Origin of the sequence: uncultured Jatrophihabitans sp., from assembly GCF_964244045.1 — a bacterium.
Classification (GTDB): Bacteria; Actinomycetota; Actinomycetes; order Mycobacteriales; family Jatrophihabitantaceae; genus Jatrophihabitans.
This window is the reverse complement of sequence record NZ_CAXTHK010000013.1, coordinates 1-56,249: the sequence shown is the minus strand read 5'-3', so window position 1 is coordinate 56,249 and position 56,249 is coordinate 1. Positions and strand designations below refer to the sequence as shown.

54 protein-coding genes and 1 tRNA gene (1 of these 55 running past the window's edge) are annotated in these 56,249 nt (G+C 67.9%); 17 read left to right on the top strand and 38 right to left on the bottom strand.

The window, feature by feature from the left end; all coding sequences use genetic code 11:
- Together ccrA and ACFFC4_RS11670 are read left to right on the top strand one after the other, a co-directional pair.
- Positions 1-1,151: the 3' portion of a crotonyl-CoA carboxylase/reductase gene (ccrA, locus tag ACFFC4_RS11675; protein WP_375501060.1), read on the top strand. Its footprint begins 133 nt before the window's first position; the window shows 1,151 of its 1,284 coding nt (coding positions 134-1,284); its start codon lies beyond the left edge, outside the window; its stop codon occupies positions 1,149-1,151.
- A gap of 34 nt (positions 1,152-1,185) precedes the next feature.
- Positions 1,186-2,196 carry a hypothetical protein gene (locus ACFFC4_RS11670; protein ID WP_375500970.1) on the top strand — a complete coding sequence of 337 codons (1,011 nt, stop codon included), beginning with the start codon at positions 1,186-1,188 and terminating at the stop codon, positions 2,194-2,196.
- 38 nt (positions 2,197-2,234) lie between these two features.
- Here ACFFC4_RS11670 and ACFFC4_RS11665 read toward each other — a convergent pair whose 3' ends face one another.
- Entirely contained in the window at positions 2,235-2,540 is a 306-nt protein-coding gene (locus ACFFC4_RS11665) for a hypothetical protein (RefSeq protein WP_375500968.1), read from the bottom strand.
- A 79-nt stretch (positions 2,541-2,619) separates the two neighbouring features.
- Between ACFFC4_RS11665 and ACFFC4_RS11660 the strand changes: the two genes are divergently transcribed.
- The 3 genes from ACFFC4_RS11660 to ACFFC4_RS11650 all read left to right on the top strand — a co-directional run bounded on the left by ACFFC4_RS11660 (position 2,620) and on the right by ACFFC4_RS11650 (position 5,736).
- Positions 2,620-4,440 carry an APC family permease gene (locus tag ACFFC4_RS11660; protein ID WP_375500966.1) on the top strand — a complete coding sequence of 607 codons (1,821 nt, stop codon included), beginning with the start codon at positions 2,620-2,622 and terminating at the stop codon, positions 4,438-4,440.
- Between the two features lie 85 nt (positions 4,441-4,525).
- Entirely contained in the window at positions 4,526-5,098 is a 573-nt protein-coding gene (locus ACFFC4_RS11655) for a DUF664 domain-containing protein (protein WP_375500964.1), read from the top strand.
- Positions 5,095-5,736, top strand: coding sequence for a class I SAM-dependent methyltransferase (locus ACFFC4_RS11650; protein WP_375500962.1), 642 nt, complete (start codon positions 5,095-5,097; stop codon positions 5,734-5,736). Before ACFFC4_RS11655 ends, ACFFC4_RS11650 begins: the two co-directional genes overlap by 4 nt.
- Here ACFFC4_RS11650 and ACFFC4_RS11645 read toward each other — a convergent pair.
- Together ACFFC4_RS11645 and ACFFC4_RS11640 are read right to left on the bottom strand one after the other, a co-directional pair.
- Positions 5,727-7,502, bottom strand: a complete 1,776-nt coding sequence (locus tag ACFFC4_RS11645; RefSeq protein WP_375500960.1) for a 3-hydroxyacyl-CoA dehydrogenase family protein — start codon at positions 7,500-7,502, stop codon at positions 5,727-5,729. The two genes, ACFFC4_RS11650 and ACFFC4_RS11645, sit on opposite strands and share 10 nt — an antisense overlap.
- A gap of 58 nt (positions 7,503-7,560) precedes the next feature.
- Positions 7,561-8,319 carry an enoyl-CoA hydratase gene (locus ACFFC4_RS11640; RefSeq protein ID WP_375500958.1) on the bottom strand — a complete coding sequence of 253 codons (759 nt, stop codon included), beginning with the start codon at positions 8,317-8,319 and terminating at the stop codon, positions 7,561-7,563.
- A 105-nt stretch (positions 8,320-8,424) separates the two neighbouring features.
- Between ACFFC4_RS11640 and ACFFC4_RS11635 the strand changes: the two genes are divergently transcribed.
- The gene (locus ACFFC4_RS11635; RefSeq protein WP_375500956.1) at positions 8,425-9,225 is read left to right on the top strand and encodes a class I SAM-dependent methyltransferase; all 801 of its coding nucleotides are present in this window, start codon (positions 8,425-8,427) and stop codon (positions 9,223-9,225) included.
- Positions 9,226-9,235: 10 nt separating this feature from the next.
- Here ACFFC4_RS11635 and ACFFC4_RS11630 read toward each other — a convergent pair whose 3' ends face one another.
- The 6 genes from ACFFC4_RS11630 to ACFFC4_RS11605 all read right to left on the bottom strand — a co-directional run bounded on the left by ACFFC4_RS11630 (position 9,236) and on the right by ACFFC4_RS11605 (position 14,189).
- Entirely contained in the window at positions 9,236-9,598 is a 363-nt protein-coding gene (locus ACFFC4_RS11630; RefSeq protein ID WP_375500954.1) for a hypothetical protein, read from the bottom strand.
- Between the two features lie 103 nt (positions 9,599-9,701).
- Complete coding sequence (gene nucS, locus ACFFC4_RS11625) at positions 9,702-10,376, bottom strand: endonuclease NucS (RefSeq protein ID WP_375500952.1); 675 nt, start codon at positions 10,374-10,376, stop codon at positions 9,702-9,704.
- A gap of 9 nt (positions 10,377-10,385) precedes the next feature.
- Complete coding sequence (locus ACFFC4_RS11620) at positions 10,386-11,093, bottom strand: methyltransferase domain-containing protein (protein ID WP_375500950.1); 708 nt, start codon at positions 11,091-11,093, stop codon at positions 10,386-10,388.
- 150 nt (positions 11,094-11,243) lie between these two features.
- Positions 11,244-11,627 (bottom strand): HNH endonuclease signature motif containing protein, encoded by a 384-nt coding sequence (locus ACFFC4_RS11615; protein WP_375500948.1) that lies wholly within the window; start codon positions 11,625-11,627, stop codon positions 11,244-11,246.
- Between the two features lie 25 nt (positions 11,628-11,652).
- On the bottom strand, positions 11,653-12,174 hold the full coding sequence (locus ACFFC4_RS11610) for a GNAT family N-acetyltransferase (RefSeq protein WP_375500946.1): 522 nt from the start codon (positions 12,172-12,174) through the stop codon (positions 11,653-11,655).
- A gap of 32 nt (positions 12,175-12,206) precedes the next feature.
- Positions 12,207-14,189 (bottom strand): protein meaA, encoded by a 1,983-nt coding sequence (locus tag ACFFC4_RS11605; RefSeq protein WP_375500944.1) that lies wholly within the window; start codon positions 14,187-14,189, stop codon positions 12,207-12,209.
- 107 nt (positions 14,190-14,296) lie between these two features.
- Here ACFFC4_RS11605 and ACFFC4_RS11600 point away from each other — a divergent pair, with 107 nt between their 5' ends.
- The 3 genes from ACFFC4_RS11600 (at position 14,297) to ACFFC4_RS11590 (ending at position 16,077) form a co-directional block, all read left to right on the top strand.
- Positions 14,297-14,809: a phosphoribosyltransferase gene (locus ACFFC4_RS11600; protein ID WP_375500942.1), complete on the top strand. Its 513-nt coding sequence runs from the start codon at positions 14,297-14,299 to the stop codon at positions 14,807-14,809.
- Between the two features lie 18 nt (positions 14,810-14,827).
- Positions 14,828-15,139 carry a hypothetical protein gene (locus ACFFC4_RS11595; protein ID WP_375500940.1) on the top strand — a complete coding sequence of 104 codons (312 nt, stop codon included), beginning with the start codon at positions 14,828-14,830 and terminating at the stop codon, positions 15,137-15,139.
- Between the two features lie 86 nt (positions 15,140-15,225).
- Positions 15,226-16,077 (top strand): CDP-alcohol phosphatidyltransferase family protein, encoded by an 852-nt coding sequence (locus ACFFC4_RS11590; RefSeq protein ID WP_375500938.1) that lies wholly within the window; start codon positions 15,226-15,228, stop codon positions 16,075-16,077.
- Here ACFFC4_RS11590 and murA read toward each other — a convergent pair.
- Positions 16,057-17,337 carry a UDP-N-acetylglucosamine 1-carboxyvinyltransferase gene (gene murA / locus ACFFC4_RS11585; protein ID WP_375500936.1) on the bottom strand — a complete coding sequence of 427 codons (1,281 nt, stop codon included), beginning with the start codon at positions 17,335-17,337 and terminating at the stop codon, positions 16,057-16,059. The two genes, ACFFC4_RS11590 and murA, sit on opposite strands and share 21 nt — an antisense overlap.
- A 58-nt stretch (positions 17,338-17,395) precedes the next feature.
- Between murA and ACFFC4_RS11580 the strand changes: the two genes are divergently transcribed.
- From ACFFC4_RS11580 to ACFFC4_RS11570, 3 genes are read left to right on the top strand one after another with little or no spacing between them, the layout of a single operon-like run.
- Positions 17,396-17,968: a cob(I)yrinic acid a,c-diamide adenosyltransferase gene (locus ACFFC4_RS11580; protein ID WP_375500934.1), complete on the top strand. Its 573-nt coding sequence runs from the start codon at positions 17,396-17,398 to the stop codon at positions 17,966-17,968.
- Positions 17,969-18,012: 44 nt separating this feature from the next.
- Positions 18,013-18,495: a gluconokinase gene (locus ACFFC4_RS11575; RefSeq protein WP_375501058.1), complete on the top strand. Its 483-nt coding sequence runs from the start codon at positions 18,013-18,015 to the stop codon at positions 18,493-18,495.
- Between the two features lie 8 nt (positions 18,496-18,503).
- Complete coding sequence (locus ACFFC4_RS11570; RefSeq protein WP_375501056.1) at positions 18,504-19,934, top strand: gluconate:H+ symporter; 1,431 nt, start codon at positions 18,504-18,506, stop codon at positions 19,932-19,934.
- 8 nt (positions 19,935-19,942) lie between these two features.
- Here the strand turns inward: ACFFC4_RS11570 and ACFFC4_RS11565 are convergent, their stop codons facing one another.
- From ACFFC4_RS11565 to rpmE, 16 genes are all read right to left on the bottom strand, one after another.
- A complete protein-coding gene (locus ACFFC4_RS11565; RefSeq protein ID WP_375500932.1) occupies positions 19,943-20,347 on the bottom strand; it encodes a DUF2550 domain-containing protein in 405 nt (134 codons plus the stop codon).
- A gap of 29 nt (positions 20,348-20,376) precedes the next feature.
- Positions 20,377-20,754 carry a F0F1 ATP synthase subunit epsilon gene (locus ACFFC4_RS11560; protein WP_375500930.1) on the bottom strand — a complete coding sequence of 126 codons (378 nt, stop codon included), beginning with the start codon at positions 20,752-20,754 and terminating at the stop codon, positions 20,377-20,379.
- 15 nt (positions 20,755-20,769) lie between these two features.
- Positions 20,770-22,209 (bottom strand): F0F1 ATP synthase subunit beta, encoded by a 1,440-nt coding sequence (gene atpD / locus ACFFC4_RS11555; protein ID WP_375500928.1) that lies wholly within the window; start codon positions 22,207-22,209, stop codon positions 20,770-20,772.
- The gene (locus ACFFC4_RS11550; protein ID WP_375500926.1) at positions 22,209-23,213 is read right to left on the bottom strand and encodes a F0F1 ATP synthase subunit gamma; all 1,005 of its coding nucleotides are present in this window, start codon (positions 23,211-23,213) and stop codon (positions 22,209-22,211) included. The genes atpD and ACFFC4_RS11550 overlap by 1 nt, the downstream gene beginning before the upstream one ends.
- A complete protein-coding gene (gene atpA / locus ACFFC4_RS11545; RefSeq protein WP_375500924.1) occupies positions 23,214-24,764 on the bottom strand; it encodes a F0F1 ATP synthase subunit alpha in 1,551 nt (516 codons plus the stop codon). It lies immediately after the preceding gene.
- Positions 24,765-24,811: 47 nt separating this feature from the next.
- Positions 24,812-25,636 carry a F0F1 ATP synthase subunit delta gene (locus tag ACFFC4_RS11540; protein ID WP_375500923.1) on the bottom strand — a complete coding sequence of 275 codons (825 nt, stop codon included), beginning with the start codon at positions 25,634-25,636 and terminating at the stop codon, positions 24,812-24,814.
- The gene (locus tag ACFFC4_RS11535; protein ID WP_375500921.1) at positions 25,633-26,205 is read right to left on the bottom strand and encodes a F0F1 ATP synthase subunit B; all 573 of its coding nucleotides are present in this window, start codon (positions 26,203-26,205) and stop codon (positions 25,633-25,635) included. Before ACFFC4_RS11535 ends, ACFFC4_RS11540 begins: the two co-directional genes overlap by 4 nt.
- A 44-nt stretch (positions 26,206-26,249) precedes the next feature.
- Positions 26,250-26,465 (bottom strand): ATP synthase F0 subunit C, encoded by a 216-nt coding sequence (gene atpE / locus ACFFC4_RS11530; RefSeq protein ID WP_375481119.1) that lies wholly within the window; start codon positions 26,463-26,465, stop codon positions 26,250-26,252.
- Between the two features lie 65 nt (positions 26,466-26,530).
- Entirely contained in the window at positions 26,531-27,322 is a 792-nt protein-coding gene (gene atpB, locus ACFFC4_RS11525) for a F0F1 ATP synthase subunit A (protein WP_375501054.1), read from the bottom strand.
- Between the two features lie 5 nt (positions 27,323-27,327).
- Positions 27,328-27,642, bottom strand: coding sequence for a hypothetical protein (locus tag ACFFC4_RS11520; RefSeq protein ID WP_375500919.1), 315 nt, complete (start codon positions 27,640-27,642; stop codon positions 27,328-27,330).
- 28 nt (positions 27,643-27,670) lie between these two features.
- The gene (locus ACFFC4_RS11515) at positions 27,671-28,114 is read right to left on the bottom strand and encodes a hypothetical protein (protein ID WP_375500917.1); all 444 of its coding nucleotides are present in this window, start codon (positions 28,112-28,114) and stop codon (positions 27,671-27,673) included.
- Positions 28,115-28,168: 54 nt separating this feature from the next.
- A complete protein-coding gene (locus tag ACFFC4_RS11510; RefSeq protein ID WP_375500915.1) occupies positions 28,169-29,353 on the bottom strand; it encodes a glycosyltransferase family 4 protein in 1,185 nt (394 codons plus the stop codon).
- Positions 29,350-30,027 (bottom strand): L-threonylcarbamoyladenylate synthase, encoded by a 678-nt coding sequence (locus ACFFC4_RS11505; protein WP_375500913.1) that lies wholly within the window; start codon positions 30,025-30,027, stop codon positions 29,350-29,352. The genes ACFFC4_RS11510 and ACFFC4_RS11505 overlap by 4 nt, the downstream gene beginning before the upstream one ends.
- 24 nt (positions 30,028-30,051) lie before the next feature.
- Positions 30,052-30,891 carry a peptide chain release factor N(5)-glutamine methyltransferase gene (gene prmC / locus ACFFC4_RS11500; RefSeq protein WP_375500911.1) on the bottom strand — a complete coding sequence of 280 codons (840 nt, stop codon included), beginning with the start codon at positions 30,889-30,891 and terminating at the stop codon, positions 30,052-30,054.
- Positions 30,891-31,949: a peptide chain release factor 1 gene (prfA, locus tag ACFFC4_RS11495; RefSeq protein ID WP_375500909.1), complete on the bottom strand. Its 1,059-nt coding sequence runs from the start codon at positions 31,947-31,949 to the stop codon at positions 30,891-30,893. The genes prmC and prfA overlap by 1 nt, the downstream gene beginning before the upstream one ends.
- Before the next feature lie 17 nt (positions 31,950-31,966).
- Positions 31,967-32,179, bottom strand: coding sequence for a 50S ribosomal protein L31 (rpmE, locus tag ACFFC4_RS11490; RefSeq protein WP_375500907.1), 213 nt, complete (start codon positions 32,177-32,179; stop codon positions 31,967-31,969).
- 197 nt (positions 32,180-32,376) lie between these two features.
- On the opposite strand from rpmE, the gene ACFFC4_RS11485 reads away from it, so the two are divergent.
- A complete protein-coding gene (locus tag ACFFC4_RS11485) occupies positions 32,377-34,293 on the top strand; it encodes an alpha-amylase family protein (protein ID WP_375500905.1) in 1,917 nt (638 codons plus the stop codon).
- Positions 34,294-34,304: 11 nt separating this feature from the next.
- Here ACFFC4_RS11485 and ACFFC4_RS11480 read toward each other — a convergent pair whose 3' ends face one another.
- From ACFFC4_RS11480 to argS, 11 genes are all read right to left on the bottom strand, one after another.
- Positions 34,305-35,564, bottom strand: coding sequence for an ABC transporter ATP-binding protein (locus tag ACFFC4_RS11480; RefSeq protein ID WP_375500903.1), 1,260 nt, complete (start codon positions 35,562-35,564; stop codon positions 34,305-34,307).
- Positions 35,565-35,577: 13 nt separating this feature from the next.
- Positions 35,578-36,444 carry a carbohydrate ABC transporter permease gene (locus ACFFC4_RS11475; RefSeq protein WP_375500901.1) on the bottom strand — a complete coding sequence of 289 codons (867 nt, stop codon included), beginning with the start codon at positions 36,442-36,444 and terminating at the stop codon, positions 35,578-35,580.
- A gap of 1 nt (position 36,445) precedes the next feature.
- Positions 36,446-36,817 carry a carbohydrate ABC transporter permease gene (locus ACFFC4_RS11470; RefSeq protein ID WP_375500899.1) on the bottom strand — a complete coding sequence of 124 codons (372 nt, stop codon included), beginning with the start codon at positions 36,815-36,817 and terminating at the stop codon, positions 36,446-36,448.
- Positions 36,700-37,413: a carbohydrate ABC transporter permease gene (locus tag ACFFC4_RS11465; protein WP_375500897.1), complete on the bottom strand. Its 714-nt coding sequence runs from the start codon at positions 37,411-37,413 to the stop codon at positions 36,700-36,702. The genes ACFFC4_RS11470 and ACFFC4_RS11465 overlap by 118 nt, the downstream gene beginning before the upstream one ends.
- Positions 37,410-38,690, bottom strand: coding sequence for an extracellular solute-binding protein (locus tag ACFFC4_RS11460; protein ID WP_375500895.1), 1,281 nt, complete (start codon positions 38,688-38,690; stop codon positions 37,410-37,412). The genes ACFFC4_RS11465 and ACFFC4_RS11460 overlap by 4 nt, the downstream gene beginning before the upstream one ends.
- A 237-nt stretch (positions 38,691-38,927) precedes the next feature.
- On the bottom strand, positions 38,928-41,018 hold the full coding sequence (rho, locus tag ACFFC4_RS11455; RefSeq protein ID WP_375500893.1) for a transcription termination factor Rho: 2,091 nt from the start codon (positions 41,016-41,018) through the stop codon (positions 38,928-38,930).
- Positions 41,019-41,377: 359 nt separating this feature from the next.
- Entirely contained in the window at positions 41,378-42,334 is a 957-nt protein-coding gene (thrB, locus tag ACFFC4_RS11450; protein ID WP_375500891.1) for a homoserine kinase, read from the bottom strand.
- A gap of 33 nt (positions 42,335-42,367) precedes the next feature.
- Positions 42,368-43,468: a threonine synthase gene (gene thrC, locus ACFFC4_RS11445; protein ID WP_375500889.1), complete on the bottom strand. Its 1,101-nt coding sequence runs from the start codon at positions 43,466-43,468 to the stop codon at positions 42,368-42,370.
- A complete protein-coding gene (locus ACFFC4_RS11440) occupies positions 43,465-44,766 on the bottom strand; it encodes a homoserine dehydrogenase (RefSeq protein ID WP_375500887.1) in 1,302 nt (433 codons plus the stop codon). The genes thrC and ACFFC4_RS11440 overlap by 4 nt, the downstream gene beginning before the upstream one ends.
- The gene (lysA, locus tag ACFFC4_RS11435) at positions 44,763-46,178 is read right to left on the bottom strand and encodes a diaminopimelate decarboxylase (RefSeq protein WP_375500885.1); all 1,416 of its coding nucleotides are present in this window, start codon (positions 46,176-46,178) and stop codon (positions 44,763-44,765) included. Before lysA ends, ACFFC4_RS11440 begins: the two co-directional genes overlap by 4 nt.
- 65 nt (positions 46,179-46,243) lie before the next feature.
- Positions 46,244-47,899 (bottom strand): arginine--tRNA ligase, encoded by a 1,656-nt coding sequence (gene argS, locus ACFFC4_RS11430; protein WP_375500883.1) that lies wholly within the window; start codon positions 47,897-47,899, stop codon positions 46,244-46,246.
- 156 nt (positions 47,900-48,055) lie between these two features.
- On the opposite strand from argS, the gene ACFFC4_RS11425 reads away from it, so the two are divergent.
- The 3 genes from ACFFC4_RS11425 (at position 48,056) to ACFFC4_RS11415 (ending at position 49,812) form a co-directional block, all read left to right on the top strand.
- Entirely contained in the window at positions 48,056-48,979 is a 924-nt protein-coding gene (locus ACFFC4_RS11425; RefSeq protein ID WP_375500881.1) for a DUF3105 domain-containing protein, read from the top strand.
- On the top strand, positions 48,979-49,674 hold the full coding sequence (locus tag ACFFC4_RS11420) for a DUF305 domain-containing protein (protein ID WP_375500879.1): 696 nt from the start codon (positions 48,979-48,981) through the stop codon (positions 49,672-49,674). The genes ACFFC4_RS11425 and ACFFC4_RS11420 overlap by 1 nt, the downstream gene beginning before the upstream one ends.
- A 63-nt stretch (positions 49,675-49,737) precedes the next feature.
- Positions 49,738-49,812: transfer RNA gene (locus ACFFC4_RS11415), tRNA-Arg, on the top strand.
- A gap of 232 nt (positions 49,813-50,044) precedes the next feature.
- Here ACFFC4_RS11415 and ACFFC4_RS11410 read toward each other — a convergent pair.
- Positions 50,045-51,094 carry a nuclease-related domain-containing protein gene (locus ACFFC4_RS11410; protein WP_375500877.1) on the bottom strand — a complete coding sequence of 350 codons (1,050 nt, stop codon included), beginning with the start codon at positions 51,092-51,094 and terminating at the stop codon, positions 50,045-50,047.
- A 359-nt stretch (positions 51,095-51,453) separates the two neighbouring features.
- Between ACFFC4_RS11410 and ACFFC4_RS11405 the strand changes: the two genes are divergently transcribed.
- Positions 51,454-56,022, top strand: a complete 4,569-nt coding sequence (locus tag ACFFC4_RS11405) for a hypothetical protein (protein ID WP_375500875.1) — start codon at positions 51,454-51,456, stop codon at positions 56,020-56,022.
- Positions 56,023-56,249 lie beyond the last annotated feature (227 nt).

Sequence of the window (56,249 nt, the reverse complement as noted above, 5' to 3'; positions counted from 1 at the left end):
CCGAGCTCGGCCCGGGCGAGGCGATCGTGGCCGTGATGGCGAGTGCCATCAACTACAACACCGTCTGGACGTCGATCTTCGAACCGGTTTCGACGTTCAGCTTTCTCAAGCGCTACGGCAAGTCCTCCGAGCTGGCCCGCAAGCACGACCAGCCCTACCACGTCGTGGGTTCCGACCTGTCCGGCGTCGTGCTGCGCGTAGGCCCGGGCGTCACGCGGTGGAAGCCGGGCGACGAGGTCGTCGCGCACTGCCTGTCCGTCGAACTCGAGGACCCGCAGGGCCACGACGACTCGATGATGGACCCGCAGCAGCGCATCTGGGGCTTCGAGACCAACTTCGGCGGCCTCGCCGAGCTGGCTTTGGTGAAGTCCAACCAGCTCATGCCCAAGGCCGCGCACCTGACGTGGGAGGAGGCCGCCGCTCCCGGCCTGGTCAACGCCACCGCCTACCGCCAGCTGGTCTCCCATCACGGGGCCGGCATGAAGCAGGGCGACACCGTGCTGATCTGGGGCGCCTCGGGCGGCCTGGGCGGTTACGCCACCCAGTACGCGCTCAACGGCGGCGCGATCCCGGTGTGCGTCGTGTCCTCGCCGGAGAAGGCCGAGATCTGCCGGTCGATGGGCGCCGAGCTCGTCATCGACCGCAGCGCCGAGGGTTACGAGTTCTGGCAGGACGGTGTCCAGCAGCCCTCGGAGTGGAAGCGGTTCGGATCAAAGATCCGCGAGCTTACCGGCGGCGACGACATCGACATCGTCTTCGAGCACCCGGGCCGCGAGACGTTCGGCGCCTCGGTGTTCGTCACCCGCCGCGGCGGCACCATTACCACCTGCGCCTCGACGTCGGGCTACATGCACGAGTACGACAACCGGTACCTGTGGATGACGCTCAAGCGCATCATCGGCTCGCACTTCGCGAACTACCGCGAGTCCTGGGAAGCGAACCGGCTCATCAGCAAGGGCGCGATCCACCCGACACTGTCGAAGGTCTACCCCCTTGCCGAGACGGGCCAGGCGGCGCTGGACGTCCACAAAAACCTGCACCAGGGCAAGGTCGGCGTGCTCTGCCTCGCCCCGGAAGAGGGTCTTGGCGTGCGCGATCACGAGCTGCGGGCCGAGCACCTCGAGGCCATCAACCGCTTCCGCGACCGCTGACCCGGACCTCATCCGGAAGTGGAATCATGACTGGATGAGCGAAACCTCGGACCTCCTTCCGCTCTACGACTCGAGTCGTGGCTTCGACACCGCCATGCGCGGGTACGACCGCGCGCAGGTCGACCGTGAGATCACCCGGTTGGACGACGACGTCCGGCTGATGGCCGCAGAGCGCGATTCGGCGGCCGCCCGCAGCGCCGACCTCGCTGCACAGCTGGCCAGCGTCCATGCCCAGATCGAGTCACTGCGCCGGCAGCTGCGGATCGCCAGCGAAGAGGTCAACGCCGCCAACGTCGACGACAAGATCAAGCAGAAGTTGGCCACCGCGGCCTCGGACGCGGCGAAGACCCGCGCCGACGCCACAACCGAGGCCGAGACGATTCGCAGCCAGGCCGCCGACGCCGCGGCTCGCATCCGCGCCGAGGCGCGGGACGAGGCGGAACGGATCACGGTCGCCGCCACCGAGCGACTCACCGAGGCCGAGGGCACGTTTCGTACCCGGATGGCCGAGGTCGAGCGGCGGCGCACCGAGGTTCAGGCCGAGCTCGCGACCGAGGAGACACGTACCCGCGAGGAGCAGGCCCGCCTGTCGGCCGAGGCCGACGCCGAGCGCGGCCGGCTGGCGCACGAGGCCGAGACCGAGCGGACCCGACTGAACAATGAGGCCGCGGCCGAACGGGCGCGCCTGGATTCCGAGTCCTCCGTCGCGCGGACGCAGGCCGAGGAGGACTTCGAGATCACGCTGCGGATGCGACGCACCCAGGTGCAGCAGCAGCTGGCCGAGCAGCGGCGGGCCGCCGACAGCGAGACGGCCACGACCATCGCGCAGGCGCGCGCGACGGCCGAGCAGCTGGTGGCCGACGCGACGCACGAAGTGCGTCGGCTGCACGGCGTCCGGGACACCATCCACGGCGAGCTCGGCACGCTCACCGAGCGACTGCAGTCCGCGCTAGCCGAGGCGCGAACGGCCACCCCCGACGCACCGCAGCTGCCGCCGTCGGGCGTCGGCGATGACGAGAGCCGACCGCTGCCCGGGCCTCGCTGAGCGAGGCGCCGACGGCGGCCTCACCGCTCCGGTTCGCGTCAGTAGCGGGGCGCCGAGCGTGAGCGCTGCACTCCGGGGGCCCGCCGACCGCGGGCGGCCCAGCAGACGCTGTGCCAGTGCCGCCGGTCGTCCGCCCCGAGGTCGTCGGCAGGCCAGCAGACGAGATGTGCGACGCCGCGTCGGATCTCCTGGTCGCAGCCTGGGCAGCGGTAGGTCTTGTCAGCGGCCTGCCCGCTGATCGAACGCACCGAGTACGTCATGCCCTGGTACTGCTCACGCCGCTCGGCGCCACCCCGGGGAGCGTCCAGAGGCGTGTCGGCGCGACGACGGTTCTGGCGGGGCACCTGTCCAGGGTAGGAGAGCCGTGACGATGTCGTGAGCGGCTGTTCGGACGGAGGTGCCGGTGAGCACAAACTTCTCGACATGGCGACCCGGATCCCGACCCGCCCGGCCGGCGCGCGCCGAACCGGGCAGGACCGCGACGACAGTCACAAGCTGACCGCCGTCGGCGGCCTGGCAGCGCTGTCCCTCGACGCGTTGTCCAGCGTCGCGTACGGACCGGAAGCTGTCGTCATCGCATTGACCGCCGCCGGCGCCGCCGCAGTCCGCCTCACCCTGCCGATCTCGATCGCGATCGCGCTGCTGCTGATCGTCCTGGTCGTCTCCTACCGCCAGGTCATCGCCGTGCACCCCGACGGCGGCGGCGCGTATGCAGTCGCCAAGACGTCACTGGGCCAGCGTACGAGCCTGCTGGCCGCGGCCAGTCTGGTCGTCGACTACGTTCTGACCGTCGCTGTGAGCCTGGCGGCCGGCGCGGCCAGCCTGGCAAGCGTGTTCCCGTCGCTGGCCGATCACCTGCTCGCGGTCGCTCTCGTCGGCCTGCTCGTCCTCACGCTGCTCAACCTGGTGGGCATCGCGGAGTCGGCTCGCGCCCTCATGCTGCCCACCGCCGTCTTCGTCGTCGCCATCCTCGCCACCATCGTCGTCGGGCTCGTGCGTCACGACCCGGTGGCCGTTGTCGGGCACGACCTCGGCCCCATCGAACCCACCGAGGCACTCGGCATCGTTCTGGTGCTCAAGGCCTTCGCAGCCGGTTGCTCGGCACTGACCGGCGTCGAGGCCATTGCCAACGGGGTGCCGGCCTTCCGGGCGCCGGCGGTTAAGCGCGCGCAGCGCACGGAGTTGGCGCTCGGCGTACTGCTCGGCGTCATGCTGGTCGGTCTGGCCGTCGCGATCAAGATCCATCACATCGTGCCCCGGGGCGACGTAACCGTCCTGGCCCAGCTCTCGGCCGGCGCGTTCGGCACCGGCTGGCCTTTCTACGTCACGAACCTGGCCGTCACGCTTGTGCTCGCGTTTGCAGCCAACACCAGCTTTGGCGGCCTGCCGGTGCTCATGAGCCTGCTGGCCCGGGACAACCGGTTGCCGCACCTGTTCGGGCTGCGCGCGGAGCGGCCGGTCTTCCGCTACGGCGTCTCGGCGCTGGCCCTGCTGTCGGCGGTACTGCTGCTCGTCGTCGGCGCCGACACCAACCAGTTGCTGCCGCTGTTCGCGATCGGCGTGTTCATCGGCTTCACCATCAGCCAGGTCGGCCTCGTCCGGCATTGGCGTCAGACCCGGTCGGCAGGTTGGCGTGGACGAGCCGCCCTGAACGCCACCGGCGCGGTATTGACCGCGCTCGCCGCTGTCGTGTTCATGGCCAGCAAGTTCACCGAGGGCGCCTGGGCATTACTCGTCATCATCCCGGTGCTGATCGCGGGCTTCGACCGCGTCGAGAACTACTACGCCGACGTCGGGCGCCAGCTCGGCCTCGGCGAGCTGCCGCCCCGGCCCGCGTCGCCGGGCCGCCAGCCGGCGGTGGTGGTCGTTCCCGTGCTGGATGTCAGCCGGCGCACCGCGCTGGCGCTGTCGACCGCGCAGCGGCTGGGCTCGAGCGTGCACGCCGTCGCGGTCGGCATCGATCCATCAGCCACAAAGTCCCTGTGTGGGCAGTGGCGGACGTGGGATCCCGGCATCGAGCTGACGGTGCTGCCCAGCCCGCACCGCACCCTGGTGGCACCGATCGTCGGTTACGTCCAAACGCTCATCGGCGACGGCCACGACGTGACTGTCCTGCTGTCGGAAGTCGAGCCGCGGCACCGTCGTCACGAGCTGTTGCACAACCAGCGGGGGATGGTGCTTGCCGCGGCGCTGCGCTCGCGCACCGACGCGGTCGTCGCCACGGTGCCGTTCCGTCTGGAGTGAGGATTCGCCACGCGTGACCGCGCCGTTGTCGGTGTCCGCTGGTATCACTTCGGCTGTCAGCACCCGTCGCCTTGGAGAGGTCGCCATGTTCGGTCCCGGCAAGTACTCGGAGCGCGAGGTCATCGTCGGCTACCTCGAGGCCCAGCTCACGTCCATTCGCGCCGCGGCCTACGGCCTCACCGAGAAGCAAGCGCGCGAGGCGCCGTGTCGCAGCACGCTGTCGATCGGTGGGCTCATCAAGCACGCCACCTACGTCATGGGCCAACACCTGCGGCGCCGCACCGAACAGGTTCAGCTGGACGAGGCGGGCTTCGCGCTGTTCATGGGCAGCTTCGCCCTCACCGACGACGAGACGCTCGCCGGAGCGCTATCGACGTTCGACGGCACGCGCACCGAGTACCTCGCCGATCTGCGGGCCGCGGATCCGGGGGCCGATACGACCGTCCCGGCTGCTCCCTGGGACGGCCTCGAGGAGCCCACGCCGTCGGTGCGGCGCTACGAGCTCGTGCACCACATCGAGGAGCTCGCCCGGCACGCGGGGCACGCCGACATCATCCGTGAGCAGCTCGACGGCGCCGACGCCGCGTCGCTGCTGATGGCGGTCGAGGGCCGCGAGGGCAACGACTTCGTGCAGCCGTGGGTATCGCCTATGTCGTGAGCCCTGATACCGAGTACCCCAGCTGGTTCTTCGCCCGCGACGATCCAGGTAGTGACGCAGCGTTCTACGGGCAGCCGCGTTTCGTCACCCACATCGACGACGCGGCGATCAAGGCCGTCGGCACGCTCTACGCCGAGCTGGGGGTCGATCACGCCGACGCTCGTGTCCTCGACCTCATGTCGTCGTGGGTGTCGCACCTGCGCCGCGCCCCGGCCGAACTCGTGGTGCTCGGCATGAACGTCGCAGAGCTGGACGCGAACCCGATGGCCACCGAGCGGGTCGTCCACGACCTCAACACCGATCCCCGGCTGCCGTTCGCCGACGCCTCGTTCGACGCGGTGCTGTGCTGCGTCTCGATCGACTACCTCACCCGGCCGGTCGACGTCCTGGCCGACGTCGCTCGCGTGTTGCAGCCCGGCGCACCGGTCGTCATCACGTTCTCGAACCGGTGCTTCCCGACCAAAGCGGTGCACGCCTGGCTGTCAACCGACGACGACGGGCGTTGCGCGTTGGTTGCTGAGCACCTGCGCCGGGCCGGTGGTTTCGAGCCCGCCCAGTTGTCACGCCGCACTCCCGAGGGTCGGTACCGCGGCGACCCACTGTTCGCGGTGGTTGCGTATCGGTCAGCTCAGCGGTAGTCGCGGAAGCCCTTGCCGGTCTTTCGGCCCAGGCGGCCGGCGGTGACGAGTTGCTCGAGCAGCGGCGCCGGCGCGAAGCCGGGGTCGCGGAACTCCTGGAAGAGCTCACGCTCGATGGCCAGCGAGACGTCGTTGCCGACGACGTCCAGCAGCTCGAAAGGACCCATTGGGTAGCCGCAGCCGACCTTCATGGCCGAGTCGATGTCGTCGGCCGAGGCGTAGTGCGCCTCGAGCATCTTGATCGCGTCGTTGAGGTACGGGAACAGCAGCGTATTGACGATGAAGCCGGCCCGGTCGGCGCAACGCACGGCGTGCTTGCCGATTTTGGCCGTGAGGTCGAGAACGGTGGCCTCCACCTCAGGCGCGGTGGCGACCGTCGTCACGACCTCGACCAGCTTCATCACCGCAGCCGGGTTGAAGAAGTGCATGCCGATGACATCGGCCGGACGCGAGGTGGCCGCCGCGCACTGGATGACCGGCAGCGACGACGTCGTCGTGGCGAGCACGGTGCCCGGCGCGCAGATGTCGTCGAGATTGGCGAACAGCGTCTGCTTGACCGCGAGGTCCTCAACGACCGCCTCGACGACGAGCTGTACCCCGGCGAGGTCGTCCAAGGTCGACGACGGCGTCAGCCGCGCGAGCGTGGCGTCGCGGTCGGCCTCGCTGAGCTTGCCGCGCCCGACCGCCTTCTCCAGCGACTTGGTGATGGCGGCGAGCACCCGGTCGCTCTTGTCCGGGCCACGGGTCACGAACGTGACGTCGTAGCCGGCCTTGGCGAAGACCTCGACGATGCCGGTGGCCATCGTGCCCGAACCGACGACGCCGACCTTGGTGACGGGGCGCACGCCGTCGAGGTCGGGGTTGGCCGGTGGCGTCAACGCATCGGCGACGACGTTCGGCGAGCCCGGCGCGTCGTAGGAGTAAAAGCCCTTGCCCGACTTCCGGCCGAGCAGGCCGGCGATCATCAGCTGCTTGAACACCGGCTGCGGCGCGTGCAGGCGGTCGCGCGACTGCTTGTACATCGTGTCGAGGATCTCGTAGGCGGTGTCGATGCCGATGAGGTCGAGCAGGGCCAGTGGGCCCATGGGCAGGCCGCAGCCGAGACGCATGGCCGCGTCGATGTCCTCGCGGCTGGCGTAGCGGGACTCGAACAGCGCCACCGCGTGGTTGAGGTAGCCGAACAGCAGGGCGTTGGCGATGAAGCCCGCGCGGTCGCCGATGGTGACGTCGGTCTTGCCGAGCCGCTGCGCGAAGGCCTCGACGTCGTCGACGACCTCCTGCTCGGTGACGACGGTGCGCACGACCTCGACCAACTTCATGACCGGCGCCGGGTTGAAGAAGTGCATGCCGACGACCTTGCCGGGTCGGCCCGTCGACACCGCGATCTCGGTGATCGACAGCGACGAGGTGTTGCTGGCCAGGATCGTGTCGGGCTTGCAGATGCCGTCGAGCTCGGAGAACAGGGCGCGTTTGAGCTCGAGCTTCTCGGGTACCGCCTCGATGACCAGGTCGACCTCGGCGAGATCGGTCAGGTCCGTACCGAAGGCGACGCGAGAGAGCAGTTCCTGCTGCTCCTGCGCCGTCAGCTTGCCGCGGTCGACCGCGCGGCCGACCGAGTTCTCGAGGGTCGTGCGGCCGTGCGTCAGGGCGTCCTCGTCCTTCTCGACGGCGACGACGGACAGTCCGCTACGAGCGAAGACCTCGACGATGCCGGCCCCCATCGTGCCGAGACCAATGACACCGACCTGCTGGAACTCGCGAGCCATGAGAACCGCGTCCTTTCCTGCGTCCTTCTGTACCGAGCGGTAACCGGACAGTAACCAACTACTTGGCGAAGCGAGCAATCGCCTCGAGCAGCTGTGGGCTGTGTGCGGCGGCCGCGGCCTGGGCCCAGCCCTCGAACTCGAGCGTCTCGTCGAACAGGCCGCGCTCGGCAATTCCGACGGCCTTCTTGATGTCGCGAGCCAGCAGCGGGTCGACCTGCGCCCAGCGCTGCGCGGTCTCGAGCGCAGCAGCCAGCGGGTCCTCGACGACGTCGAGCACGAGCCCGAGACGCAGCGCCTCGTCCGCGTCGAGCACCGCGCCGTCCATGATCAGCTGGAACGCGCGCTGCCGGCCCAGGGTCTGGGTCAGGAAGTAGGTGCAGCCACCGCCGGGGTGGATACCGAGCTTGGTGAAGGTGACGCCGAACTTGGCCCGCGGCCCGGCCACCCGCACGTCGCAGGCCATGGCCAGGTTGACGCCGGCGCCCACGGCCGCACCGTTGACCGCCGCCACCGTCGGGATGGGCAGCCGCTTGATGCGCAGGAAACAGTCGTAGATCGACTGCAGCCCGGCGCGGATCTCGGACACCTCGCGGTCCAGGCCGTGGAACACGGCAGGCAGGTCGGCGCCTGCGCTGAAGGCCGAGCCGTAGCCGGTGACCACCAACACCCGAGCGTCCCGGTCGTTCGCCACCGTTTCGCCGGCCGCGGCCAGCGCCTGCTGCAGGTCCGGCGACATCGCGTTGCGGCGCTCGGGGTCGTTCAGAGTCAGGATTCGGACTCCCTCCGCGGGACCGTCCTCGAGCAGCACCAGTGACATGCCTGCACTCTGGCAGAAGTCTGGCCCCGAGACGTCACCTGCCGGCCATGCGCCCGTCCCCCCGGCGTCGCCGACGGGCGGGGCGAGCCGTCGTACGGTGCGCCGGTGACAACGACCGTGACCGCGGCCTCGATCGGTTCGTACGCCGACATCGAGGGCTGGTTCTTCTGGGACGACCGCGCGTTGTTCGACGTCCTGCTCGAATCGCAGGCCGGCAACGGCACCCTCGTGGAGCTGGGTGCCTACCTCGGCCGCAGCGCGGTCGTCATCGGCGACCACCTGCGCGAGGGCGAGCGGTTCGTCGTCGTGGACCTCTTCGGGGCAGACACCGACGACATCGCCAACCGACGCGAGAACTCCGGCAGCTACGCCACCCTGACGCGCTCGCGCTTCGAAGCCAACTACCTGGCCCTGCACGACACGCTGCCCGAGGTGGTGCAGGGCCGCTCCACCGAGATCGTCGAGCACGTCGAACCCGGCAGCGTCCGCTTCGTCCACGTCGACGCCTCGCACCTGTACGCCCAGGTCGCCGAGGACATCGCGGCGATCAAGAACGTGATGCAACCGAACGGGATCGTCGTCTTCGACGACTACCGGGCCGAGCACACCCCCGGCGTGGCCGCGGCGGTATGGGGCGCCACGGCAACCACGGGGCTGACCCCCTTCGCGCTCACCCGGTACAAGCTGTACGCGACCTGGGGCGACGCCGGCACCCACGTCGATGTCTTGCGGGACTTCTTGCGCATCGAGAACCGGATGGGGTGCTCGGAGCACCAGATCCTCGGCAACCCCGTCCTGCTGCTCAAGGCCAAGCCGAAGGCGAAGCCGGCCGCCGCCCCGGCACCGACCCGTCGCAGCGACTGGCTGCCGCCGGCCCTCGTCGACTTCCTGCGCGCGCGGCGCTAGCAGAGCTGGCCTAGGACGGCTCTGGAAGGCGGCGCACGACCTCGGTCAGCGTCGTTTCGATAGTGTTGAAACGGCGGTCGATGATGTCGAAACGCCGGTCGATGATGTCGAAACGCCGGTCGACGGCATCGAAACGCTGGTCGACGGCATCGAAACGCTGGTCGACGGCATCGAAACGCTGGTCGACGGCATCGAAACGCTGGTCGGCGGCGTCGAAACGCTGGTCGGCGGCGTCGAAACGACGGTCAACGGCGTCGAACCGCTGAGAGTGTTCCTGCTGAGTTGATTTGATCTCGGCAACGAGCTCGTAGAGCGAGTTTCGGTCGTTCTCGAGCCGAGACACGCGAAGCTCCATCGGATGATCGCTAGTCATCTGGCCACCGTAGGCCGCCTGCTGCAGCCGCGCCAGAATGACCCCGCGGCTGTGGATATCCCGCCGACTCCGACCCTCGTCGCCGTCTTCGACGGCTGATGATCTAGAACAGCCGGTGTTCCGCGTCGTCGATCCCGCGCAGCGCGTGGTAGTCCAGGACCACGCACCGGATACCTCGGTCCTCCGCGAGCGTCCTCGCCTGGGGCTTGATCTCCTGGGCCGCGAACACGCCCCGGACCGGTGCCAGCAGCGGATCGCGGTTGAGCAGTTCGAGATAACGGGTCAGCTGCTCGACGCCGTCGATCTCGCCTCGGCGTTTGATCTCGACGGCCACCGCTACGCCCTGCGGATCCCGAGCCATGATGTCGACCGGACCGATGGGGGTCGGGTACTCGCGGCGCACCAACCGGTAACCGGGGCCGAGGGTGTGGATGTGTTCGGCCAACAGCTTCTGCAGGTGCGCCTCGACCCCGTCCTTCACCAGACCGGGATCCACGCCGAGCTCGTGCGACGAATCGTGCAGCACCTCGACCAGCGTCACGATCAACTGCTCGCCCGCCCTGTTTGTGACCGTCCAGGTGTCCGGCCCGTCGACGCCACGCGCCTCGACCAGCGAGCAGGGCGGGCTCATCCAGTTCAGCGGTTTGTACGAGCCACCGTCGGAGTGCACGAGCACCGAACCGTCGGCCTTCACCAGCAGCAACCGGTTCGCCAACGGCAGGTGGGCGGTGAGCCGGCCGACGTAGTCGACGCTGCACTCAGCGATGACTAGACGCACCCCGGCAGGCTAGCTGAATTCGGACAGCACCTCCGCCCGCGACGGCGGCGGCACGAGTCCGTACCGCTCCTGGGTGCCGTACTTCCGTGGGTGCTTGTCGATGCCACCGACCCGGTTGGCCCACCACACCCCGACCTCGCGTGGGACAACGACACCCCGTGAGTACTTCAGCGGCTTGCGAAAGACCCCGACGGTGTCGCCCCAGTAATTCTCCGGAGACCGCACCCGCGTGTAGTCGACCCTCGACTCGATCTTCGGCGGCATGTCGGTGTGCGCCTCGAGTAATTGGACCCGCGCATATGCGGCAAACGCGCGCATGGCATCCGGGTAATAGCGCCAGCAGTCGAACTCCCAGTGGATGTGCCCACGCGACGGTGCCACGAGTAGCAGCAACCCATTCGGACGCAGAACGCGCACGATTTCGAGGAAGGACACCCACGGGAACGCGATGTGCTCGAAGGCGGAATTCGACAGCACCGCGTCGAAGCTTCTCGACCTGAAGGGCAGTCGGTAGGGCTTGCGCATCACGACATCGACGTTCGGGCCGGCCGACACATCGGTGCCGGTGTAGGTGACGTCGTGCTCGGTGAACAGCTCACGATGGGTGCGCATGTTGCCGGCGGCCTGCGAGCCGACGTCGAGAACGTCGTAATGCCGATCTCGCTTCAGGTACTGATTGACGCTCAACCCCATGTGCGCCATCGCGCTGTCGTGCATGTTGCCTCCCGGGATTTCCGTAGCCGGTCGCCGCAGAAATCTGGACGACGCTAATCGCCCCAGGTGAAACGCGGACGTCAACGGGTGAACCGCGCACGAACGGCTCGCCAACGGCGACCGCGCAGCACTCGGCACCGCAGCGGTCCCGGGTCAGAAGGGGCAGTTGTCGGGATCGGCGACGGGGTCTGAAGTGCGATCGACGGGATGTCGGCCTGGTGGGTCGAGGTAGGTGTGCCCGGTGGGGGTGATCCAGACGAGGTGCTCGTCGGGGTGGCCGTGGACGGTCCACCCGGCTTCATGTTTGAGGTGGTGATGCCGGGTGCAGAGGCATTCGAGGTTGCAGGCGTCGGTGTCACCGTGCTCGTCCCACGGGGTTTGGTGGTCGATGTCGCAGCGCCGGGCTCGGCGCCGGCAGCCGGGGAAGCGGCAGATCCGATCCCGCGCGATCACGTGCTCGACCTGTCGCTGCCGCGACAGACCTTCCTTCGCACGGCCGACCTGGCGCGTCGCAGACGGGGGCGACAGCACGCTCATCGGCCGCTGGTGCAGTGGCGCGCACCTACCGCAATGACGTGCGCCCGCTACAACTTCCTGAGTGACGGGTATCGATTGCGAGCGAGGCCTGGGAACGGTCGTCCACGGGAGGCTCGACGCGGAAGCCGCGGCTGCGCAGCACCGCGAGCGCCGCAGCGTTTGTCGGCGACGTAACGGCTACCAGCACCTGCGCGCCGAGGTCCAACGCAACGTCCGCGGCGGCGTCGAGGGCCGCGCCGGCGATCCGCCTCCCGCGCCGGCTACGGCCCAGCCACAGGCCTACTTCGAGCGCGGCCGGGTCGCCTAGCACGGCGGCCAGCCGAATCGCTCCGGCAACGTCATCCCCGGCGACGACTGCGTACGTCACCTCGACCAACGGCGCAGCGGGGTCCGAACTCCAACGCTCGCGGTGGTAACGCAGAAAGGCATCGCGCCGAGCCGGCGTCCAGCCCGGCGGCCCGAAAACCGGCGCCATGACCTCGCTCGGGTCGGCGTCGTCGACCGCGACCGTCAGGAGTCGCTGCAGCACGCGCTCGTCAACGGGCACCAACCGGCAGCCGGTTGCGCGCCCGGGGCCGCTCAGCCGCGGGCTTCTTCGATGGCGTCGACGATCTGGCCGAGCATCTCGGTGATCTCGAAGTTCTTGGGCGTGAAGACGCGAGCTACCCCATCCGCCAGCAGAATGGCGGCGTCGGGCTCGGGGATGATGCCGCCGACGATCACCGGGACGTCGGACAGCCCCTCGGCGCGTAGGCCGGCGACGACGTCGGGCACGACCGACAGGTGCGAGCCGGACAGCACCGACAGCCCAACGACGTCAACGTCCTCCTCAACGGCGGCGGCGATGATCTGCGCCGGTGTGAGGCGGATGCCGGAGTAGACGACTTCGAAGCCGGCGTCGCGCGCGCGGACGGCGATCTGCTCGGCGCCGTTGGAATGCCCGTCCAGGCCCGGCTTGCCGACCAGGAACTTGAGCGGACGGCCCAGCGATTCGCCGAGCGCGCGGACCCGGGCCTGCACCTCGGCGAGGTCGCCCTGCCCGCCACCGCTGGCGCCGGACACACCTGTCGGCGGGCGGTACTCGCCGAAGGTCTCGCGCAGCACCCCCGACCACTCCCCCACGGTGACGCCCACGCGGGCACACGTCATCGAGGCCGCCATCAGGTTCTCGTCGGTCTTCGCCGCGTCGCGCAGCGCGCGCAGGGCGTCGTCGACGTCGGCCGGGTTGCGGCCGGACTTCCACCGCGCAAGCGCAGCCTTGGCCGACTCCTCGACCGCCGGGTCCACGGACAGAATGCCGCCGTCCTCGGAACCCTGCAGCGGGTTGGGCTCGGTCTCGGTGTATTTGTTGACGCCGACGACCGTGTCCTCACCGGATTCCATCCGTCGCCGACGAAGGGCCAGCGAGGACACCAGCGCAGATTTCAGGTACCCCGACTCCACCGCGGCAACCGCACCACCCATGCCCAGGATCGTCTCGATCTCGGCCTGAGCTCCGGCCTTGATGTCGGCGACCTTCGCCTCGATGACCTTCGAGCCCTCGAACAGGTCGTCGTACTCCAGCAGGTCTGACTCGAAGGCCAGCACCTGCTGCATGCGCAGCGACCACTGCTGGTCCCACGCGCGCGGCAGGCCGAGCGCCTCGTTCCAGGCCGGCAGCTGGACGGCGCGGGCGCGGGCGTCCCGCGACATCGTGACGGCCAGCATCTCGAGCAGGATGCGGTAGACGTTGTTCTCCGGCTGCGCCTCAGTGAGACCGAGCGAGTTGACCTGCACGCCATAGCGGAAGCGCCGGTGTTTGGCGTTCTCGACGCCGTAGCGCTCGCGGGTGATCTCGTCCCACAGCTGACCGAAGGCGCGCAGCTTGCACATCTCCTCGATGAAGCGAACGCCGGCGTTGACGAAGAAGGAGATGCGGGCGACGACCTCACCGAACTTCTCAGGCGGCACCTGCCCGGAATCCCGTACCGAATCCAGCACGGCGATGGCGGTACACAGTGCGAAGGAGACCTCCTGCACCGGCGTGGCACCGGCCTCCTGCAGGTGATAACTGCAGACGTTGATCGGGTTCCACTTCGGCACCTCGGCGACCGTATAGGCGATCATGTCGCTGATCAGCCGCATCGAGGGCGCCGGCGGGAACACGTACGTGCCCCGCGACAAGTACTCCTTGATGATGTCGTTCTGCGTCGTGCCGCTCAGTTTCGAGAGGTCGGCATCATGTTCCTCGGCGACGGTCAGGTAGAGCGCCAGCATGTACATCGCCGGCGCGTTGATCGTCATGGAGGTGTTCATCTCCTCCATGGGAATGCCGTCGAACAGCGTCCGCACGTCACCGATGTGCGAGATGGGCACGCCGACCTTGCCGACCTCGCCACGGGCCAGCTCCGCGTCGGGGTCGTAGCCCGTCTGCGTGGGCAGGTCGAAGGCCACCGACAGGCCGGTCTGCCCCTTGGACAGGTTGCGCCGGTACAACTTGTTCGACTCCAGCGCCGAGGAGTGGCCGGCATAGGTTCGCATCAACCAGGGCCGGTCGCGGGCGTCGTCGGTCGGGAACGGCATTCTCAAGCACCTCCGTGAGCTTCGGCGCAGTCTATTCCGGTACCACTTGCCGGCCTGTCTCCACGGACGGTCTGTGGTCAGGATCGCGCGTCTGCCAGGCTGTCCACGTGACGGACACGGTTGAGCAGACGGAGCAGGCGCACGAGGTCTTGACGTGGGAGTTGTTCGGCACGGCGTCGCGCGGGCTGGCCGAGATGGTGCACGCCGACGGCTTCCGACCCGATCTCATCCTGTCGATAGCCCGCGGTGGGCTGTTCGTGGCCGGGTCGCTCGGCTACGCATTGGACGTCAAGAACCTGCACGTCATGAACGTCGAGTTCTACACCGGGGTGGACGAACGCCTCGACATGCCGGTGATGCTCCCGCCCGTTCCGGCGCCGGTGGACCTGTCCGGCGCACACGTGCTGGTGGCCGACGACGTCGCCGACACCGGCGCGACGCTTGCGCTGGTCAAGGATTTCTGCCGCGAGCACGTCGCCGAGGTGCGGTGCGCGGTCGTCTATGAGAAGCCGCGTTCAACGGTGCACTGCGAGTACGTCTGGCGCGAGACCGAACGCTGGATCGACTTCCCGTGGTCGGTGCTGCCACCCGTCACCGCAGCTGCGTCGCGGGACGCGTAGACCGCTTAGATTGGACGGATGGGCAACAATCCGTCGGCGGTGTTCACGGCGCTCATCGTGATCGTGTTGCTCATGTTCATCATGCGCTGGGTATTCCGCCCGTCGCGGCCTCGGCAGGGCATGCGGCCACCCGATGCCGCCGACTCCCTCGACCTCGGCCTGCTGACCGTCGTGCTGTCGCAGCTGAGCCGCTCCGAGGCCCTGGCCCGCCGGGCTGAGCTCAGCCAGGCCGACATCCGCTCGTCGGTGTCAAAGCGCCGCGACGGCAGCCTGGACCTGCTGGTGTTCAAGTCCGACATGGACCGCGCCCGCCTTGTCCTCGACGCCTGAGCCGGAATGCTGACGAACACCTCACCGCGACTTTGTTCGACCCGGCCCAGCGCCGTGATGCATGGAGTGCATATAGGGTCGGACGAATGTCTGTACCGATGTCACCGTTCCGCCACACGGGCGAGGAGTTCACGCCTGCGCAGTGGGGTCGTGCCTGGGCCGTGCACCTGTTCACAACCCTGGGCATCGTCGCGGCGATGCTCGCGCTGCGCGACGTGTTGGTCGGCGATGCAAAGCGCGCGATCGTCTGGTTGTTGCTGACCCTGCTCATCGACGGGATCGACGGCCCGATCGCCCGCGCCCTCGAAGTTGAACGACGCGTCCCGCTGATCGACGGCTTCATGCTCGATCTGATCATCGACTACGTCACGTGCGTGATCGTCCCGGCATGCTTCATGTACGAGTTCAAGGTGGTGCCGCAGAACAACTTCGGCGTCGCCATCCTCTGCGTGATGGTGTTCTGCTCGGCCATCTGGTTCGCCCGCAAGGACATGATGACCGAGGACAACTGGTTCCGGGGGCATCCGGCCGCCTGGAACCTGGTGGGCCCGCTGCTCTACCTGCTCCAGGCCAAGACCTGGTTCGGCGCGGTGCTGGTTCTTGTCCTGTCGCTGCTGTGCCTGTCCAACATGCCCTACCCGCACATCGCCCGGGCACAATGGATGCACTACTACACCTGGACGGCCACGGTCTTCTGGATGGGCGGCATCTCGGCGGGCACGCTGACCCTGCCGCACCACTACCTGATCCCGCAGATCCTCATGTACGCCGGCAGCGGCTACTTCGTGCTACTGGCGGTGCTGCGCTCGCTACACAACCGGCGGGTACGCCTGGCCGGCGGCCAACTCTCGCCCATCCACGGCCTGGGCGAGGCCATCCCGGCCACAACACCGGAGTTGCATACCCCGAAGCTGGACTCAACCGCCGAACGTCGTTGACTCGACCCGTTCGACGTCGGCCCCCAGGTCTCGCAACTGCTCCTCGAAGCGCACGTAGCCGCGGTCGATGTGGTGGATCTCGGCCACCTCGGTGACGCCGTCGGCGACCAGCCCGGCGATGACGAGCCCCACCCCGGCACGGATGTCAGTGGCCCGCACCGGGGCCCCGGACAGCGCTTCTCGGCCTCGCACGACCGCATGATGGCCGTCAGTGCGTACGTCGGCGCCCATGCGCGCGATCTCGTCGCAGAACATGAACCGCGCCTCGAAGAGGTTCTCGGTGATCATGGCCGTGCCCTCGGCCACTGACAGTGCCGCGATGGCTTGCGGCTGCAGGTCGGTGGCAAGCCCCGGATAAGGCAGCGTCACGACGTCGAAGCTCTTCGGGCGACGATCGATCGAGACGCGGAAACCGTCGACCCGGGTCTCGACGACGCCGCCAGCCTGGTCGACCTTGTCCAGCAGGATTCGCAGGTGCTCGGGCTTCGCGCCGCGGACGGTGATGTCGCCCCGGGTGGCCAGTGCGGCCATGGCCCAGGTGCCGGCCACGATGCGGTCAGGCACGGCGTCGTGCGAGGTGGCGTGCAGGCCCTCGACGCCGGTGATCTCGAGTGTCGAGGAGCCGATGCCGTCGATCTGCGCGCCCATGCTCACCAGCATCTGGCAGAGGTCGACGATCTCGGGCTCGCGCGCGGCATTGTCGATGACCGTCGTGCCCTTCGCCAGCACGGCGGCGGTCATGATGTTCTCGGTGGCGCCGACGCTCGGGAAGTCCAACCAGATGTTGGCGCCGCGGAGTTCGGTGGAGTCGGCCACCACGTAGCCGTGCTCGATGCGGATGTCGACGCCCATCTTCTCGAGCCCGGCGAAGTGCATGTCCAACGGACGCGTGCCGATGGCGTCGCCGCCGGGCAGCGCCACCTTGGCCCGGCCGGTCCGTGCGATCAGCGGGCCGAGCACGCAGATCGACCCGCGGATCTTGCGGACGAGGTCGTAGGGCGCTTCGGGGCTCAGCTTGTCCGGAACGGTGATGGTGACCCGGTCGACGGCGTCGATGCGCGACTCCTGGGCGCCGCAGCCCATGCCCTCGAGCAGCTGACGCATGATCGTGACATCGGAGATCGCCGGCAGATTCCCGACGGTGCTGGCTCCTGGGGCGAGCAGCGTCGCGGCCATCAGCTTCAGGACGCTGTTCTTCGCCCCGACCACCTCGACGCTGCCCGACAGGCGCGCACCACCGACGACTCTGAGAACCTGCATCCGGTCAGGCTAACCCGACCGCGAGAGCTAACCGGGCAGCAACCCGTATGGTCGGGCTGTGGCCGTACACCTGACACGCATCTACACCAAGACCGGCGACGACGGCGACACGGGACTGGGCGACATGTCCCGGGTCCGCAAGACCGATCCGCGCGTCGCCGCCTATGCCGACTGCGACGAGACCAACGCCGCGCTCGGCCTGGCACTCGCCCTCGGCGCGCTGCCGGACCGCATCGCCAGCGTCATCCGCACGATCCAGAACGACCTGTTCGACGTCGGTGCCGACCTCTGCACTCCGGTCGTGCCCGACCCGGCCTACCCGCCGCTGCGCGTCGAGCCGGGATATGTCGAGCGGCTCGAAGGATGGTGCGACGAGTTCAACGCCGACCTGCCGAAGCTCGACAGCTTCATCCTGCCCGGTGGCACGCCCGGCGCAGCCCTGCTGCATCAGGCGCGGACGTTGTCGCGGCGCGCCGAACGCAGCGCGTGGGCGCTGTTCGACGCCGATCCCGAGCGCACCAACAAGCAAGCGATGCTCTATCTGAACCGGCTCTCCGATCTGCTGTTCATCCTGTCCCGCCTGGCCAACCCCGACGGCGACGTGCTGTGGAAGCCCGGCGGCGAGCGCTGACCGTGCGCGCCGGAGGCACGGCAAGCCCGGTCGTCCTGGTCCTGATGGGGGTCTCCGGTTGCGGCAAGTCCACGGTCGGCGGAGTCCTGGCCGGGCGTCTGGGTTGGGACTTCGGCGAGGGCGACGACCTGCACCCGCAGGAGAACGTCGACAAGATGGCCAGCGATCATCCGCTCACCGACGACGACCGCTGGCCCTGGCTGGTTCGGGTGCACGAGTGGATGGCTGAGCACGTCGAGGCCGGTAGGCCCGCCATCATCACCTGCTCGGCGCTCAAGCGCAGCTACCGCGACCTGCTCCTCGGCGGCATCGCTTCACACGTGGTGTTCGTGTACCTGCACGGCGACCGCGAGCAGCTACTCGCGCGGCTGCGTGCCAGGCAGGGCCACTTCATGCCCACCGCGCTGCTCGACTCCCAGCTCGCCGATCTCGAGCCACTCGGTGCCGACGAGCCGTCGATCACCGTCGACATCGACTTGTCGGCGACGGTTCAAGCGCACCAGATCGCGGACATGCTGGGGCTGTGACCCTGGGTCTGAGTGCGGCAACGGCCGCGGCCAAGAGCGGTTCCTGGAACTCGCACGACACCCGGTTGCTCGTCGTGGCCGTCCTGGGCATCGGGCTCATCGTCGTCCTGATCGCCGCTCTGGACCTGCACCCCTTCCTTGCCCTCATCCTGGGCTCTGCCGTCGTCGGCTTCGCCTCCGGGGTGTCCTCGCAGGACGTGATCTCGAACTTCGAGGATGGCGTCGGCTCGACGTTGAAAGAGGTCGGGTTACTCATCGCGCTCGGCGCAATGCTCGGCAAGCTGCTGGCCGAGTCCGGCGGCGCCGAGCGCGTGGTCAGCACGCTCGTCGACCGCGCCGGCCCGCGCCTGCTGCCCTGGGCCATGGGTCTGGTCGCAGTGATCGTCGGGCTGCCGATGTTCTTCGAGATCGGCCTCGTCCTGCTGTTGCCGGTGATCGTGCTGGTCACCAAGCGCTCGGGCCTGCCGCTGATGCGAATCGCCATCCCGGCGCTGGCCGGGCTGTCGGTGCTGCACGGTCTGATCCCGCCGCACCCCGGCCCGCTCGTCGCCATCGATCAGATCAAGGCCCCGCTCGGAATCACCCTCGCATTCGGCCTGCTCGTCGCCATCCCCACCGCGATCATCTGTGGGCCGCTGTTCTCGATCGTGGCCGCGAAGCTCGTGCCCGTCGGCGCGCCGACCTCGGCCGGCGGCGTTGTGACCGACGACGCCGTCGATACCGCCGACTCCACCAACGCCGATCAACCAACCAAGGCCGAGGTCGCCCGTCCGCCGTCGTTCGCGACCACATTGGCCACGATCCTGTTCCCGGTCGTCCTGATGCTGTGCAAGGCGCTGGCAGACATCGTCTGGAACGACTCGTCCCCGCGGATCAAGTACGTCGCCGACTTCATCGGCGAGCCCCTCGTCGCCCTGACGCTGGCCGTTCTGCTCGCCATGGTGACCTTCGGGTTCGCGGTCGGCTTCGACCGCGCGCAGATCTCGAGCCGGATCGGCGCGAGCCTGGGCCCGATCGCCGCGATCCTGCTCATCGTGGGCGCGGGCGGCGGCTTCAAGCAGACGCTCATCGGGGCCGGGATCGGCGACTCGATCGGCAAGGCAGCCAACAACTCCGGTGTGCCGCTGCTGATCATCGGCTGGCTGTTGGCCGTGGCCATCCGGCTGGCCACCGGTTCGGCCACCGTGGCCACCACGACCGCGGCCGGGATCGTCGGCCCGCTGGCAGCCGGTACCGGCTCGGCACACCTGGCGCTGCTCGCGCTCGCCGTCGGCTGCGGCTCGCTGTTCCTGTCGCACGTCAACGACGCCGGCTTCTGGCTGGTCAACCAGAGCTTCGGGTTGACCGTCGGTCAGACCTTCAAGACGTGGTCGGTGATGGAGACGCTGATCTCGCTGGTCGGCTTCGGCTTCGTGTCGATCCTCTGGTTCGTCACCTAGCCGGCGCGTCAGGCCATCGGGGCCGAGGACTCCAGCCAAGAGACGAAGCCGGTGAAGGCGCTGTCTCCGAAGGCGACGGCAAAGGTCTCACCGTCCGCGCAGCACTCGACGATGACCGAGCCCTTCGGCAACGAGGACCTTTCGCCGGGGGTCCGCTCGCGACGCCCGAGCACCTCGACCTGCCCACGCCGCAGCACCCGCGACGGCTTCGTCCCGATGCCGAGGGCTCGGTACCACCGCAGCTCACCGCCCTGGTACCGCCCGATGCCGTACATCCAGCGCTGCCCGCGTTGCACGGCGAGCGGTACGGCGCCGCTCATGCGCAGCATGTGCCGCTGGCGGGCCAGGATGGCGGCGAAGATGAGGACGACGGCGATGGCCGCGCACACCACGACGAGATCGACGGTGTGCACGGCGCTCGTCCCTCAGCCTGTCGCGGCTGTCAGACTTCTTCGCCGGCGGCGCGCAGGCGCGCCTTGGCCCGGTCGTGTGCGGCCAACTCTTCCGGTCCGTCGTCCGGGTTGTTGCGCTCGAGCTGTTCGCGAGCCCGTGAGACGTCGATGTCGTCGGCCATCTCGGCCTGCTCGGCGAGCACCGAGACACCGTCTTTGCGCACCGACAGGAACCCGCCGTGCACCGCGACGTTCAAGGATTCGCCGCCGTCGGTGTCGATGCGCACCGCGAAGCCCGGGGCGAGCGCCCCGAGCAGCGGCGCGTGATGGGGCAGGATGCCGATCGAGCCGACAACCGTACGGGCGAAGACTGCGGTGGCCTCGCCCGACCAGAGTGCCTTCTCGATGGAGACAAGCTCCACGTGCATCGTGTCTGGCATGGCTCAGGAGTCCCGGAGCTTCTTCGCGTTCGCCTCGAGGTCCTCGAGGCCACCGCACATGAAGAACGCCTGTTCCGGGTAGCTGTCGAACTCGCCCTCGGTGAGCCGCTTGAACGCGTCGATGGTCTCCTCAACCGGCACGAACGAGCCGTCGACGCCGGTGAACTGTTTGGCGACGAAGGTGTTCTGGGACAGGAAGCGCTCGATGCGCCGCGCCCGGCCGACGATGACCTTGTCCTCCTCGGACAACTCGTCGATGCCGAGGATGGCAATGATGTCCTGCAGCTCCTTGTAGCGCTGGAGGATCTGCTTGGTGCGGTTCGCGACGTCGTAGTGCTCCTGGCCGACGTACTGGGCGTCAAGGATCCGGCTCGTGGAGTCCAGCGGGTCGACGGCCGGGTAGATGCCCTTCTCCGACACCGGGCGCGAGAGCGTCGTGGTGGCGTCGAGGTGGGCGAACGTGGTGTGCGGCGCCGGGTCGGTGATGTCGTCGGCGGGCACGTAGATCGCCTGCATCGAGGTGATCGAGTGACCGCGCGTCGAGGTGATGCGCTCCTGCAGCTGGCCCATCTCGTCGGCGAGGGTGGGCTGATAGCCCACCGCGGACGGCATGCGGCCCAGCAGCGTCGAGACCTCGGAACCGGCCTGGGTGAACCGGAAGATGTTGTCGATGAACAGCAGGACGTCCTGCTTGCCCACATCGCGGAAGTACTCGGCCATGGTCAGGGCGGACAGCGCGACGCGCAGGCGAGTGCCCGGCGGCTCGTCCATCTGGCCGAACACGAGGGCGGTCTTCTCGAGCACGCCGGATTCGGTCATCTCGGCAATAAGGTCGTTGCCCTCGCGGGTGCGCTCACCGACGCCGGCGAACACCGACACACCACCGAAGTTCTCGGCGACGCGGTAGATCATCTCCTGGATGAGCACCGTCTTGCCGACGCCGGCACCGCCGAACAGGCCGATCTTGCCGCCGACCACGTAGGGCGTCAGCAGGTCGATGACCTTGATACCGGTCCAAAACGGTTCGGTCTTGGACTCGAGCTGGTCGAAGGGCGGCGGCTCACGGTGGATGGGCCACCGCTCCTTGACCTCGAGGTCGGCCGGTGCGATGTCGAGCGGCTCGCCAAGGGCGTTGAACACGTGGCCCTTCGTGACGTCGCCGACCGGAACGGTAATGGGGCCGCCGGTGTCCTTGACCGGAGCACCGCGGACCAGACCGTCGGTGGGCTGCAGGGCGATGGCGCGGACCATGTCGTCACCGATGTGCTGTGCGACCTCGAGGGTCATGGTCTTCGACAGCTCGCCGAGCTGGATCTCGGTGGTCAGCGCCTGGTTCAGCGCGGGCATCGACGTGCGGCCGAACTCGACGTCGACCACCGGGCCGATGACGCGCACGACGCGCCCGGTCGCGGTCTCGACCTTGTCCGTGGCTGTTGCAGTCATTATTCCTCAGCTCCTGCATTGGCGAGGGCGTCGGCGCCGCCGACGATCTCGCTGATTTCCTGGGTGATCTCGGCCTGGCGGGCCTGGTTCGCCAGCCGGGTGTAGGTCTTGATGAGGTCGGTCGCGTTGTCGCTCGCCGACTTCATCGCGCGCCGGCGGGCAGCTGATTCCGACGCCGCCGACTCGAGCAGCGCGGAGAAGATTCGCGAGCTGATGTAGCGCGGCAGCAGCGCCTTGATCAGCGCGCCCGGCTCGGGCTCGAACTCGTACAGCGGCTTGGGGCCGTCATCGTCGGAGTCGGCGCCGTCACGATCGGTGTTGCGATCGTCATCGTCGAGCTTGTCGAGGTCGTCTTCGGCGTCGGACTGCACGGGCGAGGCCTGCACCGCCCGCGGGGTTTGCGTGACCGAGTTGACGAAGCTGGTGTAGACGACCCAGAGCTCGTCGATCCCCGGGCGCTCACCGGCCGGCCGGCCGTCAGCGTCGTCGGAACCTTTGACGGTGCCCTCGGAGGTGGCCTCGAGCGCGAACACGACGGCCTCGGTGGCGCCGCGGGCGTCACTGAAGTTCGGCTGCTCGGAGAAGCCCGTCCATGCCCCGGCGAGCTCGATTCCGCGGAAACGGAAGTAGCCCACGCCCTTACGTCCGATGACGTAACGGTCGACCTCCTTGCCGTCCTGCTCCAGCTGGCCGGCCAGCTCGTTCGCCCGGCGAATGGCGTTCGAGTTGTAGCCGCCGGCCAACCCGCGGTCGGAGGTGATGAGCAGGATGCCGGCGCGACGCGGGTTCTCGACCCCGTTCAGCATCGGGTGGTTCAGCGAGGTCTCGTCGGTCAACGCGGCCAGCGCCCGCTTCAGCTCGTCGGCGTAGGGCTTGGCCGCGTTCATCCGCTGCTGGGCCTTGGCGATGCGCGAGGCGGCGATGAGCTCCATCGCCTTGGTGATCTTGCGCGTCGACTGCGTGGCGCTGATGCGCCGGCGGTAGACGCGAAGCTGGGCTCCCACCTACTTCTCCGACGGCTCGAACTGCTTGTTGAACTCCTCGACCGCACGCTCCATCGAGCTGACCATGTCGTCCTCGAGGGACTTCGCACCGGCCAGCGTGTCGAACAGCTCGGGCTGGCTGTGCGAGATGAAGTCCAGCAGTTCCTTCTCGTAGCGGCGGATGTCCGCAACCGCGATCTCATCCAGCTTGCCGGTGGTGCCGGCCCAGATCGAGACGATCTCGCGGCCGACCGGGAACGGCGAGGCCGCGGGCTGCTTGAGCAGCTCGACCAGGCGCGACCCGCGGGCCAGCTGCTGCTGCGAGGCCTTGTCCAGGTCGGAGCCAAAGGCAGCGAACGCCTCGAGCTCGCGGTACTGGGCGAGGTCGACGCGCAGGCGACCGGCGACGGCGCGCATGGCCTTGGGCTGGGCCGAGCCACCGACGCGCGACACCGAGATGCCGACGTTGATCGCCGGGCGGACACCGGCGTTGAACAGGTCGGTCTCAAGGAAGCACTGGCCGTCGGTGATCGAGATGACGTTGGTCGGGATGTAGGCCGACACGTCATTGCCCTTGGTCTCGATGATCGGCAGTCCGGTCATCGAACCGCCACCCAGGTCGTCGGACAGCTTCGCGCAACGCTCCAGCAGGCGGCTGTGCAAGTAGAAGACGTCGCCGGGGTAAGCCTCACGGCCCGGCGGGCGGCGCAGCAGCAGCGACACGGCGCGGTAGGCCTCGGCCTGCTTGGTGAGGTCGTCGAACACGATCAGCACGTGCTTGCCGTCGTACATCCAGTGCTGGCCGATGGCCGAACCGGTGTAGGGCGCAAGGTACTTGAAGCCGGCCGAGTCCGAAGCCGGGGCTGCGACGATGGTCGTGTATTCCATCGCGCCCGCCTCGTCGAGGGTGTTGCGCGCCGCAGCGATCGTCGTGCCCTTCTGGCCGATCGCCACGTAGATGCAGCGAACCTGCTTGGCCGGGTCGCCGGTCTTCCAGTTGTCGCGCTGGTTGATGATCGCGTCGAGGCAGACAGTGGACTTGCCGGTCTGGCGGTCGCCGATGATCAGCTGGCGCTGGCCGCGGCCGATGGCGGTCATCGAGTCGATGGCCTTGATGCCCGTGAGCAGCGGTTCCTTGACCTCCTTGCGCTGCACGACCGTAGGAGCCTGCAGCTCGAGCGCGCGACGCTCGCTGGTGTCGATGTCGCCGTGGCCGTCGATCGGCTGGCCCAGCGGGTTCACGACGCGGCCGAGGTAGGCGTCGCCGACCGGCACCGAGAGGATGTCCCCAGTGCGCTTGACCGCCTGGCCCTCCTCGATCGCGTCCGCGTTGCCGAGCACGACGACGCCGATGTCCCGGACGTCGAGGTTCAGAGCGATGCCCAGCGTGCCGTCCTCGAACTCGAGCAGCTCGTTGGTCATGGCGCTCGGCAGGCCCTCGACGCGGGCGATACCGTCACCGGTCTCGGCGACGACGCCCACCTCTTCGCGGGTCGCCTCCGGGGTGTAGGACGACACGTAGCTCTCGATAGCGCTACGAATCTCGTCTGCGGAGATCGTCAGCTCGGCCATGGGGTTTCCTCTTCCGTCATCGTGCAGGTAATCGTGTTGGACTGAACTCAGCCGAGCAGCGAGGCTCGGGCCGAGACGAAGCGGGACGCGACGCTGCCGTCGATGACCTCGTCACCGACGCGGATCACAAGCCCGCCCTGGACGGAGGCGTCGAGCGCTGTCCGCAGGGTGATTTCGCGGCCGTACATGTTGCTGAGGATCTCGGCCAGCTTGCGTTGCTGGGCATCGGTGAGCGGTGCAGCGGACACGACCCGGGCGATGGAGCGCTCCTGACGCTTGGCCGCGAGCTCGAGCAGGTCGTCGATGGCCAGCAGCACGCTGCGCTTGCGGGTACTGGTGACGGCGTGCTTGAGCAGGGCCAAGGTGACGTCCGAGACCTTGTTGCCGACGAGCGAGTCCAGCAGCGTCTGGCGCCGTGCCGGGTCGACGGCTGGTTCGTCAAGCAAGGACACCAGGCCGCCGTCGCCCTGGATGATGCGCTCGAAGCGGAACAGTTCGTCCTCGACGGTGTCCAGCTTGCGGTCCTTCTCAGCTGCGGCGAACAGCGCGTCGTCGCCGGCGGACTCGAGGGCGTCGCACAGGTTCCACGGCGTCGACCAGCGCTGACGCACCGCAGCCCGCACGACCTGCTGGGCGGTGTCGCCGATCTGCGAGCCGATCAGGCCTTCGATGATCTTGACGCGAGCCGGGGCCGGCGTGGCCGGGTCGCCGACCATGCGCCGCAACTGCGGTGAGCCGACGAGCAGACCCGCCACGGCGTAGAGCTCCTCGGCGAGGGTGACCAGCGCACTGGCCTGGCCCTCGGAGCCGAAGGCGGAGCGCTGCTCCTCTTGAAGGGCCTCCAGCGCCTGACGGCTGGCCGAGTGCATCATGCGCGCGACTCCGTGCCCGTCCCGCTCGCAGCGGTCGCCGCGTCATCCTGTGCCTGCAGGCCGGCGAGGAACGAATCGACCGTGGCCGACACCTGTGCGTCGTCGGACAGCCGCTGCTGGACGATCTTCTCCGACAGCTCGACGGCCAGCGTGCCGATCTCGGCGCGCAGCTCGCGCACGACTGCCTGCCGTTGGCTGGCCAGCTGCTCCTCCCCGCGCGCCACGATGCGGGCCGACTCCTCTTGCGCCTGGGTGCGCAGCTCCTCGATCGTGCGCTGGGCCTCGGCTCGCGCGTTCTCGCGGATCTGCGCCGCCTCGGCGCGCGCTTCTGCGAGCTGCTGCTTGTACTTGTCCAGCGTGGCCTGGGCCTCGGCCTGGGCCTTCTCGGCGCGTTCCAGGCCGCCCTCGATGGCGTCGTGTCGCGCCTCGAAGTTCTTCTCGAAGTTCGGCACCACGTACTTGCGCACCAGGAAGAACAGGATCGCGAAAATGACGAGGACGAGGACGAACTCGGACCATACGAAGTTGAGGGGTCCGGGATCCTCGGCCGCGAGCTGGATCGCGCTCATCGGGACTCTCCTATCTGGGCTGATTCAGTGTCGGAGGTCAATGCTTAGGGTTTGAGCACGAACGCCAGTGCGATACCGATAATCGCCAACGCTTCCGACAGTGCGAAGCCCAGGAAGGCGATGGTCTGCAGCCGGCTCTGCAGCTCCGGCTGGCGTGCAGTGCCGTTGATGTAGGCGGCGAAGACGATGCCTACTCCGATACCGGGACCGATCGCGGCGAGGCCGTAACCAACCATGTTGAGCGTGCCGCCGATTGCCATTCTGTGTCCTCTCGGTTCTCGGTCCGGATGACCGATGTGTGGTGATTCTGGTTCGGATAGTTTGGTCAGTGCTCGCGCGCCTGCGCACCGGCGATGTAGCTCGCGGTGAGCAGGGTGAAGACGTAGGCCTGCAGCGTGGCCACGATGAGCTCCAGGAAGCCGATCGCGATGCCCAGTAGGAAGGCCAGCACACCGGCCGGTTTGTTGATGATTGGATTCGAGGCATGCAGCAACAGGTAGGCGGCACCGGTCGAGAACAGGATGATCAGCAGGTGGCCGGCGAACATATTGGCGAACAGCCGCAGCGAGAGCGTGATCGGCCGGACGATGACGTTGGAAAGGAACTCCAACGGGATGATCAGCGGCAGCAGCCACCACGGCACGCCAGAGGGCGTGGTGACGAACTTCAGGTAGCCCAGCGGCCCTTTGTCCACGATGCCGACGAGGTTGTAGATGATCCACACCATCGCGGCCAGGCCGTAGGCGTAATTCACCCGCGCGAACGTCGGGAACTGCAGGCCCGGGACGATGCCGAACAAATTATTGATGATGACGAAGAAGAACAGCGAGACCAGCAGCGGCACCCAGCGCAGGAAGTCCGCGCCGATGACGTCGCGGGCGATGCTGTCGCGCACCAGGCCGTACGCCGTCTCGCCCAGATGCTGGCGCTTGCCAGGGACGACCTGCCCGCGCCGCGAGGTGACCCAGAGGAACAGGAACGCCAAAATGGCGCCGAGCAGAAGCAGCGCCGCCGGCTTGGTGACGACCGCGAGGTAGCCGTGCTCGTTCCACTTCGTCCCGGTGAAGTCGGGCAGGAAGAAGTCGATCGGGCCGGGAGGCTCGAAGCTCTCAGCCATAATGCTCACTGCTCGTCTCCTCGGTCATCGCGATCGTCGCGCCGGGTGGCGTACGAATCGTGGTCGATCGGGGTTCTGGTCGGGACGTCGCCGCTGTCGTCGTGGAAGCGATAACGGGCGAAGACCATGTACATGCCGAACAACATCCCGACGACGATGCCGACCGCGACCAGGTACTCGGCGTTCAACCACTTACCCAGTAGCCAGCCCAGGACACCGTAGAAGGCGACGCCGGCCGCCAGATAGCCGAAGGCCGCCCACGGATCCCCGTCACCCTGCCCGCTGCCTTGCATGCGGCCGGGTGCCGTCTGCTTCGTCATTGTCACGCGCACTCTAACAAGTGATTTCTCAGGCTCTCTCGGTGGGTGGCCGGGCATCGCGGATCTGCAGGGCCACGCCGACGACCACACCGACGACGAGCCCCAGGGCGAATGCGGGCTCGTCGAGCACGTGCGGATCGGAGACCGCGAAGACCGCGAACAGCACGACCGCCACCGTGGTGTAAGTGCTCAACGCCATGACGGTGGCGAGCATCGGCGACAGAGCCGCGCCGGCTTGAACGGCCATGATCCCGCCGATGAGCAGCACAGCAGTGAGCCCGACGCCGCCGGCGTAACTGAGCGCTGCCCGGCCGGCTTTCGCCGACAGCAGGTAGTACGCGACCGAACCGATAATGAGCGGGACGGCGAAGACAGCGGCGCGCACCGGCACGGCGATCATGGCCGGACCGCGACGTCCCATGGGTGACGGCGGCGTGAGATGCCGATGGAGCGACTCCCGGACCGCCGTCATGGCACGAACCGTACCCATTGGGGGGCGGTCGACGGAAACCGTGCCGTTTGCTGATCAGTGCCGAGTGGGCCCGCCGGCCTTGAGTCGGTCGCGGTGCCGGGTGGCGCCCGCAACTGCCGGACCGGGGGTGCGCTGACGGCGCAGGTTCGGCACGAGCGACACAGCCAGGCCGAGCACGACGAAGGCCACGAGCAACCACAGGACGAACCACTGGCTGCCCTCGAAGGACACCCCGACGCCGGCGAAGGCCACCACGGCCGACCAGAAGTACAACAGCAGCACGGCTCGACGGTGGCTGTGCCCGATCTCCAACAATCGGTGGTGCAGGTGCTGCTTGTCCGGCGCGAACGGCGAGCGGCCCCGGGCCACGCGGCGCACTACGGCCAGCAGCAGATCGACGAAGGGCAGCGCGAGCACCGACAGGGGGACGATCAGCGGCAGGAAGATGGCCAGGGATCCGGGGGTGTCGTTGAAGACCTGGGAGTCGGTCGTAGTGGTCGACGTGGTGGCCGCGGCCGAAAGCATCAGGCCCACCAGCATCGAGCCCGAGTCGCCCATGAAGATCTTCGCCGGGAAGAAGTTGTGCGGCAGGAAACCGATGCAGGTGCCGGCCAGCGCCGCGGCCAGCAGGGTGGGCGGGGACGCCGAGCCGGTGAACCCCTCCTGGGCCAGGTGGTAGGAGAACACGAAGAAGGCCACGGCACTGATCGTGCAGACGCCGGCGGCCAGGCCGTCGAGGCCGTCGATGAAGTTGAGCGCGTTGATGATCAACAGGGTGAGCAGGATCGTCACCGGCACGCCGAGGTTGCGGTCGAAGCTGAGGGTGCTGCCGACGAGCGGCAGGAAGTCGAGCTGGACGTCGCCCTTGATCACCATCAGGCCGGTGGCCAGGGCCTGACCGGCCAGCTTGGTCAGCGAATCCAGCTCATAGATATCGTCCAGGACGCCGATCCCGCAGATGACCGCGCCGGCGCCGACGATCCACCCCATGTCTGGCCCGAACTTGAACCCGTCGCCCAGCGTCGGGAGTCGGGACGCGACGAACAGGGCCAGCGCGAAGCCGGCAAAGATCGCGACGCCGCCCATGCGCGGGATGGCCACGGCGTGCACGTCACGGTCGCGGGGCTTCGCCACCGCGCCGATCCGGATTGCAACCCGCCGCGCGACCGGCGTCAGCAGCAGCGTGACGATCGCGGCCACGCAGCCGACGAGCAGGTATTCGAGGCTGGGATGTCTCATGGTCTCGGCCGGGGCGTGGGCCGGCTGGGGGCAGTGCCGATGATGTCCGGGACAACCTCGCGCAGCGTCCGTTCGCTGACCGCACCCGCGCGCAGCACCTTGGGGTGCGGACCGGTGAGGTCGACGATCGTCGAGGCGACCCCGGCGGCCACCGGGCCGTCCTCGAGGTATACCGCGACGTCCTCGCCCAGCTGCGCCTGCGCCTCGGCAGCGGTCTGGGCCGCCGGCTGGCCGGACTTGTTGGCACTGGACACCGCCATCGGGCCGGTCTTCTCCAGCAGCTCGATGGCCACCGGGTGCAGCGGCATGCGCACCGCGACCGTGCCGTCGGCGTCGCCGAGGTCCCAGGTCAAGGACTGGGCATGCCGCACGACGATGGTCAGCCCGCCCGGCCAGAAGGCCTCGATGAGCGCGCGCATGCGCGCGTCGACCGCGCTGACCAGCCCGTCGATCGTCGTCCACGACCCGACCAGGACGGGCACCGGCATGTCGCGGCCCCGGCCTTTGGCCCGGAGCAGATCCGCGACGGCGACGCTGTCGAAGGCGTCGGCGCCCAGCCCGTACACGGTGTCGGTGGGCAGGACCACCAGCTCGCCGGAGGTGACACTGTGCGCGGCCGTCTGGATCGCGTCGTCGCGGACGTCGGGATCGCCGCACTCGAAGAACAGGGCCACGGCGGCCATCTTGCCCTAGCTGGTTCAGACCCGCCGGGACGTCACATACCGGGGGCGTCCGGTGAGATCGTCGTGGTCGACGACGTCGGTCCAGCGCTCGTCCTGACTGAGCAGTGCAGGGACGGACACGGCGTGCGTGTCGTCGTGCTCCAGGGCGAATCGGCCGCCGGCCCGCAGCAGGACCGTCGCGAGCGCGACAACCGTCGACATGAGGTCGAGCCCGTCACCGCCGGCGAAGACTGCTTCTCGTGGATCGGCGCGCACCTCAGGCGCGACGTGGACGTGGCGGGGGACGTACGGCGGGTTACACACGACGGCGTCGACGCGGCCGTGCAGCTCGCGCAGCAGCTCGGGGTCACGAACGTCGCCGACTATCACCTGCGCCGACGTCCCCTCGGCGTTTCGAAGCAGCCAGCGAGCGGCCTGCTCCGAGGCCTCGACGGCGATGACCGAAGCGCCCGGCACCTCTGCCGCAATGGCCAGCCCGAGCGCGCCCGAGCCCGCGCACAGATCGACGACGAGCGGCGCCTCGAGCGAGCGGAGGTGGGGCAGCACGGCGTCGACGAGCAGCTCGGTCTCCGGCCGCGGCACGAACACGCCTGGCCCTACGGCGAGCAGCAGGTGCCGGAAGGGCGTGACGCCGGTGATGTGCTGCAGCGGTTCGCGGGTCGCGCGGCGGGTGACGTGCTCGTCGAAGGTGGCCGCCACCGATGCGGGCACGTCGTCCAGGGCGACCAGGCGACCCCGCGGAACCTCGAGCACGAAGGCGAGCAGCAGCTCGGCGTCGACACGCGGGCTGTCGACGCCGGCGGAGCGCAGCCGCTGGGTCGCGTCGGCGAGCAGTGCCCGCACCGCGACCGACATCAGTCGTCGACGCTGGTTCCGGCCAGCAGCGCGTCGGTGTCGGCCTGTTGCAGGGCAGCGATGACGTCGTCGAGCGCGCCGTCGATGACCTGGTCGAGGTTGTAGGCCTTGAACCCGACCCGGTGGTCACTGATCCGGTTCTCGGGGAAGTTGTAGGTGCGCACCCGCTCGGAGCGGTCGACGGTGCGCACCTGCGACCGGCGGGCGTCGGATGCGTCGGCGGCGGCCGCGTCCTGGGCTGCGGCGAGCAGGCGGGCCCGGAGCACCCGCATGCCGGCCTCGCGGTTCTGCAGTTGGCTCTTCTCATTCTGCATCGAGACGACCGTCCCGGTGGGGATGTGCGTGATCCGCACGGCCGAGTCGGTGGTGTTGACGCTCTGCCCACCCGGCCCGGATGAGCGGTACACGTCGATGCGCAGGTCGTTGGGGTCGATGTCGACCTCGACTTCCTCGGCCTCGGGCAACGCGACGACACCGGCCGCCGAGGTGTGGATGCGACCCTGCGATTCGGTGGCCGGCACCCGCTGTACCCGATGCACCCCACCCTCGTACTTCAGATGCGCCCAGACGGCCTGATCGGGTTTGCGTGAGCGGACGGCCAGCGTCACGGACTTGATGCCACCAAGGTCGGTCGACTCCTCGTCGAGCACCTCGACGGCCCACCCCTGCCGCTCGGCGTAGCGCAGATACATGCGCAGCAGGTCGCCGGCGAACAGTGCGGACTCGTCGCCGCCCTCGCCGGCCTTGACCTCGAGGATGACGTCCTTGCTGTCGTTCGGGTCCTTCGGCAGCAGCAGGTGGGTGAGCCGCTCCTCCAGCTCGCCGATGCGTGACGTCAGCGACTCGACCTCGGCGGCGAAGGACGAATCCTCGGCGACCAGTTCGCAAGCCGCGTTGAGGTCGCCGCGAACGGCGTCGAGCTCAGCGGCGACGGCAACGACCGGGGCCAGCTCGGCGAACCGGCGGCCGAGCGTGCGCGCCCTACCGGCATCGGCGTGCACCGCCGGATCGCTGAGCTCGGTGCCCACTCGGCCGTATTCGGCAATGAGCTCAGGCAATCGGCCCGGTGTGTCGCTCAGCGGACGCGCTTGCCGAAGCGCTTCTCGAACTTGTCGACGCGGCCGCCGACGTCCATGATCTTCTGCTTGCCGGTGTAGAACGGGTGGCAGGCCGAGCAGACCTCGGCACGGATCGCGCCGGACTTGGCCGTGCTGTGCGTGGTGAATGTGTTCCCGCACGAGCAGGTGACCTCGGTGGTCACGTACTCGGGGTGAATGCCTTCGCGCATTATGGATCCCTTGTGTCTGGCCCCGGGTCCTCCGTGGTTGACGGGGGTGAACCGCAGCCGGGTGGTGACGGGCGCGCTTCGCACGCGGCCCGACCGACCAGTCTGCCAGGCCGCGGCCCGGCAAATCCAATCGTTCAGCAGAACCGGCCGGTGGGGGCATTTGTTCCGTGACGTACCCGACCGGTTGAATCGCCATCATGGGCGCCCCGGCATTCGACGCACTGTCGCCCGAGCGGGGCGAGCAGTTCGACGCTCGTGTGCGGCGATGGCTGCCCGACCTGCGGATCGGGCTGCGCGAGCTGTACCCGGCAGAGTCGGCCGAAGCCCTCGAGCTGCGCCTGCTCGGGATCGCCGCCGAGGCCTACGCCCGCCGGCCGGATGACCTGCATCGGCTGGATCTGCAGCGGATCCTTGCCCCGGACTGGTTCCAGGCGCCGTCGATGCTGGGGTACGCCGCCTACGCCGAGCGGTTCGCCGGAACGCCCTCCACGCCGGGGACGCTGGCCGGCGTCCGCGATCAGTTGCCCTACCTTCGCGAGCTCGGAGTCACCTACCTGCACCTGATGCCCCTGCTGCAGCCGCGCGAGGGCGACAGCGACGGCGGTTACGCGGTGGCTGACTACCGCGCGGTCCGCGCCGACCTGGGCAGCACCGACGACCTCGTCGAGCTGGCCGACGAACTGCGCGGCAACGGGATCAGCCTTGTCGTCGACCTCGTGCTCAACCATGTCGCCCGCGAGCACGCATGGGCCCGGGCTGCCCGCGCCGGCGACCCGCACTACCGCGCGTACTTCTACGTTTTCCCCGACCGGATCGAGCCGGACGCCTTCGAGGCGTCACTACCTGAGGTGTTCCCCGACTTCGCCCCGGGCAACTTCACCTGGGACGAGGAGTTGTCGGGCTGGGTCTGGACGACGTTCAACAACTTTCAGTGGGACGTCAACTGGGCCAACCCCGACGTCTTCGCCGAGTACGCCGACCTGGTCTGCTGGCTGGCCAACCTCGGCGTCGAGGTGCTGCGTCTCGACGCGATCGCGTTCCTCTGGAAGCGCAAGGGCACCGACAGCCAGAACCAACCCGAGGTGCACTCGGTCGCCCGCGCGCTGCGAGCGTTGACCCGCATCGCCTGCCCGACGGTGGTGTTGAAGGCCGAGGCGATCGTGGCGCCCGACGCCCTCGTGCAATATCTCGGGCAGGGCCGCAACTACGGCAAGGTCAGCGATCTGGCCTACCACAACACGCTCATGGTGCAGATCTGGTCGATGCTCGCCACCCGGGACGTCCGGCTCAGCGTCCGTGCGCTGCAGCGGCTGCCGCTCAGCCCGTCCAGCACGGCTTGGATCTGCTACCTGCGCTGCCACGACGACATCGGCTGGGCCATCGACGACGCCGATGCGCAGAGCGTCGGGCTGTCGGGCTTCGGACACCGCGGCTTCCTGTCCGACTACTACACCGGCCGGTTCCCCGGCTCGCACGCTCAGGGGCTGACGTTCCAGGAGAACCCGGCCACCGGCGACCGACGGGTCAGCGGCATGACTGCCGACCTGGTCGGCCTGCGCAGCGCCCGGTCCGCCGAGCAGGTCGATCTCGGGGTGCGCCGCGCGCTGCTGGCGCACGCGATCGTGCTGGGCTGGGGCGGCATCCCGGTGCTCTGGATGGGTGATGAGCTGGGGCTGATCGGGGACGCCGACTGGGCCGTCGACCCGGGTCACGCCGAGGACAATCGCTGGTATCACCGCCCGTGGATGGACGCCGAGTTGCGGGCGCAGCGCCATGACGCGAGCACGCCGGCCGGCCGGATCTTCACCGGTTTACGGGAGCTGGCTGCGCGCCGGGCCGAGCTGCCCATGCTGCACGCGGCCACGCAGTCGCAGGTGCTCGACGCCGACGATCCCGGTGTGCTGGCCGTCCTGCGTTCGCACCCCGAGGGTGACCTGCTGGAACTGTTCAACGTCACCGAGAGCTGGCGGCCGGTCCCATCTGCCCGGCTCGTCGAGCTGGGTCTCGAGCACGCAACGGACAGGTTGGGGCCGCCCGGCGACCGGATCTCCGTGTCGCCGGACGGCAACTTCTGGCTCGCCCCCTACCAGGCGAGCTGGCTCGTCAGGCCCTAGACGCGCTGACCTCAGACCTTCAGCGGTTCCTTCTCCTGGGCGCGGGCGAGCTCGCGCTTGCGGTCCTCCTCGGACTCGGCCGCGATCTCCTGCGCCTTCGACTCGCTGCGGGTCAGGTTGTCGCCGGAATCGGCGTCGAAGACGTGGATGGAATCCGGGTTGAGCCAGAGCTCGGCGTCATCGCCCTGGCGGATCTTGCTCGAGCCATCGAGAGACACGACCAGCTGGGTGCGCAGCGCCTCGCCGTCGAGTTCGCGGTCGAGTTCGTTGAGCGCGGCCTGCACATCCTTGTGCGGCTCGAAGGGCAGGTAGGCGTATTTCTCGTTGCCCAGCCACTCGGTGACGTCGACGGGAGCCGTGAAAGTCACGCCCTCGTGCTTGTGGGCCTCCTCGACCAGCGCGGCATCCTCGAAGGCCTCGGGACGAACACCGACGATGACGAGGTCGCCCTTGTTCTTGTTGCCGTTGGCGACCGCCTCGGGCAGCGGGAGGTTGACGAACGGCATCTCCAGCACGCCGTCACCGACCGTCGCCGGCAGGAAGTTCATCGGCGGCGAGCCGATGAAGCCGGCCACGAACAGGTTGACGGGCTGCTCGTAGAGCTCGCGCGGGCTGGCCACCTGCTGCAGCACGCCGCGCCGCAGCACCGCAACCCGGTCGCCGAGCGTCATGGCCTCGGTCTGGTCGTGGGTGACATAGACCGTGGTGATGCCCAGGCGTCGCTGCAGGCGGGCGATCTCGGTCCGCATCTGGCCACGCAGTTTCGCGTCGAGGTTGGACAGCGGCTCGTCGAACAGGAAGCCGTTGGCAGAGCGGATGATAGCCCGACCCATGGCGACGCGCTGGCGCTGACCTCCGGACAGGTTGGCGGGTTTCCGGTCGAGGTGCTCGCGCAGCTCGAGCGAGTCGGCGATGTCGCCCACCATCTGCTTGATCTTGTCCTCCGACTCCTTGTTCTTACCGAGCCGCAGCGGGAACGCGATGTTCTCGAACACCGTAAGGTGTGGGTACAGCGCGTAGTTCTGGAACACCATTGACAGGTTGCGGTCGCGCGGCGCCTTGTCGTTCATCTTCGTGCCGTCGATCATCAGATCCCCGCTGGTGATGTCCTCCAGCCCGACGATCATGCGCAGCAGGGTTGACTTGCCGGAACCAGACGGCCCGACCAGGATCAGGAACTCCCCGTCGGCGACGTCGATATTGACGTCGGTGACAGCTTTGAAACCGTCGTTGTAGACCTTGGTGATGTGCTTCATCTCGATGACGGACACGACGTGACTCCCTCTAACCCTTGACCGCACCGGCCGTGAGGCCGGCCACGATTCGCTTCTGGAAGATCAGGACAAGAATGACGACCGGGATGGTCACGATCACGGCGGCGGCCGCGATGTATCCGGTTGGCGGGATGAACTGCGACGGTCCCTGGAAGGTGCTCAGCACGGCCGGCACCGTCTGCGCGCCGTTGAAATGTCCGGCCTTACCCGGCGTGGAGCTCAACCCCTCTGCGAAGACGAAGTCGTTCCACGCGTTGAAGAAGGCGATGATGGCAGTGGTGAACACGCCGGGGGCGGCTAACGGGAACACGACCTTGCGGAACGCCTGCCAGCTGGTGGCGCCGTCGACCTGAGCGGCCTGCTCCATCTCCCACGGGATCTGCCGGAAGAACGCGGTCATCGTCCAGATCGACAACGGCAGGGTCAGTGAGAGATACGGGATGATCAGGCCGGGCCAGGTGTTGTACAACCCGATCGAACGCCACAAGTTGTACAGCGGCGTGACAACGCTGATCGACGGGAAAAACGCGGTCAACAGCGCCGCGTTTAGCACGAGCTTCTTGCCCGGGAAGTCGAGCCGGGCGATGCCATAGGCGCAGAACGCCGACAGGATCACCGAGATGAACGTCGCGATCAGACAGATGCCGATCGAGTTGATCAGTGCCGGCACGAACAGGTCGTGCGCTCCGCCGGTGAAGATGTATTTGTAGCTGGCCCACGTCCAATGGTTGGGGATGAAGTGACGGTCGTTGACCGATGCTCCGGTCTTCAGCGACAATGACAGGATCCAGCCGATCGGCAGCAATGTGTACAGGATGATGGGGATGGCCGCGACGCCCATCCACACCTTTGCACGGTGCGAGACTTCGGCGCTCATGTCAATCCCCCGCTACTCGGGACAGGTCGGTCTTGAACAGTTTGATGAAGATCGCACTGATGACAACGACAAGCAGGAACAGCATGATCGAGATTGCGGAGCCGAGGCCGATCTCGCTACGGATGAGCGTCTGGTTGAAGGCCAGGACGCCCACCGACGTAGTGTCCTGCGAGCCCTTCGTCATGATGTAGATGTTGTCGAAGATGCGGAACGCGTCAAGGGCGCGGAACAGCACGGCCACCATGATCGCCGCCTTCATAGACGGCAGGATGACGCGGCGTAACCGCTCCCAGAACGTGGCGCCGTCGACCTCAGCCGCTTCCGCCAGCTCGCCGGGCACCTGGGCCAGCCCCGCGAGCAACAGCAGTGACATGAATGGCGTGGTCTTCCAGATCTCCGACACCATGTCGCTATCAGCGCCGACCAGTGATGGCCGAAGAAGTCGTAGTTGCGGTTGAAGCTGCCGAAGGTGATGTAGTGCAGCCAGACGCTGAGATAGCCACTGGTCGGAGCGAAGGCGTACTGGAATCCGTAGGCCGACACCACGGTGATGATCGAATACGGGATCAGCACGATCGTGCGCAGGGTCTTGCGCGGGATGACGATCTTGTTCATGACCATGGCCAGGGCCATACCGAGCACGAACTCGACTGCCACCGTGATCACCATGATCAGCGTGCTGATCTCGACGGCCTTCCACCACGTGGAGTCCGACAGGATCACCTTATAGTTCTTGAACCAGATGAACGCCCGGCCGTCAGGGTCGGTGAGCCGGTAGTTGAAGAACGACAGGTACAGGGCGTCGATGATCGGATACGCGACCACGACCATCATGACGATGAACGCCGGGGCGGCCAGCTTCCAGCCGAGGTTGCGCTCCTGCTTGGCCCGGTCGGACAGTCCCGACTTCTTGTGCTTCGCGGTCGCGGACTCGGTCTCTTCAGGCCCCTTCAACAATGTCGCAGTCACAGCAGCTTGTCCCCCTTCAGCACTTCCAGGATGAACTGTTGCGCCTTCTTGGGTGTTGAGGAATTGACCGAGTTCGGCGGGCTGAACGACTCCTGCAGCGCCGTCGAGAGGTCGCCGTAGTACTGGGTCTGCGGCCGCGGGGCCGCCCGCTCGAGCGAGTTACGGATGGTGTCAGCCATCGGGTAGGCCTTACGGATCGAGGCGGCGCGGTAGACCTGGGTATTGGCCGCCGGGTTGCCCGAGCTGTTGAAGTACTCGAGCTGGTGCTTCTCGTTGCGAATGCACTGGATGGCCTGGAATACGAGCGCCTTGTGCGAGCTGTACGCACCGGCGCCGATCTCGATGCCGCCGAAGGGGGGCTTGGACTGCTTGCCCGACACCGTCTCGGGGTAGTAAGTCCAGCCCACGTCGGTGTCGCGGAACTTGACGCCGTCGGCCTTCATCGCCGCCCAGACATAGGGCCAGATGGTCATAAAGCCGCTTGTGCCGGGGTTCTCGAATACCGCGAGCGATTGCGCCTCCTCGCTGGTTGACAGCGACGGGCCGCCGATGCCTTTGCGCGCCACCTGACCGATGACGTTGGCCGCCTCCTTGCCTGCGGACGTGTTTAACCCGAGCTTGATGTTCTTGGCGATGGCCCCGGGATTTTCCACGATCTTGCCGCCCGCACCGGCCACCAAGGCATTGATCCACACGGTGTAGCCCTCGTACAGGTCGGCCTGCACCCCGATCGTCTTCTTCGTCTTGACCGCGGCGTCGATGATCTGTTGCCAGGTGACCGGCTTCGTCATGTCCAGGCCGGCCGCCTTGGCCACCGACTTGCGGTACCAGAGCAGCTGGGTGTTGGCCCAGAACGGCGCCGCCACCAGCTTGCCCTTCCACGTCGAGGCGGTGACCGCCGGCTTGACGATGTCCCTGGTGAAGTCGTCCTTGTACTGGGCCGGGACGTCGGCAAGGAAGCCGGCCTCGGCGAACTCGGCGACGAACACCGGGTCGAGGCTCATCAGGTCGATCGAGGAGTCCTTCGCCGCCAGCCGGGTGACCAGCTGCTGGCGCTGCTGGCTGGCGTCGGTCGGCAGGATCTGCGTACTGATCTTGTACGCGCCGCCCGAGGAGGCCGAGCACTCCTTGGCGAGAGCGGCCTGGCCACCGCTGTCGGGGTTGATATACCAGTTCAGCGTAGGTGTACCGCCGGAACTGCTGCACGCACTCACCGTGCCGAGGACGACGGCCGCAGTCACCCCCACTCGCGCTACGTTGCGCGTCCAACGCCTCATGCGAACTCCCCCTCAGTCGATCGATTTACCGCGTGTCGCGGGGTTGACCGGCCGCGCTTTGTGTTGTGTCCCGGTTCACACTTAACAGAAAGTAACGTCGCATCCCGGCCAACAGCAAGCGTTTCCAATGATCACCATCAGCCCATGCCCTCGTCGGCGCAGACGACAGAACCCGGCACGCGCTGTCACGCGTGCCGGGTTCCGGGTCGTTACCGCTGTTACTGATGGTGCAGCTGTTTACTCCGACTGGCTGGGCGTCGTCTTCGCGATCTGCATCAGGAATTCGATGTTGGTTCGCGTCTTGCGCAACCGGTCCAACAGCAACTCGATGGCCTGCTGGGACTCGAGGGCGTGCAGGACCCGGCGCAACTTGATCGTCACGGCCAGCTCGTCCGGCGACAGCAGGATCTCCTCCTTGCGGGTGGAGGACTGATCCACGTCAATGGCCGGGAACACTCGTTTGTCTGCGATCTTGCGGTCGAGCTTGAGCTCAGCGTTGCCCGTGCCCTTGTATTCCTCGAAGAACACCGTGTCGCCGGCCGAGCCGGTCTCGACGAGCGCAGTGGCAATGATGGTCAGCGAGCCGCCGTTCTCGATGTTGCGCGCAGCGCCGAGGAATCGCTTGGGCTGGTAGAGCGCCGTGGAGTCGACACCGCCGGACAGGATGCGGCCACTGGCGGGGGCGCCCAGGTTGTAGGCGCGGCCCAGGCGGGTGATCGAGTCCAGCAGCACGACCACGTCGTGCCCCATCTCGACGAGCCGTTTGGCCCGCTCGATGGACAGCTCGGCAACTGTGATGTGGTCCTGCGGGCGCCGGTCGAAGGTGGAGGCGATGACCTCACCCTTCACCGAGCGCTGCATGTCGGTGACCTCTTCCGGGCGCTCGTCGACGAGGACGACCATGAGGTGCGCCTCGGGGTTGTTGGTGGCGATCGCGTTGGCGATGGCCTGCAGCACCATCGTCTTACCGGCCTTGGGCGGCGAGACGATCAGGGCGCGCTGCCCCTTGCCCATCGGCATGACGAGGTCGATGACCCGCGTGGTGAGGATGTGCGGCTCGGTCTCGAGACGCAGGCGTTCCTGCGGGTACAGCGGCGTCAGTTTGGTGAACTCGACGCGGCCCTTGGCCTTGTCGGGGGCGTCGCCGTTGACAGTGTCGAGCCGGACGAGTGGGTTGTACTTCTCGCGGCGCTCGCCCTCGCGCAGGGCCTTGACCTGGCCCGTCACGGCGTCGCCACGGCGCAGGCCGAAGCGGCGCACCATCGCGTTGGCGATGTAGACATCGTCGGAGGTGGCGAAGTAGCCGCCGACCCGGATGAACCAGTTGCCCTTCTCCTCCTGCGCGTCCACGATGCCGGCGATCGGGACGAGAACGTCGTCGTCGTAGACGGTGGGCTCGGAGTCGTTGGAGCTCTGCCCGCCGCCCTGACTACCGCCGGCCGGCCGCTCGCGGTTACGACCACGCCGATCGCGGTAGCGGCGACCGCGCCGCCGACCACCCTCGAAGTCGTCGTCGTCGCCATCGTTGACGTTGACGTTGACGTTGCCGTTGCCGTTGACAGTATTGGCGTTACCGCTCGCCCCGTTGGCGTTGGCGTTCTGGTCGCGCTGGCCGCCGTTCTGGTCGCGCTGGCCGCCGTTCTGCGAGTGTTGGCCACCGTTCGGCCGGTTCTGAGTGCCGCCGTTCTGGGTGTGCTGAGGACGGTTCTGGCCATCGCGCTCGGTGCGGTTCTGGTCGCGCTGGCTCTGATCGCGCTGGCTCTGATCGCGCTGGGCGCCGTTCTGCCGGCGCTGCTCACGGCGCTCGGACTGCTCGTCGTCCTGGGTACGGGTTTCGGCGGGGGGCGCTGAGGCGACTGCCGGTGCAGTGATCTCCGTAGGGTCGCCGGCGTTTGTGGCCGTCTCGGCGGGGCGGGCTGTACGCCGGGTGCGGGCGGGGCGCTGGGTCGAGACGTTGTCGGCAGGCGCGGTGTCACTCGCCGCAGGCGCGGCGTCTTTGACTGGCTCGGTGTTTCTAACTGGCGCGGTGTCTCGGGCCGGCGCGGTGTCTCGGGCCGGCGCGGTGTCTCGGGCCGGCGCCGCAGCGGCGCCGGAGCTGCTGCCCGTGCCGGCTCGGGCGGCCTGGATGGCTGCGACGAGGTCGCTCTTTTTCATCTTGGCCGTGCTGATGCCGAGGCCGCCGGCGACCTGCTGCAACTCGGGCAGCAGCATCGACGACAGCGAGCCTCGTCTGGCAGCCGGGCGGGACGCCTTCGTGCTGCCGGCAGCCCGGTCCGCGGCCGGCGCATCGGCGACGGCGGGCACGGTCTGCTCTTGGGTGTCTGTCACGTAGATCGGATCCTTCCGAAGGTGGCCGCGGCGCTCAACCGGGCGCGACGACCGATGTGCTGCGGATCAGGCCGAAGGGTTTGTCCGGTCAATCCGGGTCTCCGGCGGTAGCCGGAACTGGTGAACAGTCCGGCAGGACGCCGGTCGGTGGAGAGTCAGTGCCTATCCGGGAATCGGATGTGGTGATCACGATCACGGAAGGAAACTGGTTCAAGCCGCTACTGGAAATACCAGTGCCTGCGGCATGAACCCTGCCTGACGAGCACGAGCCTAGACGCTGTCTCCAAGGCCAGCAACAGCAGGGGCCTCCGGCGTGTTCCCGCGTTCGAAGCGTCGGCCGCCCGCGTCGGCCGCCCTTGTCAGCCGGCGGAGACTATCCGCGCGCCGACGGCGTCCACCGCGAGCTGCTCGGCGCGCCAGCCCAGTGGCGCCGCGGCAAGTACCGCATCGGCCTCGACCTGATCTCGAGCCGGAACGAAGATCGTCGGTCCAGCGCCGGAGACGACCGCCGGATGGCCGGCGGCGCGCAGCTCGAGGAGCAGCTGCCAACTGTCCGCCATGGCCGGGGCGCGGAAGGCTTGGTGCAGGCGGTCTTCGGTGGCGTCGAACAAAGCCTGCGGCGTGCCGGTCAGCGCGGCCACCAAAAGCGCCGCGCGACCGGCAGCAAAAGCGGCATCGGCGTGCGGCACCGTAGCCGGCAACAGCCCGCGCGCCAGTTCGGTCGACGCGGTGAACGGTGGGATGAGCACGACCGGCAGCACCGTGGGATCCAGATCGCGGCGGACGGCCCGCGCTGCGCCGTGATCCAGCCAGGCAATGGTGAGCCCACCCAGCAGGCACGGTGCGACGTTGTCGGGGTGGCCCTCGATCTCGGTGGCCAACCTGAGCAGGTCGCCGTCGTCGAGCCGGTCGGCGCCGTCGACGACCAGCGCGCGGGCCAGCACGAGACCGGCCACGATCGCGGCGGCCGACGAGCCGAGCCCGCGGCTGTGCGGGATGGCGTTGTGGCAGTCGATCGCGAACCCCGGCGGCTCGACGTCCATCGCCGTGAAGGCCGTGCGCATCGTGCGAGCCACCAGGTGCGACTCGTCGCGAGCTACCGCTCGGCCACCCGAGCCACCCTCACCATTGACCTCGACGGTGAACCCGTCGTCGGTGATGCGGCCCGCGACGTCGTCGAAGATCCCGAGCGCCAGCCCGAGAGCGTCGAACCCGGGGCCCAGGTTGGCGCTGCTGGCCGGAACCCGCACCCGCACCTCACCAACAATGAATCCCTCAGTCACGCGACGACGCAGTCGGAGCGGACAAATGGGCATGGCCTTCGGCGGCCGGAGCGAAGCGGAGAACGGTCACGCCAGTCCCAATTGGACGGCGGCGGCGAGCCCATCGACCGGCACGGTGACCGGTTTCGGGGCGCCGGAGATCGCCCAGTCGGGATCCTTCAGGCCGTTGCCGGTGACGGTGCAGACGACCATCGACCCGCGGGGCAGGCGCCCATCGGCCACGGTGGCGAGCATGCCGGCGATGCTGGCCGCCGATGCGGGCTCGACGAACACGGCTTCACTGCGGGCGACGAGCCGGTAGGCCTGCAGGATCTGCCGGTCGGTGACGGCGTCGATGAGGCCGCCGGACTCGTCGCGGGCTTCCACGGCGAACGTCCAGGACGCCGGGTTGCCGATGCGGATCGCGGTCGCGATCGTCGTCGGCGAGGCGACGGGCGCGCCGAGCACGATGGGGGCTGCCCCGGCGGCCTGGAAGCCGAACATCCGCGGCTGCGAATCGACGACGCCGTCGGCGGCGTACTCGCGGTAGCCCTTCCAGTAGGCGGTGATGTTGCCGGCGTTGCCGACCGGGATGCAATGCACGTCGGGGGCGCGGCCGAGGACGTCGCAGATCTCGAAGGCGGCCGTCTTCTGCCCCTGGATGCGGTACTGGTTCACCGAGTTGACCAGCGAGACCGGGTAGTCGACGGCCAGCTTCTGGGCGAGCTCGAGACAGTCGTCGAAGTTGCCGTCGACCTGCAGCAGTTTGGCCCCGTGCACGAGCGCCTGGGCCAGCTTGCCGAGTGCGATCTTGCCCTGGGGTACGAGCACCGCGCAGGTCATGCCAGCCCGCACTGCGTAGGCGGCGGCGCTGGCCGACGTGTTGCCGGTCGACGCGCAGACGACGGCTTGTGCGCCCTCCTCGGCGGCCTTCGAGATCGCCATCGTCATGCCGCGGTCCTTGAACGACCCCGTCGGATTGGCCCCCTCGACCTTCAGGTAGACCTCGCAGCCGGTCATCTCCGACAACACGCGGGCCGGGACGAGTGGCGTGTTGCCCTCGAACAGGGTCACCACCGGCGTGTCGACGCTCACCGGCAGACGATCGCGGTACGCCTCGATCAGCCCGGGCCAGCCTGTCATCGTCGTGGTGTTCATTGACACATTCGCTCCGCGAGCGTCGCTCATTCCCCGTCCATCCCCTCGACGCGCATCACGCTGGCGGCCCGGCCGACGAGCGCCATCCCGGCGAGCTTCTCGACGGTGCGGGCGAGCGCGGCGTCGGTGGCCGCGTGCGTCACGAGCACCAGGGTGGCCGCGTCGCCGCGTCCCTCCTGCCGCACGGTCTTGATGCTGACGCCCTCGGCCGCGAACGCGCTGGCCACGCCGGCCAGCACGCCCGGCTGGTCCGAGACGTCGAGCGCGACGTGGTAGCGGGTGATCGTGTCGCCCATCGGCTGGATCGGCAGGTCGGCGTAGGCGCTCTCGCCGGCCCCGCGGCTCCCGCTGACCCGATTGCGCGCGACCGCGACGAGGTCGCCCAACACCGCACTGGCCGTGGGCGCCCCACCGGCGCCGCGACCGTAGAACATCAGCGAGCCCGCGGCCTCGGCCTCGATGAATACGGCGTTGTAGGCGTCGCCCACCCCGGCGAGCGGGTGCGAGCGCGGGATCATGGCCGGGTGCGCGCGCACCGAGACCTGCTCTCGACCGTCGGCGTCGACTGCGCGTTCGCAGATGGCCAGCAGCTTGACCGTACAGTCCATGGCCTTGGCGCTGGCGATGTCGGCGGCGGTGACGTCGCCGATGCCCTCGCGGTAGACGTCCGACATTGTGACGCGGGTGTGGAACGCCAGGCCGGCCAGGATCGCTGCCTTGGCGGCGGCGTCGTAACCGTCGACGTCGGCCGTCGGGTCGGCCTCGGCGTAGCCGAGTGCGGTGGCCTCGGCCAGCGCCTCGTCGAACCCGGCACCGGTCGCGTCCATCCGCGAGAGGATGAAGTTGGTGGTGCCGTTGACGATGCCCATGACGCGGGTGATGCGGTCGCCGGCCAGCGATTCGCGCAACGGGCGCAGCAACGGGATCGCTCCCGCGACGGCGGCCTCGTAGTACAGGTCAACGCCCGCCTTCGCCGCCGCGTCGTGCAGGGTGGCGCCGTCGTCGGCCAGCAGGGCCTTGTTGGCGCTGACCACGCTCTTGCCGCCGGACAGCGCGGCCAGCAGCAGGCCGCGTACGGGCTCGATGCCGCCGACGACCTCGACCACGACATCGATGTCGTCGCGGGTGACGAGCGAGTCGGCGTCAGTGGTGAGCAGTTCGGCCGGTATGTCGGCGTGCCGCGCCGGGCGCCGAACGGCGACAGCGACCAGTTCGAGCGGCGCCCCGATGCGCTGGGCGAGCTCGTCGCCCTGCTCACGGATCAGCCGGGCGACCTGCGAGCCCACAACGCCACAACCGAGCAGACCCACCCGGATTGCCCGGCTCATGCCGGTACCGCCGAGACGCCGGTGTCGAGCGCCAGCAGGTCGTCCTCGGTCTCACGACGCACGATGACCGTGGCGACGCCGTCGACGACGGACACCACCGGCGGGCGCGGGACGTGGTTGTAGTTACTGGCCATGCTGCGGCAGTAGGCGCCGGTGGCCGCGACGGCCAGCAGGTCACCCGGGCGGACGTCGCCGGGCAGCCAGGTGTCGCGCACGACGACGTCGCCGCTCTCGCAGTGCTTGCCGACGATGCGGGTGAGCACCGGTGTCTCGACGGACGCCCGGTTCGCCAGCGTGCAGGTGTACTGCGCGTCGTACAGCGCGGTGCGGATGTTGTCGCTCATGCCGCCGTCGACGGAGACGTAGCGGCGGGTGGTGCCACCGTCGAGGGTGACGTCCTTGACCGTGCCGACCTCGTAGACGGTGATCATGCTCGGCCCGATGATCGCGCGGCCGGGCTCGACCGACAACTTCGGCACCCGCATGCCGACCGACGCACACTCGAGTTCGACGATGCCGTTGAGCCGCTCGAGGGTCTGCTTGGGCGACTCGGGATCGTCGCCGGTGACGTACGCAATGCCGAGCCCGCCGCCGAGGTTGATCTCGTCGACGACGACGCCGTGCTTGTCTCGGATGGCGCCTGCCAGGGCGACGACCCGGTGCGCGGCGACCTCGAACCCGGTCGTCTCGAAGATCTGCGAGCCGATGTGCGAATGCAGGCCGGCGAACTGCAGCGACGGCGCGTCCAGAACGGCCTCGACGGCGCGCAGGGCCGACCCGTCGCGCAGCGAGAACCCGAACTTCTGGTCCTCGTGGGCGGTGGCGATGAACTCGTGGGTGTGGGCCTCGACGCCGACCGTGACCCGCACCAGAACGCGCTGTTGTCTTTGAAAAGTCGCGGCCACCGCTGCCAGCCGGCCGATCTCGTCGAAGGAGTCGACGATGATCTGCCCGACCCCGGCCTCGACGGCGCGGGTCAGCTCGTCGACGGACTTGTTGTTGCCGTGCACCTCGATGCGCTCGGGCGGGAATTGTGCGGCCAGCGCCACGGCCAGCTCGCCCCCGGTGCACACGTCCAGGCCCAGGCCTTCGTCGGCGACGATGCGCGCCAGCGTGGTGCAGAGGAACGCCTTGCCCGCATAGAACACGTCGAAGCCGGCGAGCGCCTCGGTATAAGAACGCGCCCGGCCGCGCACGTCGGCCTCGTCGAGGAACAGGGCGGGGGTTCCGTGCGTACGAGCGAGCTCGGGCACCAGCACACCCCCCAGCACAAGGGTGCCGTCGACGCGCGCCACGGTCGTCGGCCAGATGGCCGGGTCGATCGCGTTGACGTCGTCGGGCAGCGCGGACTGCTGGGCGTTGGGCAGCACGTCGCCGTGCCGCGGCCCGGCGGGGTGGGCGTTCCTGCTCACGACCTCACTCCGTTCGGTCGTGCGGAGACGCTATGCCGCCAGTTCGCTCCGCAAGCGTCGCTCATTTACATCCGCTCCGGAGCAGTGACGGCCAGCAGGCCCAGCCCGTTGGCGAGCACCACCCGGGTGGCCTCGTTCACCCAGTTGCGAGTGCGGTTCGCATCGCTGATCGGGTCGTCGCCGATCGGCATGACGCGACACTCGCGGGTGTCGTACCAGCGGTGATAGACGCCGGCCAGGCTTTCGAGGTAATGCGCGACACGGTGCGGCGCTCGCAGTTCGGCGGCGGTGATGACGATGCGCGGGTACTCCCCCAGCGCGGTGAGCAAGGCGGCGTCGGCAGGCGTGGTGAGCAGTTCGGGCGCGAAAACGTCGAGCCCAATGCCGACCGATTCGGCGTTGCGCCGCACGTTGGACGTTCGCGCGTGGGCGTACTGCACGTAGTAGACGGGGTTGTCGTTCGAGCGTTTGACGAGTAGGTCGAGGTCGATGTCGAGCGACGTCTCGATGGCCGAGCGCTCGAGGGCGTAGCGGGCTGCGTCGACCCCGACGGCGTCGACGAGGTCGGCCATGGTCAACACGGTGCCGGCGCGCTTGCTCATCCGGACCGGCTTGCCGTCGCGGACGAGGTTGACGAGCTGGCCGATGAGCACCTCGACGGTGGCCGGGTCGTCACCGAACGCCGCGGCCGCAGCCTTGAGCCGGGCGATGTAGCCGTGGTGATCGGCGCCGAGCAGGTAGATACAGAGGTCGGCGCCGCGGGCCCGCTTGTCGCGCAGGTAGGCGAGATCGCCGGCGATGTAGGCCGCCTGGCCGTCGCTCTTGATGACGACGCGATCCTTGTCGTCGCCGAACTCGGTCGAGCGCAGCCACCAGGCGCTGTCGGCGAAGTAGAGCCGGCCCGACTGCTTCAACGTCTCGACGGCCTTGTCGACGGCGCCGGACTCGTGCAGCGAGTTCTCGTGGAAGTAGACGTCGAAGTCGACCCCGAAGTCGTGCAGCGACTGCTTGACCTCGGTGAACATCAACTCGACGCCCTCGCGGCGAAAGAGTTCCTGCGCCTCGACGTCGGGCAGGTCAGTGACCTCGGGGTGGGCGGCTGCGATCTGGTGCGCGATCTCGCCGATGTAGGCGCCACCGTAGCCGTCCTCGGGCGCGGGGTGGCCCTGAGCACTGGCCAGCAAAGAGCGTGCGAACCGGTCGATCTGGCCGCCGTGGTCGTTGAAGTAGTACTCGCGGGTGACGCTCGCGCCGGTTGCCTCGAGGACGCGCGCCAACGCATCGCCCACGGCGGCCCAGCGGGTGCCGCCCAGGTGCACGGGCCCGGTGGGGTTCGCCGAGACGAACTCCAGATTGACGTGCAACCCCTGGTTGGCGTCGGTGCGCCCGAACGCCGGCCCGGCCTCGACGATGCGCTGGGCCACTGCGCCCAGGCGGTCGGCGTCGAGGGTGATGTTCAGAAAACCCGGGCCGGCGACGTCGACCCGGGCGATGCCGGCGCCCTCGCGCAGCCGGGCCGCCACGAGTTCGGCGACCTCGCGCGGCGGACGGCCCGCGGGCTTGGCCAGCCGCATAGCGACGTTGGTGGCGTAGTCACCGTGCGTCGCGTTCTTCGGGCGCTCGACCGTGACGTCGGACGGGACCTCGCCGACGATCTCACCGGCGTCGACGGCAGACCGGACAGCGGCCTGCACGAGCGCGGCGAGATCAGCGGGAGTCACCCGTCGATCGTAATGGCCGCGACCTCCTGACTTGTCCGGGCAGGCGCCGCACAGGTCGGCTCAGCGGGCACATACGCATGGGGCACCTAGACTCGGCCTACGGACTTTGCTGTCCGACGGCGACAACGCCCATGCCCGCAACCAGGAAGCAGTCTCATGCCCGAGCGCAAGTCCCCCGCATCGAAGGCCACGGGGCCCGGACGAGGGCCCGGCAGCAGCCGTGGAACGGCCGGGAAATCTGGCGTGGCCGGCTCGAGCACGAGTAAGGCCAGTGCACCGAAGGTCAGCACGAGCAAGGCCGGCGCGACGAAGCCGCCGAACCGCCCGGCAACCAAGGGCCCGGCGCAGAAGCGGCCGGCCCGTAAGAAGAAGTCGATCGTCAACCAGAAGCAGACCCCGTGGGGCCTCATCATCACTACGGTGCTGGTCGTCGCGTTCGCAGCTGTTGTCGTCGGAGTCGTCGTGGCTACGAACAAATCCGACAGCGGCGCCACGGCCACGAAGGGCGGCCAGGCGGTGTCCAGCAGCGACCCGTGGCGTCAGGCAGAAGCCCCGGCCGCGGCCAAGATCTCCGGTGTCACCTACCGTGTGGAGGGCGAGCACACGCACGTCGAGGGCGACATCAAGTACGACACGACTCCCCCGGTCGGCGGCGACCACAGCCAGTACTGGGCCGACTGCACCGGCACTGTCTATTCGAAAGCGATCGCCAACGAGAACGCCGTCCACATGCTCGAGCACGGCGCGGTCTGGATCACCTACAACAAAGACAAGCTGTCCGCGGCGCAGGTGACGACGCTCGCCAAGAACGTCTCGGGCATCGACCGGATGGCGATGTCGCCGTACCCGAACCTCAAGACGGCGATCTCGCTGCAGTCGTGGGGCTACCAGTTGTTCGTCAACAGCCCCACCGACCCGCGCATCGCGCAGTTCATCGCGGCGCTGAAGTACAACCAGAAGACGACGCCCGAGTACGGCGCGACTTGTTCGCAGCCGACCTTCAAGGCCGATCCGAGCACCTTCGGCAATCCGCTGTGGGTGCCGAAGAACGGCGCCTCGGGCAACACGAGCGGGCAGTGATGACAGCCTCCGCCGCGCTCGAGCCGGACGTCCAGATTGACGACCTCGACAATGCCCCGCCCGACGGTCAATGCTTGCGGCGCACGCTGCTGACCATCATCGCGGTAGCAGCACTGGTGCTGGCGGGCGCGCTGGGGTACGCGCTGCACGGCTCGTCCACGTCGTCGTCTGCCGCCACCCCGACCGCTGTCGACGTCGGATTTGCGCAGGACATGTCGACGCACCACGTCCAGGCCACGACCATGGCCGGCTACGAGCGCGACACCACGACCGATCCCGCCCTCAAGAGCCTGGCCACCGACATCGAGACCTCGCAGCAGTTCCAAGTCGGCGAGATGCAGGGCTGGCTCGACCAGTGGGACAAGTCGCGCAACAACCCCAACCAGATGTCGTGGATGGGCATGGGCATGGGCATCGGCCCGAACGCCCTGATGCCAGGCATGGCGACGCCCGCACAGATGACGAAGCTCGAGTCCTCGACCGGCAAGACGCTCGACATCCTGTTCCTGCAGCTGATGATCCATCACCACCAAGGCGGCCTGCAGATGGCTGCCTACGCCCGCGACCACGGAAGCAACCTGTCGGTCATCCGGCTTGCCGGCGCCATGTACGCGCTGCAGAGCCAGGAGCTGGTGCAGATGGAACAGCTGTTGCGCCAGCTCGGCGGCACCCCGCTGCCGCCGCCGGTCCATTGAGCGCGCCGCTGCTAGGCTGATTCGGGCCTCGAGCCGGGGTGACTCGATCACCGCAGCTCACCGGCCCCCGTAGCTCAGGGGATAGAGCACCGCCCTCCGGAGGCGGTGGCGCAGGTTCGAATCCTGCCGGGGGCACCACGCTGCAGATCCCGTGTTTCGGGCCTGTAGTCGTTTCTGGACTCGCTCCATGATCACTAAAAAGGCTGCGGGTACACATCGGGTACGCATTAAGACCCAGCTTGTGTGCTTGTTTCGCGCCAAACCAAGTGTCAGTTCTCGTTGTTCGATAACTCGCCGCGAGTCGGCAGCACTGCCTAGCCGAGATCGGTGTTCGAAGCCGATGGCTCCAGGCCCGCCCCGGCTGACCTGGTTAGCCGAACAGCTCCAGCGCGGCCAGGAGGACGGCGAAGCAGCCGACGCCGGTCAGCCAGCCCAACGCCGGATAGCGCGACACCGCCCACCTACGCGCCACGAGACCGGCCGCCGCGGCGACGGCTGCATAGCCCAGCCCGGTTACGCCACCTCCGGGCAGCCGCAGCGCGTAGATGCCCGCGAGCAACCCGACGATCGCTGCCAGGCCGGTGGCGGCTGCAGTCCAATAGAGTCGGGCCAGCGTCGGCGGCGGCGGATCGGCGGCGTCCCGCTTGTCAGTTTCCGCTGCCTGCTTGCGGAAGCGCGCCCACACGTCGTCGATGTCCTCATTGCTGAGGTCGGCCGGCACGTCGGCGAGCGCGTCGCGCCATACCTTTGCCGCGGCGACGCCGTAGACGACATCAAGGCCGGCGACACGGACGGGGCGGGTGGGTAGGTCGGCGCCGGTGCGACCACCGCCCCAGACGAAGAGCACAGCCCGTACCCGACTCTCGTCGTGGCGAAGCTGCGGTATAACTCTGCGGACGTCCCTTGTTCGGCGCCGCAACCCGTCGAGGTGATCGAGAAGTCGTCCATCGGGCTGATCCAAGCGCCAAGCCTCGGCGCTCCACTTCGTCTCGACGACCAGCGCTCCCCCGGGACCGACGAGTAGGTGGTCGACGTCAGCGAAGCGGTAAAAGACGTGATCGACGAGCTTCCAGCCGTGCTTGCGGAGCGGCCGCAGTTCGGAAGATGTCCACGCCTCCGCAATCCCACCCATCATCTGCGGCCCGCTGCCGGTGAACAGGAAGACCGCGAAGGCAAGCCCGCCCAACAAGATGACGACGCCTGCGCCGACCACCGCGCCACGCAGGAAGACGTCTTGGGCTATGTAGGCCGCAAGCGCGATCACGAGCGCGCCGAGCAGTACGCCGCTTCCGAGGAATCGCCAGTGACGACGGGCGTAGGCCCACTGCGCTTGCCGAACCTGATCGCGAACCCAACGGCCGGCCCTGGCGTCACTTTCCAGCCGCCGCTCTCGCGTCTGTTCTCTCAGCTTCTCCAGCACGGGGTCAGGATGAAGCCACAGACGTTCTCGATCAACTACCCAGCCCGTCGGGTCGCGCCAGAACGCCGACTATGCGTGCAGCCGGATCGAGAAGGTTGGTAATTCCTCGGGCGATATGCACTCGACCAATCCCGCACGTACCTGGCTCACAAGCCCGATGAGCGGCATTGGCTGTCGGCGGAGCACATTCGCGCGGCATGGGAGAGCGTGGCAAACCCGGAGACCTCAAGCCGCTTCAGCTGCTATCCGCCGCGCGGTAACGCTGCTTCGACGTCCGGTCATGCGTGATACGCACTGGTTGCATACACAGGTCGTACTCGTCCTGGACAAGACGTATCTGAGCATGTGATCCTGAGTCAGTGTCTGAGCCACTGGCGGAGCTGCCGCGACGAGTACTCGCAGCTGTTGCGGCCTCGGTCACGGACCTGTCTGGACGTCAAATCGCCACGCTGACCGGCGCCTCTCCCGGGGCGACTAACAGGGCACTGACCCAGTTGGAAGGCCTTGGTGCGGTCAGCTCTGTCCGCAAGGGCAACGCGTCGATGTGGAGCGCGACTTCCTGGGCCAGCGAGCTGCTTGGGCAGACGGTCGAGCGTGACGCGCTTATCCTGACCGCGCTTCCGCTGGAGTACGCCGCAGTGCGTGAACGGCTGACCACCATGGGTGAGCGCCGAGCGCCCAGCGGTGCCCGATACGTCCAAGGCCAGCTCATTGGCCACGAAATCAGCTGGACGGTCCGAGTCTTCGAGACCAGCATGGGCAACTCCAGCGCCGCGGCGGCCCTGGCGCGGGCGGCCCGCGATTTCCCGCCCGATCTCGTCGTGTTCTCCGGAGTCGCCGGAGGTCTGCGGGGCGACGAGCAGCATCACGGCGATGTTGTAGCCGTCAACACGGTCTACAACGGAGCCGCCGGCAAGTCCTATGTTAACGAGAACGGGGACTCGAGCTTTAAAGGTCGACCGGCCGCTGTGCAGGCACCGGAGAAGCTCGTGCAGATCGCACGCAGCATTGCCCGCTCGCCCGAGCCGCTCCCTTCCAGCTTCGCCGTCAGCGTGATCGACCTCGTCTCGACCGAATCAGTCGAGGCAGACCGCACCAGCGCGTTCGCGCAGCGACGGCGCTCGTCGCTGGACAACGCGCGCGCCGTCGACATGGAGACTTTCGGGCTCTACGAGGCCGCACGCGCGCTAGATATCCCTGCGATCTCAATTCGGGGACTGTCTGACCTCGACGGGATTAAGAGCTCGGTGGCCGATGCCGACTGGCAGCCCGTCGCCGCCGCCAACGCAGCAGCAGTTGCGTTGGAGCTTCTCATTCGGACCCATCCTGGCGACGTCGCTCGCCGCGCCAGTTCTCCAGATCCAAGCGACGGATCCAACTCGGGCGGCGTCTCCGGCCCAACACGGCCGCTTCCGCCCTTCACAGAACGCTGGATTGCCGCACTGGAGCAGAACAATGCCGCGGCCGCCGAGGGCGCCCGATCGGACCTCACCAACTCGGCGAGTCCGCCGAAGACGACCGTCAGCGTCCTTGTCAGCCATCCACCGGCTTGGGTACGGGAAGACCGGACTGGTAACGGCTGGGCGATACTGGCCACTTTTGGAGACGCGGTCGGCTCACGTGCGGCACGCACCGCGTGGGCACGGGCGGCTCAGGTCGCGGCCGCTAGCGCTGACTCCGCATCAGCGGTGCTGTTTGACATCAACCACGCGCGCAGCCTCTTCGAGGGCGAGGACGTTGGGTCTGTGCACAGCGTCGAGGTGACGCAATCAGATTTAGCGGCGATCGACACCAGCGCTGCACCTGCGATGGAGCCAGTGGTTGCAGCGTGGCGTCGACTGAGTGAGGTTGAGGATGAGCGCGTCGAATCTGTTCGAGTGGAGGAAGACGCTCTAATCGCCGCACGGGAAGCGCTTATTGCCCTCGGGAGCGCAGACCTGCTGCCGCGTTTGGCACTCCGACCGGCCGGACTCCGAGCCAGGCGCTCCGGCGTCGATGCGTCGCTTCTCGAACTGCACGCGACAGTCAACCTTTTATTGAGCGTCGGCATCTATCTGCTCATCCGCCAGGACGGCAGGGCCGGGTTTTGGACAGAGGCAGCTCTTTCCCTGGCTCCATGGTCGACTGCTGCGCGACTTCGGTCGCTTCAAGTTCGGCTGCAGGCCGTGCACGACTCGCTGCGCACCGGCGCCGCGGACACGGTCACAGATGCACTAGCCGAACTTGAGGCCGCGGCGCTTGAGTTGCGCGCACAACAGCGCGCCTTCGGCGGAAACACTGCCGAGGCGCTCGCCTTGGCAGGGCGGACCCGCATCGAGATGGACGACCCACGAGGCGCCATCCGGCTGCTATGCGCCGCCCCGCGCGGACTGGCCAGCACAGCGGAGGCAGCCGACGCACAGGTCGCACAGTTCGCAGCCGTCGCCGCTTTGCGGACGGACGATGTCGAGTTGGCTGCGACGCTGACGGCAAAAGTTACACCCGAAATCGACCGACACTTCCTGACCGCGGCGACGTTCTCGCAGTCCGCAAGCTCCCAACATCGAGCCATCGACGCCTATCGCGCTGCTCTGGCGCTGGCATCGAGTCGATACGAGCTCGAACGTGCCCTATCCGGGCTGGCACGCATGGGCGTCGACGTCACCGCCGACCCCACTGCCAAGGACCAGTTGGCTCGGCTGCGCGCAGTCGACGAGGAAGCGGCTGACCTTGTCCTCGCTTGGCACGCGCTGGTCTCCGGCGACGGCCAGCGAAGCTTGCATCTGGCCCGGAAATATCAGTCGCTGGCCGGCGTGATGCTCCAGGCGGACGCGTTGTCCACCCTCGGGCGCGCGAGCGAGGCCGTCGACGTTCTCGATAGCTACGGGACAAGAACCGGCGACGTGACGGTGCGCATGCGGGCTCTGGAACTTGCTGGACGAGCGAGTGACTGGCCACGGGCGACGCAACTGGCCGAAGCCATCATTGCTACAGCCGCGACTGGGCCCGTTCGTGATGCCGCCCGTCGTGCCCGCTCCGACATTGCCGCACGTACCGGCGATTGGCGCGAGGTCGAGCATCAGCTGATGCGCGTCGTGCGCGAACGAGCTGAGTACGACCCCGACTCGCCCAGCGACCCGGAAGCAAGCCCCTACGCGTGGCAGCTGGCAGAGGCTCAGTTCCATCAGCGCAAGTTCGAGAAGGCCTTGGCCATGCTCAAGCTGGAGCTACGCAAGTCAACGACAGACACCGACAAGGTGCGCCTGGGATTGGCGCTGCTGCATCAGCTTCGCAGCGAGCACGCTGAGCTCATCGACGACACCGCAGTGGGCTGGGTGCTCACCGTTGCCTCGTCCATGATCGACCAGGCCGACATCGGCGGATCCGCGGTCACGCTGCTCATCACGCTCCCGTGGGCGCTATCGGACGCTCAGCATGTCGCAGCAAGCAAGGTCTTCGACGAATACTTCGCGACCTGGGGCGACGAGGGCGCTATCCGCAGAATTGACCTGCCGTTGAAGTCAGACGACCCGGACGATCTGGATCTGCAACCTCTCGTCGCCGAACTGCGCACCAGCCTGCAACCCTCTGCAAAGGTGCGCTCGGACACCGCGGAAATGGTCGATGCCGGACGACTTCCGCTTGCGATCCTGGCCCTGATGGCCCATCGCAGCTACGCCCAGGCGCTGATAACGCGAATGCTCGGACGCTACATCGCCAGGCCCAAGCTCGCACCGGATGCGCCACTCCTCGTCCCAGCCTGGCTGGGCCATGCCCAAGCGGCGATCGCATCCGGGTCCGTCGTAGTCGACACCAGCGCCCTCGTACTCGCGGACAAGATCACCGACCGACGCGAGCTCCTGGCCGCATTCGGCAAAGTTCTCATCCCCCGCACGCTCCAGAAAGACATCTACGCCGCTCGAACGAGTCTGGCGCTTCGCTCGTCGGCGTTCATGGGCTGGAACGAGGTCGAGAACCGACCGGTCCTCGTCGAGCACGACCCCGACGAGGTCGAAGCATGGGCCACAGCAGCAGCAAAATTGGACGAGATCATGGCCCGGCTCTCACCGGTCGACGACGCACATCTGCGTACCGAAGATCCCAACGCAGTGGTTCGCGACCTCGGCGACGTGGCGTTGGCGGTTACCGCAGAAGCCACCGCGCGGCAGCTCGGCGTCGCTCTCTGGACCGACGACGCCGCACTCGCCCGGCTCGCCGAGGCCGAGAACGTGCCGGTGTTCGGCACACCCGAGCTCATCGCCACATTGCGCGAGCGCGGCACCGGCGCGATGCCCAGCGACCTTCAAGTGCTTGATGCCCTGCGGCGCGAGCGCGTCGTGGATTTGCCTCAGATCGACAACTGGCCGCACAGCGCTCGAGCCGACCGCTGGTCAGAGCAGTCGTACCTACTATTGGCCATCACTCGCCCAAATGCATGGGCGAACATCCCTGCCTCGTTCACTCGTTATCAGAGCGTAATCCGCGACCTGTGGAGTAGCGACCTCGAGGACGACGAGCGAATCGCGGCCGTCCTGCGCTGGTGCTACAGCGCCTGCCTGGGCTTATCACGCGTCGTAACAGGCTCCGCGCAGATGATCGTCGTCAGCACTGCTATTGCCTGGACGGTGCTCAACACCGAACCGACCCTCGACGCCGGACTCGTAGGCGCGGCCGTACTTGCCGGTCCGCAGGCCATGGACGAGTTCGGTGACGCAGAGACTGCGACATTCGAGCATCTTCTGAACCTGGCAGAGGCGTTCGGGCGAGAGAAGTTCCCCGACGGCAACCTAGTTCGTTCAGTAGTAGGAGCCCTTTCGAACACACTGGGCGCAGCGACCGACGCCGCGACGTCAGCAGCAGTACTCGCTCGTTCCATCTCGACGCTCACGCCAGCGCTGCGCGATGAAGCATTCGCGGCCTTCTGGCGCGCGCCCAAGAACGCAGGTTGACAGGGCCACGTCGTATTCAGTGCAGCGGTTCCAATTGTCGAGGACGCAGCCACTGTCAGTGCTGGCGAGGACAATAAGAGCATGACCCGGCCTGCTCACCCCGAGCCGACGACCGCGACCGTTAAGCAGCTGTACTCACATGCCTTCCGTTGCGCTGTACCGGCCTGTACACGTGGTCGTGCCCCGGGGAGTGGTGTAAATCGTTCGCGTACAGCTCTGCGTTGCTG

What these genes read in the sequence shown, in the direction of transcription:
- ACFFC4_RS11670 (WP_375500970.1), top strand. Translation starts at nt 1,186, where the DNA reads ATGAGCGAAACCTCGGACCTCCTTCCGCTCTACGACTCGAGTCGTGGC.
- ACFFC4_RS11660 (WP_375500966.1), top strand. Translation starts at nt 2,620, where the DNA reads ATGGCGACCCGGATCCCGACCCGCCCGGCCGGCGCGCGCCGAACCGGG.
- ACFFC4_RS11655 (WP_375500964.1), top strand. Translation starts at nt 4,526, where the DNA reads ATGTTCGGTCCCGGCAAGTACTCGGAGCGCGAGGTCATCGTCGGCTAC.
- ACFFC4_RS11645 (WP_375500960.1), bottom strand. Translation starts at nt 7,502, where the DNA reads ATGGCTCGCGAGTTCCAGCAGGTCGGTGTCATTGGTCTCGGCACGATG.
- ACFFC4_RS11640 (WP_375500958.1), bottom strand. Translation starts at nt 8,319, where the DNA reads ATGTCACTGGTGCTGCTCGAGGACGGTCCCGCGGAGGGAGTCCGAATC.
- ACFFC4_RS11630 (WP_375500954.1), bottom strand. Translation starts at nt 9,598, where the DNA reads ATGACTAGCGATCATCCGATGGAGCTTCGCGTGTCTCGGCTCGAGAAC.
- ACFFC4_RS11620 (WP_375500950.1), bottom strand. Translation starts at nt 11,093, where the DNA reads ATGCACGACAGCGCGATGGCGCACATGGGGTTGAGCGTCAATCAGTAC.
- ACFFC4_RS11615 (WP_375500948.1), bottom strand. Translation starts at nt 11,627, where the DNA reads ATGAGCGTGCTGTCGCCCCCGTCTGCGACGCGCCAGGTCGGCCGTGCG.
- ACFFC4_RS11605 (WP_375500944.1), bottom strand. Translation starts at nt 14,189, where the DNA reads ATGCCGTTCCCGACCGACGACGCCCGCGACCGGCCCTGGTTGATGCGA.
- ACFFC4_RS11595 (WP_375500940.1), top strand. Translation starts at nt 14,828, where the DNA reads ATGGGCAACAATCCGTCGGCGGTGTTCACGGCGCTCATCGTGATCGTG.
- ACFFC4_RS11590 (WP_375500938.1), top strand. Translation starts at nt 15,226, where the DNA reads ATGTCTGTACCGATGTCACCGTTCCGCCACACGGGCGAGGAGTTCACG.
- murA (WP_375500936.1), bottom strand. Translation starts at nt 17,337, where the DNA reads ATGCAGGTTCTCAGAGTCGTCGGTGGTGCGCGCCTGTCGGGCAGCGTC.
- ACFFC4_RS11575 (WP_375501058.1), top strand. Translation starts at nt 18,013, where the DNA reads ATGGGGGTCTCCGGTTGCGGCAAGTCCACGGTCGGCGGAGTCCTGGCC.
- ACFFC4_RS11560 (WP_375500930.1), bottom strand. Translation starts at nt 20,754, where the DNA reads ATGCACGTGGAGCTTGTCTCCATCGAGAAGGCACTCTGGTCGGGCGAG.
- atpD (WP_375500928.1), bottom strand. Translation starts at nt 22,209, where the DNA reads ATGACTGCAACAGCCACGGACAAGGTCGAGACCGCGACCGGGCGCGTC.
- atpA (WP_375500924.1), bottom strand. Translation starts at nt 24,764, where the DNA reads ATGGCCGAGCTGACGATCTCCGCAGACGAGATTCGTAGCGCTATCGAG.
- ACFFC4_RS11540 (WP_375500923.1), bottom strand. Translation starts at nt 25,636, where the DNA reads ATGATGCACTCGGCCAGCCGTCAGGCGCTGGAGGCCCTTCAAGAGGAG.
- ACFFC4_RS11535 (WP_375500921.1), bottom strand. Translation starts at nt 26,205, where the DNA reads ATGAGCGCGATCCAGCTCGCGGCCGAGGATCCCGGACCCCTCAACTTC.
- atpE (WP_375481119.1), bottom strand. Translation starts at nt 26,465, where the DNA reads ATGGCAATCGGCGGCACGCTCAACATGGTTGGTTACGGCCTCGCCGCG.
- atpB (WP_375501054.1), bottom strand. Translation starts at nt 27,322, where the DNA reads ATGGCTGAGAGCTTCGAGCCTCCCGGCCCGATCGACTTCTTCCTGCCC.
- ACFFC4_RS11520 (WP_375500919.1), bottom strand. Translation starts at nt 27,642, where the DNA reads ATGACGAAGCAGACGGCACCCGGCCGCATGCAAGGCAGCGGGCAGGGT.
- ACFFC4_RS11515 (WP_375500917.1), bottom strand. Translation starts at nt 28,114, where the DNA reads ATGACGGCGGTCCGGGAGTCGCTCCATCGGCATCTCACGCCGCCGTCA.
- ACFFC4_RS11510 (WP_375500915.1), bottom strand. Translation starts at nt 29,353, where the DNA reads ATGAGACATCCCAGCCTCGAATACCTGCTCGTCGGCTGCGTGGCCGCG.
- prmC (WP_375500911.1), bottom strand. Translation starts at nt 30,891, where the DNA reads ATGTCGGTCGCGGTGCGGGCACTGCTCGCCGACGCGACCCAGCGGCTG.
- rpmE (WP_375500907.1), bottom strand. Translation starts at nt 32,179, where the DNA reads ATGCGCGAAGGCATTCACCCCGAGTACGTGACCACCGAGGTCACCTGC.
- ACFFC4_RS11485 (WP_375500905.1), top strand. Translation starts at nt 32,377, where the DNA reads ATGGGCGCCCCGGCATTCGACGCACTGTCGCCCGAGCGGGGCGAGCAG.
- ACFFC4_RS11475 (WP_375500901.1), bottom strand. Translation starts at nt 36,444, where the DNA reads ATGAGCGCCGAAGTCTCGCACCGTGCAAAGGTGTGGATGGGCGTCGCG.
- ACFFC4_RS11470 (WP_375500899.1), bottom strand. Translation starts at nt 36,817, where the DNA reads ATGTCACTGCTGTTGCTCGCGGGGCTGGCCCAGGTGCCCGGCGAGCTG.
- ACFFC4_RS11460 (WP_375500895.1), bottom strand. Translation starts at nt 38,690, where the DNA reads ATGAGGCGTTGGACGCGCAACGTAGCGCGAGTGGGGGTGACTGCGGCC.
- thrB (WP_375500891.1), bottom strand. Translation starts at nt 42,334, where the DNA reads ATGCCCATTTGTCCGCTCCGACTGCGTCGTCGCGTGACTGAGGGATTC.
- thrC (WP_375500889.1), bottom strand. Translation starts at nt 43,468, where the DNA reads ATGAGCGACGCTCGCGGAGCGAATGTGTCAATGAACACCACGACGATG.
- ACFFC4_RS11440 (WP_375500887.1), bottom strand. Translation starts at nt 44,766, where the DNA reads ATGAGCCGGGCAATCCGGGTGGGTCTGCTCGGTTGTGGCGTTGTGGGC.
- ACFFC4_RS11425 (WP_375500881.1), top strand. Translation starts at nt 48,056, where the DNA reads ATGCCCGAGCGCAAGTCCCCCGCATCGAAGGCCACGGGGCCCGGACGA.
- ACFFC4_RS11420 (WP_375500879.1), top strand. Translation starts at nt 48,979, where the DNA reads ATGACAGCCTCCGCCGCGCTCGAGCCGGACGTCCAGATTGACGACCTC.